The sequence below is a fragment of the Tenacibaculum aquaeponti genome (assembly GCF_057221555.1).
The window spans coordinates 3,641,373-3,699,043 of record NZ_CM170147.1 but is presented as its reverse complement, the minus strand read 5'-3'; the positions used below and the strand labels follow the sequence as shown (position 1 = coordinate 3,699,043).

The 57,671-nt window shown below is 29.6% G+C and carries 45 protein-coding genes and 3 tRNA genes (2 of these 48 cut by a window edge); 13 read left to right on the top strand and 35 right to left on the bottom strand.

Features of this window, described 5'->3' with window-relative positions; genetic code table 11:
• From ilvC to AC2TEO_RS16790, 13 genes are all read right to left on the bottom strand, one after another.
• A protein-coding gene (gene ilvC / locus AC2TEO_RS16850) for a ketol-acid reductoisomerase (RefSeq protein ID WP_442265937.1) crosses the window boundary here: on the bottom strand, positions 1 to 574 show its 5' end (the start). The gene continues 929 nt to the left of window position 1, outside the view; the window shows 574 of its 1,503 coding nt (coding positions 1-574); its start codon is at positions 572 to 574; its stop codon lies off the left edge, out of view.
• Positions 575 to 587: 13 nt separating this feature from the next.
• On the bottom strand, positions 588 to 1,118 hold the full coding sequence (gene ilvN, locus AC2TEO_RS16845) for an acetolactate synthase small subunit (protein WP_442267773.1): 531 nt from the start codon (positions 1,116 to 1,118) through the stop codon (positions 588 to 590).
• Positions 1,119 to 1,120: 2 nt separating this feature from the next.
• Positions 1,121 to 2,854, bottom strand: coding sequence for a biosynthetic-type acetolactate synthase large subunit (gene ilvB / locus AC2TEO_RS16840; RefSeq protein ID WP_442265936.1), 1,734 nt, complete (start codon positions 2,852 to 2,854; stop codon positions 1,121 to 1,123).
• An 11-nt stretch (positions 2,855 to 2,865) separates the two neighbouring features.
• Complete coding sequence (ilvD, locus tag AC2TEO_RS16835) at positions 2,866 to 4,542, bottom strand: dihydroxy-acid dehydratase (RefSeq protein ID WP_442265935.1); 1,677 nt, start codon at positions 4,540 to 4,542, stop codon at positions 2,866 to 2,868.
• A gap of 2 nt (positions 4,543 to 4,544) precedes the next feature.
• Positions 4,545 to 5,432, bottom strand: a complete 888-nt coding sequence (locus AC2TEO_RS16830; RefSeq protein ID WP_442265934.1) for a branched-chain amino acid transaminase — start codon at positions 5,430 to 5,432, stop codon at positions 4,545 to 4,547.
• Positions 5,433 to 5,901: 469 nt separating this feature from the next.
• Entirely contained in the window at positions 5,902 to 7,365 is a 1,464-nt protein-coding gene (gene gltD / locus AC2TEO_RS16825; protein WP_442265933.1) for a glutamate synthase subunit beta, read from the bottom strand.
• Positions 7,366 to 7,368: 3 nt separating this feature from the next.
• Positions 7,369 to 11,877 (bottom strand): glutamate synthase large subunit, encoded by a 4,509-nt coding sequence (gene gltB, locus AC2TEO_RS16820; RefSeq protein WP_442265932.1) that lies wholly within the window; start codon positions 11,875 to 11,877, stop codon positions 7,369 to 7,371.
• A gap of 162 nt (positions 11,878 to 12,039) precedes the next feature.
• Entirely contained in the window at positions 12,040 to 13,374 is a 1,335-nt protein-coding gene (locus AC2TEO_RS16815; protein ID WP_442265931.1) for an ammonium transporter, read from the bottom strand.
• Positions 13,375 to 13,401: 27 nt separating this feature from the next.
• Positions 13,402 to 14,412 carry an outer membrane beta-barrel protein gene (locus AC2TEO_RS16810; RefSeq protein ID WP_442265930.1) on the bottom strand — a complete coding sequence of 337 codons (1,011 nt, stop codon included), beginning with the start codon at positions 14,410 to 14,412 and terminating at the stop codon, positions 13,402 to 13,404.
• A 390-nt stretch (positions 14,413 to 14,802) separates the two neighbouring features.
• Positions 14,803 to 15,918 (bottom strand): 3-isopropylmalate dehydrogenase, encoded by a 1,116-nt coding sequence (gene leuB, locus AC2TEO_RS16805; protein WP_442265929.1) that lies wholly within the window; start codon positions 15,916 to 15,918, stop codon positions 14,803 to 14,805.
• Positions 15,919 to 15,933: 15 nt separating this feature from the next.
• Positions 15,934 to 16,512 carry a 3-isopropylmalate dehydratase small subunit gene (gene leuD / locus AC2TEO_RS16800; protein ID WP_442265928.1) on the bottom strand — a complete coding sequence of 193 codons (579 nt, stop codon included), beginning with the start codon at positions 16,510 to 16,512 and terminating at the stop codon, positions 15,934 to 15,936.
• Positions 16,512 to 17,894 carry a 3-isopropylmalate dehydratase large subunit gene (gene leuC / locus AC2TEO_RS16795; RefSeq protein ID WP_442265927.1) on the bottom strand — a complete coding sequence of 461 codons (1,383 nt, stop codon included), beginning with the start codon at positions 17,892 to 17,894 and terminating at the stop codon, positions 16,512 to 16,514. Before leuC ends, leuD begins: the two co-directional genes overlap by 1 nt.
• A complete protein-coding gene (locus tag AC2TEO_RS16790) occupies positions 17,894 to 19,069 on the bottom strand; it encodes a 2-isopropylmalate synthase (protein WP_442265926.1) in 1,176 nt (391 codons plus the stop codon). Before AC2TEO_RS16790 ends, leuC begins: the two co-directional genes overlap by 1 nt.
• A gap of 134 nt (positions 19,070 to 19,203) precedes the next feature.
• On the opposite strand from AC2TEO_RS16790, the gene AC2TEO_RS16785 reads away from it, so the two are divergent.
• Positions 19,204 to 20,748, top strand: a complete 1,545-nt coding sequence (locus AC2TEO_RS16785) for a hypothetical protein (RefSeq protein WP_442265925.1) — start codon at positions 19,204 to 19,206, stop codon at positions 20,746 to 20,748.
• A gap of 51 nt (positions 20,749 to 20,799) precedes the next feature.
• Here AC2TEO_RS16785 and AC2TEO_RS16780 read toward each other — a convergent pair whose 3' ends face one another.
• Both AC2TEO_RS16780 and AC2TEO_RS16775 read right to left on the bottom strand, forming a co-directional pair.
• Positions 20,800 to 21,693 (bottom strand): MBL fold metallo-hydrolase, encoded by an 894-nt coding sequence (locus AC2TEO_RS16780; protein ID WP_442265924.1) that lies wholly within the window; start codon positions 21,691 to 21,693, stop codon positions 20,800 to 20,802.
• The gene (locus AC2TEO_RS16775) at positions 21,690 to 22,124 is read right to left on the bottom strand and encodes a GNAT family N-acetyltransferase (RefSeq protein WP_442265923.1); all 435 of its coding nucleotides are present in this window, start codon (positions 22,122 to 22,124) and stop codon (positions 21,690 to 21,692) included. The genes AC2TEO_RS16780 and AC2TEO_RS16775 overlap by 4 nt, the downstream gene beginning before the upstream one ends.
• A gap of 20 nt (positions 22,125 to 22,144) precedes the next feature.
• Between AC2TEO_RS16775 and AC2TEO_RS16770 the strand changes: the two genes are divergently transcribed.
• From AC2TEO_RS16770 to AC2TEO_RS16760, 3 genes are all read left to right on the top strand, one after another.
• Positions 22,145 to 22,591 (top strand): GNAT family N-acetyltransferase, encoded by a 447-nt coding sequence (locus tag AC2TEO_RS16770; protein ID WP_442265922.1) that lies wholly within the window; start codon positions 22,145 to 22,147, stop codon positions 22,589 to 22,591.
• Between the two features lie 64 nt (positions 22,592 to 22,655).
• Positions 22,656 to 22,728: transfer RNA gene (locus AC2TEO_RS16765), tRNA-Gly, on the top strand.
• 152 nt (positions 22,729 to 22,880) lie between these two features.
• Positions 22,881 to 22,953, top strand: a tRNA-Gly gene (locus AC2TEO_RS16760).
• A 76-nt stretch (positions 22,954 to 23,029) separates the two neighbouring features.
• On the opposite strand, the gene AC2TEO_RS16755 is transcribed toward AC2TEO_RS16760, so the two are convergent.
• Positions 23,030 to 23,680: a rhomboid family intramembrane serine protease gene (locus AC2TEO_RS16755; protein ID WP_442265921.1), complete on the bottom strand. Its 651-nt coding sequence runs from the start codon at positions 23,678 to 23,680 to the stop codon at positions 23,030 to 23,032.
• An 88-nt stretch (positions 23,681 to 23,768) separates the two neighbouring features.
• Between AC2TEO_RS16755 and AC2TEO_RS16750 the strand changes: the two genes are divergently transcribed.
• Positions 23,769 to 24,674 carry a lysophospholipid acyltransferase family protein gene (locus AC2TEO_RS16750; RefSeq protein ID WP_442265920.1) on the top strand — a complete coding sequence of 302 codons (906 nt, stop codon included), beginning with the start codon at positions 23,769 to 23,771 and terminating at the stop codon, positions 24,672 to 24,674.
• A gap of 612 nt (positions 24,675 to 25,286) precedes the next feature.
• On the opposite strand, the gene AC2TEO_RS16745 is transcribed toward AC2TEO_RS16750, so the two are convergent.
• The 4 genes from AC2TEO_RS16745 to AC2TEO_RS16730 all read right to left on the bottom strand — a co-directional run bounded on the left by AC2TEO_RS16745 (position 25,287) and on the right by AC2TEO_RS16730 (position 27,741).
• Positions 25,287 to 25,362: transfer RNA gene (locus AC2TEO_RS16745), tRNA-His, on the bottom strand.
• Positions 25,363 to 25,416: 54 nt separating this feature from the next.
• A complete protein-coding gene (gene bshB1 / locus AC2TEO_RS16740) occupies positions 25,417 to 26,133 on the bottom strand; it encodes a bacillithiol biosynthesis deacetylase BshB1 (protein WP_442265919.1) in 717 nt (238 codons plus the stop codon).
• Positions 26,130 to 26,588: an OmpA family protein gene (locus tag AC2TEO_RS16735; protein WP_442265918.1), complete on the bottom strand. Its 459-nt coding sequence runs from the start codon at positions 26,586 to 26,588 to the stop codon at positions 26,130 to 26,132. The genes bshB1 and AC2TEO_RS16735 overlap by 4 nt, the downstream gene beginning before the upstream one ends.
• 1 nt (position 26,589) lies before the next feature.
• Positions 26,590 to 27,741 carry a trans-sulfuration enzyme family protein gene (locus AC2TEO_RS16730; protein ID WP_442265917.1) on the bottom strand — a complete coding sequence of 384 codons (1,152 nt, stop codon included), beginning with the start codon at positions 27,739 to 27,741 and terminating at the stop codon, positions 26,590 to 26,592.
• Between the two features lie 29 nt (positions 27,742 to 27,770).
• Between AC2TEO_RS16730 and AC2TEO_RS16725 the strand changes: the two genes are divergently transcribed.
• The 3 genes from AC2TEO_RS16725 to AC2TEO_RS16715 all read left to right on the top strand — a co-directional run bounded on the left by AC2TEO_RS16725 (position 27,771) and on the right by AC2TEO_RS16715 (position 29,575).
• Complete coding sequence (locus tag AC2TEO_RS16725) at positions 27,771 to 28,556, top strand: Rossmann-like and DUF2520 domain-containing protein (protein ID WP_442265916.1); 786 nt, start codon at positions 27,771 to 27,773, stop codon at positions 28,554 to 28,556.
• On the top strand, positions 28,549 to 29,076 hold the full coding sequence (locus tag AC2TEO_RS16720; RefSeq protein WP_442265915.1) for a KdsC family phosphatase: 528 nt from the start codon (positions 28,549 to 28,551) through the stop codon (positions 29,074 to 29,076). Before AC2TEO_RS16725 ends, AC2TEO_RS16720 begins: the two co-directional genes overlap by 8 nt.
• Positions 29,077 to 29,149: 73 nt before the next feature.
• On the top strand, positions 29,150 to 29,575 hold the full coding sequence (locus AC2TEO_RS16715; RefSeq protein WP_442265914.1) for a DUF2147 domain-containing protein: 426 nt from the start codon (positions 29,150 to 29,152) through the stop codon (positions 29,573 to 29,575).
• A gap of 147 nt (positions 29,576 to 29,722) precedes the next feature.
• On the opposite strand, the gene AC2TEO_RS16710 is transcribed toward AC2TEO_RS16715, so the two are convergent.
• Together AC2TEO_RS16710 and AC2TEO_RS16705 are read right to left on the bottom strand one after the other, a co-directional pair.
• Positions 29,723 to 30,865 (bottom strand): glycosyltransferase, encoded by a 1,143-nt coding sequence (locus tag AC2TEO_RS16710; RefSeq protein ID WP_442265913.1) that lies wholly within the window; start codon positions 30,863 to 30,865, stop codon positions 29,723 to 29,725.
• A 113-nt stretch (positions 30,866 to 30,978) separates the two neighbouring features.
• A complete protein-coding gene (locus tag AC2TEO_RS16705) occupies positions 30,979 to 32,121 on the bottom strand; it encodes a response regulator (protein WP_442265912.1) in 1,143 nt (380 codons plus the stop codon).
• Between the two features lie 175 nt (positions 32,122 to 32,296).
• Here AC2TEO_RS16705 and AC2TEO_RS16700 point away from each other — a divergent pair, with 175 nt between their 5' ends.
• Genes AC2TEO_RS16700 through AC2TEO_RS16690 form a run of 3 tightly spaced genes read left to right on the top strand, consistent with a single transcriptional unit; the run spans position 32,297 to position 38,152 of the window.
• A complete protein-coding gene (locus AC2TEO_RS16700; RefSeq protein ID WP_442265911.1) occupies positions 32,297 to 35,389 on the top strand; it encodes a putative glycosyltransferase family protein in 3,093 nt (1,030 codons plus the stop codon).
• Positions 35,389 to 36,609 carry a hypothetical protein gene (locus AC2TEO_RS16695; protein WP_442265910.1) on the top strand — a complete coding sequence of 407 codons (1,221 nt, stop codon included), beginning with the start codon at positions 35,389 to 35,391 and terminating at the stop codon, positions 36,607 to 36,609. The genes AC2TEO_RS16700 and AC2TEO_RS16695 overlap by 1 nt, the downstream gene beginning before the upstream one ends.
• Before the next feature lies 1 nt (position 36,610).
• Positions 36,611 to 38,152, top strand: coding sequence for a glycoside hydrolase 5 family protein (locus AC2TEO_RS16690; protein ID WP_442265909.1), 1,542 nt, complete (start codon positions 36,611 to 36,613; stop codon positions 38,150 to 38,152).
• Here AC2TEO_RS16690 and AC2TEO_RS16685 read toward each other — a convergent pair.
• Both AC2TEO_RS16685 and AC2TEO_RS16680 read right to left on the bottom strand, forming a co-directional pair.
• On the bottom strand, positions 38,139 to 39,350 hold the full coding sequence (locus AC2TEO_RS16685) for a glycosyltransferase (RefSeq protein ID WP_442265908.1): 1,212 nt from the start codon (positions 39,348 to 39,350) through the stop codon (positions 38,139 to 38,141). The genes AC2TEO_RS16690 and AC2TEO_RS16685 overlap by 14 nt on opposite strands.
• A gap of 100 nt (positions 39,351 to 39,450) precedes the next feature.
• Positions 39,451 to 40,656, bottom strand: coding sequence for an oligosaccharide flippase family protein (locus AC2TEO_RS16680; protein ID WP_442265907.1), 1,206 nt, complete (start codon positions 40,654 to 40,656; stop codon positions 39,451 to 39,453).
• A 162-nt stretch (positions 40,657 to 40,818) separates the two neighbouring features.
• On the opposite strand from AC2TEO_RS16680, the gene AC2TEO_RS16675 reads away from it, so the two are divergent.
• Entirely contained in the window at positions 40,819 to 42,879 is a 2,061-nt protein-coding gene (locus tag AC2TEO_RS16675) for a tetratricopeptide repeat protein (protein WP_442265906.1), read from the top strand.
• A gap of 2,471 nt (positions 42,880 to 45,350) precedes the next feature.
• Here the strand turns inward: AC2TEO_RS16675 and AC2TEO_RS16670 are convergent.
• The 4 genes from AC2TEO_RS16670 to AC2TEO_RS16655 all read right to left on the bottom strand — a co-directional run bounded on the left by AC2TEO_RS16670 (position 45,351) and on the right by AC2TEO_RS16655 (position 49,293).
• On the bottom strand, positions 45,351 to 46,073 hold the full coding sequence (locus tag AC2TEO_RS16670) for a LytR/AlgR family response regulator transcription factor (protein ID WP_442265905.1): 723 nt from the start codon (positions 46,071 to 46,073) through the stop codon (positions 45,351 to 45,353).
• Positions 46,074 to 46,088: 15 nt separating this feature from the next.
• Positions 46,089 to 46,412, bottom strand: a complete 324-nt coding sequence (locus AC2TEO_RS16665) for an Hpt domain-containing protein (RefSeq protein WP_442265904.1) — start codon at positions 46,410 to 46,412, stop codon at positions 46,089 to 46,091.
• Positions 46,413 to 46,416: 4 nt separating this feature from the next.
• Complete coding sequence (locus AC2TEO_RS16660) at positions 46,417 to 48,783, bottom strand: PAS domain-containing sensor histidine kinase (protein WP_442265903.1); 2,367 nt, start codon at positions 48,781 to 48,783, stop codon at positions 46,417 to 46,419.
• A gap of 96 nt (positions 48,784 to 48,879) precedes the next feature.
• A complete protein-coding gene (locus AC2TEO_RS16655) occupies positions 48,880 to 49,293 on the bottom strand; it encodes a response regulator (protein ID WP_442265902.1) in 414 nt (137 codons plus the stop codon).
• Positions 49,294 to 49,446: 153 nt separating this feature from the next.
• Between AC2TEO_RS16655 and AC2TEO_RS16650 the strand changes: the two genes are divergently transcribed.
• Positions 49,447 to 51,570, top strand: a complete 2,124-nt coding sequence (locus AC2TEO_RS16650) for a thioredoxin domain-containing protein (RefSeq protein WP_442265901.1) — start codon at positions 49,447 to 49,449, stop codon at positions 51,568 to 51,570.
• Here AC2TEO_RS16650 and AC2TEO_RS16645 read toward each other — a convergent pair whose 3' ends face one another.
• The 7 genes in view from AC2TEO_RS16645 to AC2TEO_RS16615 are tightly spaced (at most 11 nt apart) and all read right to left on the bottom strand, a layout consistent with a single transcriptional unit that may run on beyond the window.
• Complete coding sequence (locus AC2TEO_RS16645; protein ID WP_442265900.1) at positions 51,571 to 52,272, bottom strand: hypothetical protein; 702 nt, start codon at positions 52,270 to 52,272, stop codon at positions 51,571 to 51,573.
• Positions 52,269 to 53,000 carry a hypothetical protein gene (locus AC2TEO_RS16640; protein WP_442265899.1) on the bottom strand — a complete coding sequence of 244 codons (732 nt, stop codon included), beginning with the start codon at positions 52,998 to 53,000 and terminating at the stop codon, positions 52,269 to 52,271. The genes AC2TEO_RS16645 and AC2TEO_RS16640 overlap by 4 nt, the downstream gene beginning before the upstream one ends.
• 4 nt (positions 53,001 to 53,004) lie before the next feature.
• Complete coding sequence (locus tag AC2TEO_RS16635) at positions 53,005 to 54,135, bottom strand: AGE family epimerase/isomerase (protein ID WP_442265898.1); 1,131 nt, start codon at positions 54,133 to 54,135, stop codon at positions 53,005 to 53,007.
• Positions 54,136 to 54,146: 11 nt separating this feature from the next.
• A complete protein-coding gene (locus AC2TEO_RS16630; protein ID WP_442265897.1) occupies positions 54,147 to 55,541 on the bottom strand; it encodes an MFS transporter in 1,395 nt (464 codons plus the stop codon).
• Positions 55,542 to 55,546: 5 nt separating this feature from the next.
• On the bottom strand, positions 55,547 to 56,563 hold the full coding sequence (locus AC2TEO_RS16625) for a LacI family DNA-binding transcriptional regulator (RefSeq protein WP_442265896.1): 1,017 nt from the start codon (positions 56,561 to 56,563) through the stop codon (positions 55,547 to 55,549).
• Between the two features lie 3 nt (positions 56,564 to 56,566).
• Positions 56,567 to 56,803 carry a GntT/GntP/DsdX family permease gene (locus AC2TEO_RS16620; RefSeq protein WP_442265895.1) on the bottom strand — a complete coding sequence of 79 codons (237 nt, stop codon included), beginning with the start codon at positions 56,801 to 56,803 and terminating at the stop codon, positions 56,567 to 56,569.
• Positions 56,796 to 57,671, bottom strand: the final stretch of a protein-coding gene (locus AC2TEO_RS16615) for a glycoside hydrolase family 3 N-terminal domain-containing protein (protein WP_442265894.1). Its footprint extends 1,380 nt past the window's final position; the window shows 876 of its 2,256 coding nt (coding positions 1,381-2,256); the start codon falls outside the window, past its right edge — the gene reads right to left on this strand; the stop codon is at positions 56,796 to 56,798. Before AC2TEO_RS16615 ends, AC2TEO_RS16620 begins: the two co-directional genes overlap by 8 nt.

The window sequence follows — 57,671 nt, the reverse complement described above, 5'->3', positions numbered from 1 at the left end:
TAGCTTCAGCTAACCCTTTTCCTTGAGGATCATTTGCTGGATGTACAGCAATTAAAGTTGGCACTCCAAATCCTCTTTTATATTCTTCACGAACTTCACTACCAGGACATTTTGGAGCTACCATAATCACTGTTAAATCTTTACGAACTTGAGTTCCTTCTTCAACAATATTAAACCCATGAGAATACGACAATGTTGCTCCTTCTTTCATTAAAGGCATTACAGCCTTTACTACATTACTGTGTTGTTTGTCTGGCGTTAAATTACACACTAAATCTGCAGACGGAATTAACTCATTGTAAGTTCCAACCACAAAATTATTCTCCGTTGCATTTTTATACGATTGACGTTGCTCTTTAATTGAATTTTCACGTAAAGCATACGAAACATCTAATCCAGAATCTCGCATGTTTAAGCCTTGATTTAAACCTTGTGCCCCACAACCTACAATCACTACTTTTTTACCTTCAAGGGCTTTAATACCTTCAGAAAACTCTGTAGATTCCATAAATCTACATTTTCCTAATTGCTCTAATTGCTCTCTTAATGATAATTGATTAAAATAATTTTTCATGACTCGTAAGTTTTTATTTTTTTATTGATTCTAATAGTTCTGATACAGGCATTTCTTCTTTTGTAATTGCAATTCGACCTGATCGTACAAATTGCTTAATTCCATGTTTATCTAGTAAATGATAAAGCTCCTCTACTTCTTCTTTTGTTCCAGATTTTTCTAAAACAAAAAAATCTTTATTAATATTAATTACTCTTGATTTACTTCCGTTAATTACTTTTTGTATTTCATCGTTTTCAGTAAGTAAATCTGTTCTTAATTTGAACAAACACGATTCTTGATACACAGTTTCTTCATCGACATGATAATATGCTTTTATCACTTCAATTTGTTTTTCTAATTGCCCAATGATTTTTTTAATCTGTTCTTCTTCTACTCTTACTAACAATGTAATCCTAGAAACACTACGAATCTCAGATTTTGATACATTAACACTTTCTAAATTGATATGTCTTCTTTGAAATATTGCTGAAATCCTATTTAGAACTCCAATGTTATTTTCGGTATATATTGATACGGTATACGTTTGCTTTTCACTCATAATTCTTAACTTAATCTTACATCTGAAACTGATGATCCTGTAGGTATCATTGGAAATACATTGTCTTCTTTCTCTACACATACTTCTAAGAAAAAAGCTTCTTCTGATGCCATCATTTCCGAAACTGCATCAGCTAATTCCTCTCTTTGTGTTACTCTCTTAGCATCGATATGATATCCCTTAGCTATGGCTACGAAATCTGGATTTGTCATTGTAGTTGACGCATACCTCTTATCAAAAAATAATTGCTGCCATTGACGAACCATTCCTAAGAATTCGTTATTTAATACTACAATTTTAACTGCTGCTTTTGTTTGTAAAATTGTACCTAACTCTTGAATAGTCATTTGGTAGCCACCATCTCCAATTACCGCAACAACTTCTCGTGCTGGAGTTCCCATTTTTGCACCAATTGCAGCTGGCAAAGCAAATCCCATGGTTCCTAAACCTCCTGAAGTAATATTACTTTTACTCTTATTGAAATTTGCATATCGACAAGCAATCATTTGATGCTGACCAACATCTGTAACTACAATAGCATTTCCTTTAGAAGCATTATTAATTTCTTTAATTACTTCTCCCATGGTTAAACCATCTTTTGTTGGATATAAATCTTTCTTAATGACTTTATCGAACTCAATAGCATCGTGATCTCTAAATTCTTGTAACCAAGATTTATGTTCATTATCTTTTAAGTACGGAAGTATTTCTTGTAAACTTTCTTTCGCATTACCTAAAACTGCAACATCTGTTTTTACATTTTTATTAATTTCTGCAGGATCAATTTCAAAATGAATCACCTTAGCTTGTTTAGCATAACGACTTAAATCACCTGTTACACGATCATCAAATCGCATTCCTACAGCAATTAAAACATCACATTCATTCGTTAATCGGTTAGGTCCGTAATTTCCATGCATTCCAACCATTCCTACATTTAGCTCATGAGAAGTTGGTAATGCTGATAAACCTAAAAGTGTCCATGCTGAAGGAATTCCAGCTTTTTCAATGAATGCTTTAAATTCTTCTTCTGCTTCCCCTAATATTACTCCTTGACCAAAAACCACCATTGGTTTTTTAGCTCCATTAATTAAATTTGCCGCTTCTTTAACAGCTTTTAAATCTATTTTTTGCACAGGTTGATAACTACGAACAGCTGTACAAGGCTCGTAAGAAAACTCAAACTTTTCGAACTGAGCATTTTTTGTAATATCAATCAAAACTGGCCCTGGTCTACCCGAACGAGCGATATAGAAAGCTTTAGCGAAAACCTCTGGTATTTCTGAAGCTTTTGTAATTTGATAATTCCATTTTGTTACAGGTGTTGAAATACCAACAATATCAGTTTCTTGAAATGCATCAGTCCCTAATAAATGTTCTGCTACTTGGCCTGTAATACAAACCATCGGTGTAGAATCGATTTGAGCATCTGCGATTCCTGTAATTAAATTTGTTGCTCCAGGTCCAGAAGTTGCTATTGCAACACCAACTTTTCCTGTAGCTCTCGCATAACCTTGAGCTGCATGTGTTGCTCCTTGTTCATGCCGAGTTAATACATGATTTAATTCTTTTTGATATTTATACAATTCATCGTAAACAGGCATGATTGCTCCACCTGGATATCCGTATAAAAGATCTACTCCTTCTTCTAACAAACACTTAATAACTGCTTCAGCACCAGAAATTGTCACACTAGCTTTTACACTTTGTTCTTTAACTTTTTTTGTTCTAGTTTCCATGTTGTTACTTTTTAAAATTCATCTGTTACACATCCATTAGATGCAGATGCTACTGTTTTTGCATATTTATAAAGTACTCCCCTCTTTACTTTTAATGGAGGAGCTTTCCATTCTTTTCTTCTTGTTTCTAATTCTTCATCTGAAACTTCAAGATTAATTGTATTTGTTTGTGCGTTAATAGAAATTTCATCTCCATCTTTTACCAGAGCAATTACTCCACCCTCCTGAGCTTCAGGAGTAATATGCCCCACTACGAATCCGTGTGTTCCTCCAGAAAATCTACCATCTGTAATTAAAGCTACCTCTTTACCAAGTCCAGCTCCCATAATAGCAGCTGTTGGTTTTAACATTTCAGGCATTCCTGGCCCTCCTTTTGGTCCTTCATAACGAATTACCACTACATCACCTTTTTTAACCTCTCCATTTTTTATTCCATCATTTGCTGCAAATTCACCTTCATAAACTTTGGCTTTTCCAGAAAAAAACAATCCTTCCTTACCAGTAATTTTTGCTACAGATCCGTCTTTAGCAAGGTTTCCGTATAACATTCTTAAATGTCCAGTTTCTTTAATTGGATTATCAACAGACTTTATCACTTCTTGTCCGTTAGTAAGACTTGGAACTTCTATTAAATTTTCAGCCAAAGTTTTTCCTGTAACTGTTAAACAATCACCATGTAGTAATCCTTTTTCTAAAAGATATTTTAATACAGCTGGCGTTCCTCCTACTCTATGTACATCTTCCATTAAATATCGTCCGCTTGGTTTTAAATCAGCTAGAAAAGGGGTTTCATCTGAAATACGCTGAAAATCTTCTAATGTAAATTTTACATCAGCAGCTTTTGCAATAGCTAAAAAATGTAAAACTGCGTTAGTAGAACCACCCATTACTGTTACTAAACGAACTGCATTCTCAAGTGATTTCTTTGTAACTATATCAGAAGGTTTTATATCTTTTTCTAAAAGTACTCGAAGTGCCTCTCCAGCACTAACAGCTTCTTCTTCTTTATTATTGCTAATTGCTGGATTAGAAGAATTATATGGTAAACTCATACCTAAAGCTTCTATTGCAGAAGCCATTGTATTGGCTGTATACATACCACCACAAGCTCCAGCTCCAGGGCAAGCCTTTTCTATTACATTTTGATATTCTTGTTGCGTTATGGTTCCCGCTACTTTACTTCCCCAAGCTTCAAAAGCAGAAACAATATCTAATTTTTTCCCTCCATGGTGCCCTGAAGCAATTGTACCTCCATAAACAAGAACTGAAGGTCTGTTTAAACGTAACATCGCCATTAAAGCTCCTGGCATGTTTTTATCACACCCCACAACAGTAACTAAGCCATCATATGACATTGCTTGCACTACAGTTTCCATAGAATCTGCAATTACATCTCTTGATGGTAAAGAGTAACGCATACCTGGTGTTCCCATTGATATACCATCAGAAACACCTATAGTGTTAAAAATTAAACCTACTAAATCGACATTTTTGGTTCCTTTCTTCACCAACTTTGCCAAATCATTTAAATGCATATTACAAGGATTACCTTCATATCCAGTACTTGCAATTCCTACCAATGGTTTCTTTAAATCTTCATTTGTTAAACCAATTGCATGCAACATAGCCTGAGCAGCTGGCTGTGTATCATCTTGAGTTACTTGTTTACTAAATTTATTTAATTCCATTTTTAAAATGCTTTTTCTTGTACTCTTTCTTCTAGTACTTCTGCTTTATATAGTTTCATTAAATTATATCCATGTGATATTTTCCAATCCATTGGAAATTTATAATCATCAATAGACTCTAAACCAACAACTTCAGCAGCTGTTCCTGTAAAAAAACAAGCATCTGCTTTTTTTAATTCTTCTAGAGTAAAATGCTTTTCTTGTATTGAAATACCTTCTTTTTTACATAAATCTATTACTGTAGCTCTAGTAATTCCAGCCATAATATGACCTTTAGGTGGAGTATATAATTTCCCATCTTTCTGCATAAAAACATTAGCTCCTGAACATTCTGCTACATTTCCATTCATATCTAGTAGCAAAGCCTCATCGTAACCTTGGCTTTTTACTTCATTCGTAGATAAAATTGAGTTTACATAATGACCTGTAATCTTAGCTTCAACAAAACAAGAGTTCGGGTTAGGTCTTTGAAACTTTGAAGTTTTTACTCGTAATAATTTATCTCCCATTAACTTTCCCCACTCCCAACATTGTATGACTAAATTAGTTTCAGGTGAAGTTGCTAACCCCATATTTTCTCCAGTAAAAACCAAAGGTCTTATATAAGCATCTTGGAGATTATTTAACTCTAAAAGTTTGTAAGTAATTTCTGTTAATTCTTCTTCAGAATACTTAAATTGTATCCCCATTACATCGACTCCATACTTTAATCTTTTATAATGTTCGTACGACTTAAAAATTCTAGTTCCATTTTCTGTTTTATAGGAACGTATACCCTCAAAAACCCCATTTCCATAATGTAAGCTTTGACTATACATATTCATCTTAGCATCTGTTGCTTTGATAAATTCTCCATTAAAAAAAACAATACTTTTTTCGTTGAAATACATGATTCATCTATTTATAATTCTAATTTATTTTATCCCTTTTTTATTTAGTTTTTAAAATTTTGCTCCTTATGATTTTTAACACTTTTAAAAAACACACAAAAACCTAATAATCAACAACATAACAAAACAACAACACGACAATCAATAGTTAAAAAAAAGGCCTGTATCAAGTAATTGATACAGGCCTTTTTATACAATAGCAAACTATATCAACTCGGTGGTGAGTTAATAATGACTACGCTAATAATAATGTTTACTATAATGTTCATGTTTATAAACTAAAAAAGGCTTCCTAAAATTTAGGAAGCCTTTAATTATATCTTAAAATTTAAATATCACTTCCCTTATCCTTGTGAAATAATAATCACAACGACAATGATAGAAATGATATTTAAAATTCTTGTATTCATCTGATAGTGCAAATATTGTTATTTTTTTTTGAATTATCCTAATCAATTTTAAAAAAACATTATGCACTTAACAAATCATTACTGTCTTTTAATGGTAAACTTGAGCTTCCCATTAAATAAGCATCTACATGATGAGCTGCTTGTCTTCCTTCTGAAATAGCCCAAACAATAAGTGATTGACCTCTTCTCATATCACCCGCAGTGAATATATTTGGAACATTCGTTTGATAATTACTTGTACTTGCTTTAATATTAGATTTAATGTCTAAATCTAAATTTAATAACTCTGGTAATGTTTTCTCTGGACCAGTAAATCCTAAAGCCAAAAATACCAAATCACAAGGCCAAGTTTTTTCCGTGTTTTCTATCTCTATAAGCTGTGGACGCTCACCTGGAATAACTTTCCATTCTACTTCTACAGTTTTTAATGCAATAAGTTCACCTTTATCATTCTTTATAAATTCTTTTGTATTAATAAGCCAATTACGATCGCAACCTTCTTCGTGAGAAGAACTAGTTTTTAACTGTAAAGGCCAAAATGGCCAAGGTGTTTGTACACTTCTTGCTTTAGGAGGTTTTGGCATAATTTCGAAATTAGTTATCGAATTTGCTCCATGACGATTAGAAGTTCCAATACAATCTGAACCTGTATCTCCTCCTCCAATTACAATTACATTTTTACCTTTAGCACTAATAACTTCACTTTCTAAATCTGAATTAAATAACGCTTTTGTTTGCTTTGTTAAAAAATCCATCGCTTGGTGTACACCTTTTGCATCACTTCCAGGAATATTTAACGCTCTAGCTTTTGTAGCTCCGCCGCATAATACTACAGCATCAAACTCTTTTAGTTTATCAACAGAAACATTTACTCCAATATTTGCATTTGTTTTAAATGTAATCCCTTCTGCTTCTAGAATTTTTACTCTTCTATCGATAACTTCTTTCTCTAGTTTAAAGTTAGGAATCCCGTAACGTAACAAACCTCCTACTTCATCTTCTCTTTCAAAAACAGTTACCAAATGCCCAGCTCTATTTAATTGTTGAGCAGCCGCTAAACCAGCAGGACCAGAACCTACTACAGCAACACTTTTTCCTGTTCTGTAATTTGGAAGTTTTGGTTTTATCCAACCTTTTTCAAATCCTTTTTCTACGATATACTTTTCTGTATTTTCTATAGAAACTGGTTGATCTATAATTCCTAAAACACAAGCTTTTTCACAAGGAGCTGGACATAATCTTCCAGTAAACTCTGGAAAGTTATTAGTAGAATGTAAAATATCTAATGCTTTTTTCCATTCTCCTTTATGAACCATATCATTAAAATCAGGAATTAAATTTCCTAGAGGACAACCACTATGACAAAAAGGAATTCCACAATCCATACAACGAGAACCTTGTTTTTGTTGCTCTGTAATTGATAATGGACTTGTAAATTCTTTAAAATTCCTTACTCTATCTTTAACAGCTGTATTTGTCTCTTGTTTTCTATTGTATTTTTTAAATCCGCCTAATTCTCCCATGATCTATGCAGTTATTTTAGTTGTTTCTTCTTGCGCTATTCTTTCTAAAGCTAACCTATAATCTGTTGGGAATACTTTAATGAAATCCATTTTATTAACTTCCCATTCTTCTAATATTTTAACTCCTAAAGTACTATTTGTATACCCTACATGTTTCTGTATTAATTCTTTTAAATCTTTCTGATCTTCAGTTTCTAAATGAATCAACTCTACCATTTCTAGATTACACAACTCGTTTCTAAATTGATGAGATGGATCATAAACATATGCAATTCCTCCACTCATTCCTGCAGCAAAATTTCGTCCTGTTTTACCAAGTACAACAACTTTACCTCCTGTCATATACTCACAACCATGATCTCCAATTCCTTCTACAACGGCTGTGATTCCAGAGTTTCTTACACAAAAACGTTCACCTGCGACACCGTTTACATAAGCTTCACCTTTTACAGCTCCATAGAAACATACATTTCCAACAATGATATTATCTTCGGCAATAAAATCGGCCTCATCTGGTTTTTTTACAATGATTTTGGCTCCAGATAATCCTTTACCTAAATAATCGTTAGTTTCACCATTAACAACCATTTTTAAACCTTTTGTTGCGAAAGCACCAAAACTTTGTCCAGCAGAACCTTTAAATTGTAACGTTAAAGTGTCTTCTGGCAACCCTTCATCACCATGAAGTTTTGAAATTTCATTACTTGTTAAAGCTCCTACTGAACGGTTTGTATTTTGAATTTCATAAGTAAATTCTGATTTAATTTTATTTTTTATTGCTCCTTTAGCATCATCTACAATCTTAAGATCTAAAACTTTCTCTAGGCCATGATCTTGTTTTTCTGTATTGTATAAAATTGGATTCTCATTTGAATTCACTTTGTGAAGAATTGCAGAAGCATCTATTCCTTTTGCTTTATAATGATCTACAGCTTTATTTACATTTAACTTTTCAACCTGTCCTACCATTTCTTTGATAGATCTGAATCCTAAAGTTGCCATAATTTGTCGCACTTCTTCTGCTACGAAATACATGAAGTTAATTACATGCTCTGGAGTTCCTTTGAAGTTTTTACGAAGCTCTGGATCTTGCGTAGCAATTCCTACTGGACAAGTATTTAAATGACATTGGCGCATCATAATACAACCAGAAGCTACTAATGGCGCTGTTGCAAAACCAAATTCTTCCGCTCCTAACAAACAAGCAATAGCAACATCTCTACCTGTTTTTAATTGTCCATCACACTCTAAAACTACACGATTACGGAGATTGTTCATCACTAAAGTTTGTTGCGCTTCAGCAATTCCTAATTCCCAAGGTAAACCTGCATGTTTTAAAGATGTTAAAGGAGAAGCTCCTGTACCTCCATCGAAACCAGAAACTAAAATCACATCTGCTTTTGCTTTTGCAACTCCAGCAGCAATAGTTCCAACACCAACTTTAGAAACCAACTTTACATTAATTCTTGCTTCTCTGTTAGCGTTTTTCAAATCGAAAATTAGTTGTGCTAAATCTTCGATAGAATAAATATCGTGATGTGGTGGCGGTGAAATTAAACCTACATAAGGTGTAGAATTTCTAACCTCTGCAATCCAAGGCAGTACTTTTTTTCCTGGTAATTGTCCGCCTTCACCAGGCTTAGCTCCTTGAGCCATTTTAATTTGGATTTCCTTAGCATTTGTCAAATAATTACTTGTAACTCCAAATCTACCTGAAGCTACTTGTTTAATAGCACTATTCTTAGAATCGCCATTAGATAATTTCTTAAAACGCTCTTTATTTTCTCCACCTTCACCAGAATTAGATTTTCCTCCAATTCTATTCATTGCAATTGCTAAATTCTCATGAGCTTCTTGACTTATAGAACCATAAGACATTGCTCCTGTTTTAAATCGCTTAACAATTTCGGTCCAAGGTTCTACCTCTTCAATCGGAATAGGATCTAAGTTTACAAACTCAAACAAACCTCTAAGCGTCATTAATTCCTTAGATTGCTTATTGATTTTATCTGCATAAACTTTATAACTTTCCTTGCTTTTAGAACGAACTGCTTGCTGTAATTTAGAAACTGTAGTTGGATTAAACATATGACGTTCGCCATTTCTTCTCCAACGATAATCACCTCCAATTTCTAAATCTAAAACTGAATCGATATCTTTTTCTCTAAATGACTCTGTACATCTTTTATAAATCTCTTTTTGAAGCACATATAATCCAATCCCTCCAATTCTTGAAGGTGTTCCTGGAAAATACTTATCTGTAAATGTTTTCTTTAATCCTAAAATTTCAAATATTTGAGAAGCTCTATATGAATGTAAAGTTGAAATACCAATTTTATTCATAATTTTCAACAAACCTTTACCAATTGCTTTATTGAAATTTTTAACTGCTTTTCCTACTTGAATATCTGAGATTTCTCCTTTCTCTACTTGACGCGCTATAATTTCATTAACCATATACGGATTAATAGCACTTGCCCCATAACCAAACAAAGTTGCGAAATGATGCGGTTCTCTTGGCTCTGCACTCTCTATGATAATTCCAATTTTAGAACGTGTTCCTTTTCTATACATTGAATTATGCAGATAAGAACATGCTAATAATGCTGGAATTGGCGCCCATTCTTTATTCACACCTCTATCTGAAAGAATAATAATATTCACTCCTTCATCTTCAACAGCAACAGTTGCCTTATATAGAATTCCTTCTAATGCATTCTCTATACCATTAACACCTTTTTCTAAAGGAAAAAGCATAGGAATAGTTACTGCTTTAAAATCATCATGCTCTAAATTTTTAATCTTATCTAGATCTTCATTTGAAATTACAGGGTTTTGGATTCTGAGCTTCTTAGCTTGCTCTGGTATTACATGGAAAATATTTCTATCTGAACCTAATGCTAAACTAATATCTGTGATGATTTCTTCTCTAATTCCGTCTAAAGGCGGATTTGTAACTTGTGCAAATAACTGCTTGAAATAATTATAAAGTAATTGAGATTTATCTGAAAGCACAGCCAAAGGAGTATCAGTTCCCATAGAACCAATAGCTTCTTTACCATTAATAGCCATAGGTGCTATTAAATGATCTATCTCTTCTGTAGTATAACCAAATAAACGTAATCTTGTTTTGTAATCTGTTTTCTCTTTAGGTATAGAATTGTTTGTATAAGGTATATCTGCTAATGGTAGTGAATGCTCTTTTAACCATTCTTTATATGGATGTTTAGAAACAATTTTGTTCTTTATTTCTTCATCTTCAATGATTCTTCCTGCATTCATATCAACCAAGAACATTTTTCCTGGCTCTAATCTACCATGTTTAACTACGTTATCTGGTTTAATATTTAATACTCCAATTTCAGAAGACATAACCACATTACCTCTTTTGGTAACTGTATATCTTGATGGTCTTAATCCGTTTCTATCTAATAAAGCTCCAATATAATTTCCATCGGTAAAAGGAACAGAAGCTGGCCCATCCCAAGGTTCCATAATACAAGAATTATACTCATAAAATGCTCTTTTTTCTGCACTCATAGTAGTATCCTTTTCCCAAGCTTCTGGAACTAACATCATCATTACTTCAGGAAGTGATCTACCAGTCATTAACAACAGCTCAACTGCCATGTCCATGGAAGCAGAATCTGATTTTCCTTCCGTGATAATAGGAAATAACTTTTTCATATCATCACCGAATAAATCTGATTCCATTAACTCTTGACGAGCTAACATTCTTTTAACATTACCTTTTAGTGTATTAATCTCTCCATTATGACACATGAACCTAAACGGTTGAGCTAAATCCCATGAAGGGAAAGTATTTGTTGAAAATCGTTGATGTACTAATGCTAATCTAGTAACTAAATCAGGTTGTCTTAAATCGACATAAAAACGCCCAATATCTTCAGGCATTAATAATCCTTTGTAGATTAATGTAGTTGTTGATAAACTTGATAAATAGAAATAATTAGATTCAGAGATTTTTGATTTACCGATACTATGTTCGCTAATTTTTCTAGCTGCAAATAACTTCGCATTAAATTGTAAATCTGTTAAATCTTTATCTCCTTTGGTTACAAAAACCTGTTTAATCTTTGGTTGCGTTTTTGCAGCTATTGCTCCTAAATTAGACGTATCTACAGGAACATCTCTCCAGCCCAAAACTTTTAATCCTTGCTTTTTAAATTCATCTTCTAAAACAGTTTCACAATAACTGCTTTGATTGAATTTTCTTGGTAAGAAAACTTGTCCGACTGCATATTCTTTTATTTCTGGTAATTCGAAATCACATACTCTTTTAAAAAAGTCATGAGGAATATCTATTAAAATTCCAGCTCCATCTCCGGTTCTACCATCTGCACTAACAGCTCCTCTATGCTCTAATTTTATTAGAATTTCTAGAGCATCGTGTATAATTTGGTTCGATTTTTCACCCTTTAAGTTACATATAAATCCTGCCCCACAATTATCTCTTTCAAATTCACTTAAATATAAACCTTGATCTTTCATATAAAAAAATTGATTTGTTAGTTTGTTTATGTGTAATATGAGAAATGCATAAAATGAATTATACATTTCTCATTTAAGTAAAGCTTAATTGTGTTGTATTAGTTAATACATCAATCTTTTTTACTTCACTTTTAGATTTCATTTAATTATTATTAAACAAAATCATACAAGTTCTAATTCTTTTTCTTTCTTTTCTTCAAGGTATTCACTACCTCTATTTCTCTTACCAGGATATGCTAATGCACCATGTTCTGATAAATCTAACCCTTCTATTTCTTCTTTTTCTGTCACTCGTAAACCAATAGTTTTTTTGAGACCAAATAAAAACACAAAAGATGTTACCAAAGCCCAAACTGCATAAGCAACCGTACCTATTAATTGTGTTAAAAATTGCGTAGCTCCGCCACCGTTAAATAACCCAATACCAGTAGTTCCATCCACCCCCCATAATCCAATTACTAAAGTTCCCCAAGCGCCAACAACACCATGAACAGAAACAGCTCCAACAGCATCATCTATTTTTAATTTTTGCTCAATAAATTCCATAGAAAATACAACGATAACTCCTCCAATTAAACCAGCTAACACCGCTCCGCCTTCCGTCATGTTTCCACAACCTGCAGTAATACTTACCAAACCAGCTAAGGCTCCATTTAATGTCATATCTAAATTTGGTTTTTTATATTTCATCCAAGAAATAATTAACGCTCCTAAAGTACCTGCAGCTGCAGCTAAATTTGTTAACAAGACTACTTTTGCAGCTCCTACCGAATCATCACCTCCCCAAGCTAATTGAGAACCTCCATTAAAACCAAACCATCCGAACCATAAAATAAATACACCTAGAGTTGCTAATAATTTATTATGCCCCTGAATAGTAATAGCTTTACCATCTTTAGTATATTTTCCTAATCTAGGTCCAACTAAAATAGCAGCAATTAATGCAGCCCATCCTCCAACTGAATGTACAATTGATGAACCTGCAAAATCAATAAAACCTTGCTTAGCTAACCAACCATCTCCATTCCATTGCCATCCTCCTGCAATTGGATAAATTAATGCTGTCATAACTACAGAGAAAATGATATAGGTAGTATATTTTGTTCTACCTGCAATTGCTCCAGAAACAATCGTTGCTGCAGTAGCACAGAATACTGTTTGGAAAAATAAATCTGAAGGGTCTTGCTTATTGTAAAAAGCAAATCCACTCCATCCAATCCACCCATTTGTACTACCGTACATTAATGAATATCCAACAGCCCAAAACACAAGTGATCCTACTGCAATATCTAAAGCATTTTTCATTGCAATATTTACCACGTTTTTAGATCTTGTCATTCCAGATTCTACTAAAGTAAATCCAGCTTGCATTAAAAATACAAGTATACCAGACAATAGTATCCATAGCATAGATAAATCTCCTTTGATAGCCTCTACTTGCTTTGCTACATCTTGAACTACTTCTGGCTCTGCGATAGTTAATAAAAAGTCAGTCATAATAATATATAATTAAATCTTTGTTAGTTAAAATTTGTACACTGCTGCTAATGTTAAACCTGTAACATTTTCTTTTGTTCCAATTACTGGAACATCATCTGAAGTATCGAATCTTACTTCTCCTATTATCTTAAGTTTATCTGTTAATGATTGATTTGCAGAAAGAGTTAATGCTAAAACACTAGAATCTACACTACCTGCTGTAGTTGTAAAATATTCTGGTCTTAAACCTAAAGCAAAAGTCTCTGAAAATGAATTTTGTAAATACAATGCCGCTCCATAATATCCAGCATCTGCTTCACTTGAATTAGAATATGCTGCATTTATTCCTACATAAAAAGATTCTGAAGCATTAAAGCCTCCTGTATAATCGATAAAGAAAACATCATCTATTCCAGAAGTATCTACAGCTCCATAAACTATATTTAAGTATTGATCTTTATATCCTGCTTGAAAACCAAACTGAAAATCATTTGTAATATTAGTTCCTGCTGTTAATGCATGAGGATTTGTAACCGCTAACATAAAAGACAAATCTTCTGAAACTCGATAATCAGTTTTGATACCTGTGTGAGAAAATGGTCCTGCATTAAATAAATAAGAAACAGAATAATTAAAGTTATCAACTGGCGAAATCAATTCATATCCAAAAAATGTATTGAATTGTCCTAAAGAAATCGTGATTTTATCAGAAGCTTTATAATACACATATAATTGATTGATATTTCCTTCATATGCATTAGCTGCATTTGCTCTTGGTCCAAAAGCTAAGTCAGCTACAACACCTGCTTTTCCTAAGTCATAAGAAAAAATAGTATTTACCATTCCTAAACCAAAACCATGCGCGCCTTCTCCTGCGCTATTTGAAGATAAAACTCCAATAGTGCCTCGTGCATTGTCGGCTAAGTTTGTTGTTCCATAAACATCTACACTTCCGGTAATTGAAAAATTGTTCTTACTCTCTTTTTCTTGAGCAATAATAGTTACATGTAATAAACACGTTAAAATAAAAAGTTTTAGTTTTTTTACACTTGACATAATTAAAAATTTGAATCAGTTAATCGCCTACCAAAACTAAATACCAACAAGCAAAAAACAAAACCTAACCACCTGTAAAACAAACGAAAACGTTGTATTCAAAAAGTTAATAGTCAAAAAAAAACTGTTAAAAATAACAATACGATAATTCCAAATATTAAAAAGATATTGTAATTATGAAATACTTAAACGAAGTGATTGAAATTACGAATCTCATAAAAATGCATTTTTTTTAAAAAAAAATTAAAAAACAAAAAAATTCAACAATCAAATAATCAAAAACTTCATTTAAAATAAATAAAAAATATTTTTTTAACATAAAAATTAAAAATAACGCAAATAAAAAAGCACCCCAAATTTAGGAGTGCTTAAATTCAAAACAAAACTTAACTAAATTATAGTACTCTGTCCCATATGGACATTTGTAAAATTAATATTACTATCCTCCTGATTATGGATATAATCGGTTATAAAATCTCCAACTTTTGAGGTAGTAAAATCGTTCTCAGAATCAATATCCTGTGTTGTTATTCCTAATTCTAAAGACTTTTGTACAGCGTTTTCAATCACTGTAGCCTCTGTCTCTAAATCTAAATGTCTTAATAGCATTGCCGCCGATAAAATAGAAGCTAGTGGATTTGCTATATCTTTACCTTTTGCTTGCGGAAAAGAACCATGTATAGGCTCAAATAAAGCTGCTTTATCTCCTACTGAAGCTGAAGCTAACAAACCTATAGAACCTCCAATTACACTTGCTTCATCTGATAAAATATCTCCAAATAAGTTTTCTGTAAGAATAACATCAAACTGTTTTGGATTTAAGATTAACTGCATTGCTGCATTATCTACAAACATTGTATCTACTTCAACATCTGGATATTCTTTCGCTAAAGCTGTAATCGTTTTTCTCCATAATCGAGAAGTTTCTAACACATTGGCTTTATCGACTAATGTTAATTTTTTTCTTCTGTTTCTGGCTGATTTAAAAGCTAAATGTCCCATTCTCTCAATTTCTTCTACAGAATAAGAACATCCGTCAAAAGCTATCTTACCATCATCACTTAATTCTTTTATACCAAAATAAATACCACCAGTTAATTCTCGATAAATTTCAATATCTGTTCCTTTAATAATGTTCTCTTTTAAAGGTGAGTTTTTTATCAATGCATCATATGCTTTAACTGGTCTAATGTTACAATATAAACCAAGTTCTTTTCTTAATTTTAATAACCCTTGTTCTGGCCTTACTTTAGCTGAAGGATCATTATCATATTTTGGATCTCCGATAGCTCCAAATAAAATTGCATCACTTTTCTTACAAGAAGCTAAAGTTTTCTCAGGTAATGGGTTTCCTGTTTCATCTATAGCACAAGCTCCCATTAGTACCTCATCATACACAAAAGTATGATCGTAAACTTCACCAATAGCTTGTAATACTTTTTTAGCTTGATCTATTACTTCTGGACCAATACCATCTCCGGGAATTACTGTTATATTAAATTTCATATACTTGTATTCTTTTTACAACGATGTTTCGTATGCTTGTATTTCTTCTTTTTTACTAATTAAAAAGTCTATGTCATCATAACCATTTAATAAACACAACTTTTTATAGGGATTAATATCAAAATTTACCGTTCCAACTGTAGTTTTTAAACTTTGATTTTCAAGATCTATAGTTAATTCTGTATTAGGATTATTAGTTATTTCTTTTAATAAATCACTTAAAAATTGAGGAGTTACTTGTATTGGTAAAATCCCATTATTTAAAGCATTTCCTTTAAAAATATCAGCAAAAAAACTACTAATAACTACTTTAAAACCATAACCTGCTAAAGCCCAAGCTGCATGTTCTCTACTAGAACCACAACCAAAATTATCTCCAGCAATTAAAATACTTCCTTTGTAATTCTTATTGTTTAAAACAAAATCTTTATTTACACTTCCATCTTTATGGAACCTCCAATCTCTAAATACATTATCTCCAAAACCTTTTTTATCTGTTGCCTTTAAAAAACGAGCAGGAATAATTTGATCTGTATCAACATTTTCTACGGGTAACGGTACCGCTGTGTCTTTTAATATTTGAAACTTTTCCATTAGTTTAAATGTTCCGTTATATTAATTATTTTTCCTTCTACTGCTGTTGCTGCTGCAACTAAAGGACTTGCTAAAATTGTTCTAGCACCTTGTCCTTGTCTTCCTTCAAAATTTCTATTAGATGTAGACACGCAGTATTCTCCTTCTGGGATTTTATCATCATTCATTGCTAAACAAGCAGAACACCCAGGTTGACGTAATTCGAAACCTGCAGCTTCAAATATTTCTTGTAAACCTTCATCCTTTATTTGTTTAGCCACCTGTTGTGAACCTGGAACTAACCAAGCATTTACATTTTTTGCTTTTTGTTTTCCTTTAATAAAACTAGCAGCAACTTTAAAGTCTTCAATTCTTGAATTTGTACAACTTCCTATAAAAACATAGTTTATTGGCTTCCCTACTAAACTTTCTCCTTTTTTGAAATTCATATAAGACAATGACTTCTCGAAAGATTCATCGCTATTTTGCGGTATGCTTTCTGATATTTTAATTCCCATTCCTGGATTAGTTCCATAAGTAACCATGGGCTCTATATCTTCAGCATCAAAAGAATATTCTTGATCAAAAACTGCGTCTTCATCAGTCTTTAATGTTTTCCAATAATTTACTTTAGATTGAAATTCTTCGCCTTTAGGAGCAAATTCTCTTCCTTCAACATAATCGAAAGTAGTTTGATCAGGAGCAATCATACCTCCACGAGCTCCCATTTCAATACTCATATTACAAACTGTCATTCTACCTTCCATAGACATTTCTTCGAATACATTTCCTGCATATTCACAGAAATATCCAGTTCCTGAATTTGTTCCTAACTTAGATATGATATATAAAATCACATCTTTAGGTAATACTCCTTTTTTAAGTTTTCCGTTTACGCTAACTCTTAAACTTTTCGGTTTTTGAATCAACAAACATTGACTTGCAAAAACTTGCGCCACTTGGCTTGTACCTATTCCAAATGCAATAGTTCCAAAAGCACCGTGAGTAGATGTATGACTATCACCACACACCATTGTCATTCCTGGTTGTGTAATTCCTAATTCTGGAGCCATAACATGAACAATTCCATTGTATTTATGACCTAAACCATACAACGTAATATCATTTTCTTTACAATTTTTCTCTAATTGTTCTAATTGATTTCTGGATAAAGCATCTTTAATAGGTAAATGCTGATTTACAGTAGGTGTGTTATGATCTGCAGTTGCTACGATTTTATCTGGCCTTGCTATTGAAACCCCTCTTTCTTTAAGTTCATTAAAAGCCTGAGGACTTGTAACTTCGTGAATTAAATGCTTATCGATATATAATATTTGCGGACCATTTTCTATAGTATCTACTACATGTTTATCCCACACTTTGTCGAATAATGTTTTTCCCATTATGCGATTGCTATTTTTGAAATATTACTAACTTTTTTCATGATTAGATGAATGTCTTCATCTATTACTTCTTTTTGTTTATCAGCAAATTGCAAGAAAGTTTGATATGCTTTGTCTAACTGAACCTTAGTCAATTCATAACCAATTTTCTTAGCTCGGTATGCTAAAGCTGCTCGTCCACTTCTTGCTGTTAAAACTATTGCGCTTTCTGTTACTCCAACTTCTTCTGGATCGATAATCTCATAAGTTTCACGATTTTTAATCACTCCATCTTGGTGGATCCCAGAACTATGTGCAAATGCATTTGCTCCAACAATAGCTTTATTAGGTTGAACAGGCATTCCCATTTTTTCTCTCACCATTAAACTTGTATCATACAATAATTTTGTATTGATATCTGTATGAAGATTTAAATAAGGATGTTGTTTTAAAATCATAACCACCTCTTCTAAAGCTGTATTTCCAGCTCGTTCACCAATTCCATTAATTGTGCACTCTATTTGTCTAGCTCCGTTTACAACTCCTGAAATTGAATTTGCAGTTGCCAAACCAAGGTCATTATGACAATGACAAGAAATGATAACATCATCGATTCCTTTCACATTATCTTTTAAGTATTTTATTTTCGCTCCATATTCTTCTGGCAAGCAATATCCTGTGGTATCAGGAATATTTAAAACTGTTGCTCCAGCTTTAATTACAGCTTCACAAACTTTTGCTAAGAATTCATTTTCTGTTCTACCAGCATCTTCTGCATAAAACTCAACATCATTCACATACTTTTTGGCATGAGAAACAGCTGCAATTGCTCTTTCAATTACTTGCTCTCTAGTACTATTAAACTTATGTTTTATATGAGAATCACTTGTACCTATACCTGTATGAATTCTAGGTTTTACTGCATATTTTAATGCTTCAGCTGCAACTTCAATATCTTTTTGCACAGCTCTTGACAAACCACAAACTGTAGCATTTTTAACTATTTTTGCGATTTCATTCACTGAATTAAAATCACCAGGACTTGAAATTGGAAATCCAGCTTCTATAATATCAACCCCCATGCTATCCAATCGTTCAGCTATTACTAGTTTCTGATTAGTATCTAACTTACAGCCTGGCACCTGTTCTCCATCTCTAAGAGTGGTGTCAAAAATTTGGATTTTATTATCTTTCATTGTAACTAATAGTTGTTATTATCTAACTCAAATTTATATATTGGCTTTAAAATCTCTTTTGATTTCACCCATATCTTTACGATATCAAAAGAGACTCCAATAAAACACTATACACTCATTATCAATACATTAAAATGAATAATTTTACAAAAGCTAATCAAAATCTAGATGCTTTATTTGCCTTAATTCAATCTTTAACAAAGTCAGAAAAAAGGCAATTCAATTTATATATTGGTAGATTAGAAGGAAATAATCATGCAAAATTTTTCTCTTTATTTAAGTTTTTAGAAAAACAGAAAAAATATGATGAAAAAGCTATTATTAATAGTGGTATTGTTAGTAAGCAACAACTATCTAATTTAAAAGCACATTTATACAAACAAATTCTAACGAGTTTACGTATGAATCCATCTCATAAAAACTTACGAGTTCAAATTCGTGAGCAACTTGATTTTGCTACAGTTTTATATCAAAAAGGGTTATACAAACAAAGTTTAAAGCTTTTAGATAAAGCTAAAATTCTAGCAATTGAAAATGAAGAAAAAAATGTTGCCTATGAAATTGTTGAATTAGAAAAAGTAATTGAAAGTCAATACATAACTCGAAGTATTAGTACCAGAGCTGATGAACTTACTATACAAGCAAAAGAACTAAGTCAACAAAATGTAATTACAAGTAAACTTTCTAATCTTTCATTACAATTGTATGGAATTTTATTAAAAACTGGTTATGTTAGAAATGACGAAGAATTACAAAAAATAAATGATTACTTTAATGCAAGACTGCCAAAAATCGATTATAATTCACTTGGCTTTAGAGAACGCTTATGGCTTTATAAAGCACATCTTTGGCGTTGTTTTTTAACTCAAGATTTTTTGAATGGATATAAGTACGCTAGTAAATGGGTTTCTCTTTTTAGAGAATATCCGAAAATGATTGCCACAAACCCTGTATTTTATCTGAAAGGAAGAAATTATTTATTAGAATCTCTTTTTTTCACAAGGCATAAAAATGAATTTAATAAAGAATTAAATTTATTTGAAATAGAGATAAAAAACAATCAAATTCCTGTAAATAGTAATACAGAAATTTTAATTTTTCAATATTTCTATGCTAATAAGTTACATAAACATTTTTTCGAAGGAAATTTTAAAGATGGAGAATATTTAATTTATGAAATAAATGAAAAAATAAAAAAATTTAGTAAGAGATTAGATAAACACCATATTATTCAATTTTATTATAAGATTGCCTGTTTATATTTTGGTATGGGTAACAATAAAATGTGTATTGAATATCTCACCAAAATTATTGAAGCCAAAAAGCTTTATGTTGGAGAAGACTTACAGTGCTTTGCTCGAATTTTAAACTTGATTGCCCACTATGAATGCGGTTTAGATTATCATTTAGAAAAACAATTTAAAGAAACATACAAATTCTTATTAAAAATGGAAAATCTACAAGAAGTTCAAAAAGTTTTTATTGAATCTATTCGTTCTTTAGGAGATTTATATCCACATCAATTTAAAAAAGAATTTCAAAAAATCCACACAAAACTAAAAGCTTTTGAGCATCATCCGTATGAGAAAAGAGCTTTCTTATATCTAGATATACTTTCTTGGCTAGAAAGTAAAATTGAAAATAAAACAATAGCAGAAATCATACAAAATAAAAAGTAGAGTGTATAAAACACTCTACTTCACTCCAAATAAATGAACTTTTAAAAATTATTATTTAGATGTTAAACTTTTATATATAGTTTCTCTAATACCTTCACTAGTTATAAACCAATCTCCATATTTCAAGTCATCATACTCTTTGGTAATTGAAATATCATTTTTAACCTCTTCTACTGTTTTCCCTTCATTTATTTTATTCTGTACTCTATCTCTTAACGTAACTAACATATTCTTGTAAGCTAGTAATTCATTTTTATTAGATATTTCTCTATGTCCAGGGATGATGACTGTTGTATCATCTATCATTAATAATGCTTTTTCTGCTGAAGCTATATAACCTTCAATACTTCCGCCACTAGTTAAATCTATATAAGGATATTTACCTTGAAAATAGGTGTCTCCCATATGCAACACATTACTTTTTGTGAAATAAATATGTGCATCTCCATCTGTATGCGCTTCATGAACATGAGATATTAAAACATCTTCTCCGTTGAAATGAACCATCATATCTTCGGTAAATGTTATAACTGGCAAAGCTTCTTTTGGTGAAGCTGGTTTAGTTTTACCTCTAACTACACTTTCCATCCCCATTCTTTTTCTTACATTTTTGTGAGATATAATTACAGCTCCCTCTTTGCTCATATTTTGGTTACCACCAGTATGATCGCCATGCCAATGCGTATTAATTAAATATTTAACGGGCTTATTTGTAATTTTTTTAATCTTTTTTAGAATTTTTGGCGTTAAGTGTGCGAATTGATCATCGATCATAAAAGCTCCATCTTCACCAACAAAAAGACCGATATTACCTCCTTGTCCTTTAAGCATGTATATACTTTCCGTTATTTTGATTGATTCAATTTTAACCTCTCTTTTTTGAGCGAAATTTGTAAAAACACTCGTTAATAAAAAGAAAAAACTTACTTGTCTAATTAATTTCATTTAGTTATTGATTTATACATTTTAAAATGTGGTCCTGCTTTGTTAATAAACTTTTCTCCAATGATTTCAAAATTGTTTTTTTCATAAAACTTAAGAGCAACCTCTCTAGCGTTACACCATAGAAAATCAATTTTTTGTTTTTCTAACTCATTAGTCGCAAAACCTAACAATAACTTTCCAAAACCTTTCCCTCTTCCCTCTATAGAAGTTGCCATGCCTCGTAATTGATAATGATTTCCTTTTAAATCTTCTAAATTATTCTTCATAAAGGTTCCAATACAAACTAATGTATCCTCTTCATAAACACCTAAATGAAATGTAGTTTTATCTAAATCGCCTTCAAATTCATAAGGAAGATCTATGTTTTTTCTTAAAATTTCTTTTCTTAAGAAATAAGTTTCCTCCGCTTTAATTCTTTTTACTAAAACCATTACTTTTAACAGAAAAATAAATGAATATATCTTTTAATACTATTGATAAAGACAATATACTAAGTATTTTTCCTTTACTTTCTAAAATTAATACTAAAACACCTCCTGATTTATTAAAAAATAGAATCATAGAAATGGGAAATTGTCCAAATTATGAGTGTGTAGCTGTTTTTGATGATAATGAGCTCATCGGAGTTTGTGGTTTATGGTATTCTACTAGGCATTATTTAGGTAGAAGTGTTGAACCTGATCATGTAATTATTTCTGAAACTTACAGAGGTAAAGGTTTAGGAAAACTTTTTTTCGAATGGATTTATGAATACACCAAGCAAAAAGGATGTGAAGCTATGGAATTAAATACTTATAGTACTAATACTAAGTCTCATAAATTTTATTATAATGAAGGATTTAATATTTATGCTTTTCATTTTGCCAAAATCTTAAGGGAAGATCAAAAATTTTATTAGATTTTTTCTTTAAAAATTTTGTCAGAAACTAAAAAGCTTCTATATTTGCACCCGCAATACCAATGCGGGAGTAGCTCAGTTGGTAGAGCGTCAGCCTTCCAAGCTGAATGTCGCCGGTTCGAACCCGGTCTCCCGCTCAAAAAAACCGAAATATTAGTTTCGGTTTTTTTTATTTCTACACCCCTCATTTCTAACCTCATATATAAAAACACTTTTTTTTACAAATATTCTACAAATAATTGTTTGCATAAACGAAAAAGGTTTCTATATTTGCACCCGCAATACCAACGCGGGAGTAGCTCAGTTGGTAGAGCGTCAGCCTTCCAAGCTGAATGTCGCCGGTTCGAACCCGGTCTCCCGCTCAAAAAAAACCGAAACATTAGTTTCGGTTTTTTTTATCTAATTATATTTCTATTAAGTTAATTTCAGCACCTCCCTTTATACTTTTTTATCTATTTTACCTCCAAACAAAAGAAAAACCAATATAATCCCTCCTAGCAATAATAACATCTTAGGATTATTATGAATTACACTAGGCTTTAGTAACAATGTTATCACAAAACCTCCAATAGCGCCTCCTAAATGCGCTGAATGACCAACATTACCCAATTGTTTTTTCATTCCGTATATAGAATACAACAGGTATCCTATACCCAAAGCATAAGCCGGAAAACTAAAAAACGGAAAAAATATAAAACTATATAACTTTCCAGGAAACAAAAGAATTGAAGCGAACATAATTCCTGAAACCGCACCAGATGCTCCAATAGCAGAATAATAATAGTTCTGCTTATTTCTATACAATGTATATAAGCTCCCAAATAAAAGACTAACCAAATAAATTAAAACAAACTTTGTATTTCCAAACCGTATAGCAACTCCACCGCCAAACAAATACAAAGCATACATGTTAAACCCTAAATGCACCCAATCTGCATGTAAAAAACCTGAAGTTAGCATTCTAATTTTTTCTCCTTCGAGAATTTTACCAACTTGAAATTTAAATTTATTAAAGAAAGCTTGATCATCAAATCCTTTAATTGAAGTCAATACATTGACCAAAATTAGCCCTAAAATTACTTTATTCATAAGTAGATATATATTCACAAACTTAATGAAAAGTTTGGTTTCACTAATTTTACATTTTAAATACGATATTTGCACAAAATTTTACTGAATGAAATATATTTTATTCCTTATTATCTACCCTATCGTTTGGTGCTTATCAAGACTACCAATGCGTTTACTATATATGCTTTCTGATTTTCTATTTTTCTTAGTTTACTATGTAGTAGGATACAGAAAAGACGTTGTTTACAACAATCTAAAATTAGCTTTCCCCGAAAAAACAGATAAAGAATTAAAAATATTGCGTAAAAAAAGTTTACGCCATTTTGGCGATTTTATAGTTGAAAGTATTAAAGCTTTTTCTTTAACAGAAAAACAAGCTCGAAAAAGATATAAATTTGTTAACCCAGAAGTTTTAAATAAAGTTGGTAAACAAGGAAAAAATATAATTCTAACTGGAGCTCACTTCAACAATTGGGAATGGTCGGTATCTATGCCATTGGTTAGTGATGTTCAAATTTATGGAGCCTATACAACAATCAAGAATCCTTATTTTGAAAAATTTGTAAAAAGCTCTAGAACAAAATTTGGTTTAATTGCGTACAAAACAAAAGACACCGTACCTAATATGGTAAAAAATATCAAAAACGGTAATATAGGAGCATACATTTTATTAAGCGATCAATCTCCTGTGCTTCAGAAAACCTATTACTGGCAAAAGTTTTTTGGTGTTAAAGTACCCGTTCATACAGGTGCAGAAATTTTAGCTAAAAAATTCAATATGGCCGTAGTTAATTACACTACAAAAAAAATCAAAAGAGGGTATTATGAAACCACTTTTGAATTAATTACCGATACTCCTAAGAAATATGAAAACTATCAGATTATCGACAAATACCTTAAAATAACTGAAAAATCTATAAAGGAACAACCCGAGAATTATTTATGGACTCACAAACGTTTTAAACATAAAGATAAATACGATATGTGGGTTGAAAAATTCAAAAGAGAATAGAGTAATATTCACACTCTTAACCTGAGAAATAAAAAAGAGACTTATTAAAGTCTCTTTTTTCATATATGTACCAGCACTCTCGTTTTATCAAGATTCTTCATGCACTGGACTTGACTTGAGGTTACATATTTTAAAATAAAGATATCCGTACAAACTTCATATTCATTTCTAATACCTCTATAACATAGATAAGTTCTTTAAAAACATAATCAATCAAAATTCAATTATAAAAACCACAATAATGATTCCTTTTTAATGAACTTACTTACAAGTACAATATTAAAGACAATTATTTATTTACAAAAAATAGAAATACCCTGAATTTTATCTCAGGGTTTACCCTTAGAAGTTTTTTTTTACTACTACAAACTGAAAGCAGTTTAACACTTTTTTCATATTTTTTAAAACTAGTATTAAACATCTGGATTACAAATCATTTTTTTTGACCTATTACTCACAAATTAAACTTCTATCTTTTTTTGAACTTTATAACTCTAAAAAGGAGTAATCATGACATTTTCTTGACACATTAGCTGACACGAAAAACACAAAACACAAAAATTTATTGAAACAAAAAAAAAGAGTCCAGTAAATACTGAACTCTTAAATTATGGGTGAAAGACCGGGTTCGAACCGGCGACCTCCGGAACCACAATCCGGCGCTCTAACCAACTGAGCTACAATCACCATTTAACTAGCGGGTGCAAATATATAACTTTTTTAAAGTATGACAAAATATTTTTTAAATTAATTTACTTAAATTTTCTACAGCAACATATCTTTCTACTGTAAACCCTTCTGCATAGTCTACTCCTATTAATCTTCCTAAGTCTTTTGCACGATACTCAACACTCTCAGTGAAGTTCTTACTAGTAATCGGAGTTTCAGGCTCTTTACTATTTGGATCAAAAAATTGAGAGCTGTAAGCTAATACAGAAGCTACTTTTTTATCCATAAATCCAGTTACATCTACAACAAAATCTGGTTCGATATTTTTCCATTGGATATAATGATAAACTTGTTTTGGCCTCCATTTTTCTTGCTGTTTTCCATCTAATGTTGTTTCTATTTTTAACAAACCACTTAAAAAACACGCATCAGAAACCAATTGACTTCCTTTTGGATGATCAATATGACGATCATCTATAGCATTACATAAAACAATTTCTGGCTGATACTTTCGAATCATTTTGATAATTTCTAACTGATGTTCTTTATCATTTTTAAAGAAACCATCTGCAAACGCTAAATTTTCTCGAACAGAAACTCCTAAAATCTCTGCAGCTTTAGCGGCTTCTTCATCACGTAATTCAGCAGAACCTCTTGTTCCTAGTTCTCCTCGTGTTAAATCTACTATTCCTACTTTTTTTCCTAAAGAAATTTCTTTTGCTATAGTTGCAGAACAACCTAATTCTACATCATCTGGATGCGATCCAAAAGCTAATATATCTAGTTTCATTTTTTACTTTTCTTTAATTGTTTGATTTCTTCTTCACTAACTTCTTTAATTTGAATTCTTCTATTTTTATATCTTTCAGCCCTAGTATGTGCATGACAACAAGGGAACAATTCTCCTTTTCCTATTACAGTAAACCTTGAAGTATCTAGTCCTAAATTAATCAAAGTCCTTTCAATCATACCAGCATTTTTTTCGCTTAACAACTGATTTTCTTCTTTCAAACCATCTCTGGAGGTATGGCACTCCAATAAGTAATATTTATCATTGTTTTTGATGTAAAGAATAATTTCTTTCATCGCTTCTAAAGAGCCTCTTTTAAAATACAATTCTTTGTGTTGAAAATAAATTTTCTTTGCTAAGCTATCTAAATATTTATCTTCTTTTATCCTTTTTTGTGCTTCTACTCTGTAACTAGCAAATATTAGGTATAAAAAAAATAAAACTTTATTAATCATCTTATAATTTATCTATAGCTTGTTCTATATCTGCAATTAAATCTTCTACCTCTTCTATTCCAACAGAAAAACGAATTAATCCATCTTTAATTCCCTGATTTGCTCTTTCTTCTGGAGTTAATAATGCATGTGAAGTTTGTGTCGGACTTAACAAAGTACTTTCTACTCCAGCTAAACTCATAGATGGTTTTATTAACTCTAAATTACGTTGAAATTGCATAGCGTCTAAATTCGATTTTAACTCGAAAGACAACATTCCACCAAATCCTTTCATTTGACTTTTAGCTAATTCGTGATCTTCGTGAGATGTTAACCCTGGATAATATACTTTCTCTATATTCGGATTTTGCTCTAAATACTCTGCCATTTTCATCGCATTTGTATTCTGATGATTTACACGTAAACTCATTGTTTTCATACTTCTTTCTAACATCCAAACTGTGAAATCACTTAAACTTCCACCAAAGTTCTTAGCAATATTCCAAATTTTATCAACATGTTCATTAGAAGCTGCAATCGCTCCGGCTAAGATATCTGAATGCCCACCCATATATTTTGTTGCTGAATGAATCATAATATCAATTCCAAAATCTACAGGAGTTTGATTTATTGGAGAAGCAAACGTATTATCGATCATCGTTATGATTTCATTTTTCTTTGCTAATTCAGCAACCGCTTTTATATCTACAACTTTTAGTAACGGATTCGAAGGAGTTTCAATAAAAATCACTTTTGTATTTGATTTAATTTCCTTCTCAAAATCTTCAATTTTTAAACTATTTGTAAAAGAATATTCTATACCGAATTTATCAAATTCTTCAACAACCAAATTATAAGTTCCTCCATACAAAGTCTGCTGTAAAACAACATGATCTCCTTTGTGTAAAAAAGCAAACATAGCTGTACTAATTGCAGCCATTCCAGAACCAAATATTAAAGCATTTTCCGTTTTTTCTAATGCTGCTATCTTTCTACATAAAGCTTCTTGATTTGGTGTATTGAAATATCTCGGATATCTTTTTATATCTACATCATAAAATTGATATGACGATGATAAATAAATTGGTGAAACGGCTCCTTTGAATTGTTCGTCTTTAACTTCACCTACGTGCGTACAAATTGAATTTATCCCTAGTTTTTTATTTGAATCCATGTTGAAAAATTTAGCTCCTAAATTACTAAATGCTTTCCATAGCTTCAAATAATTTCAATATCTTCGCTACTATGATTTCTGTAGTTATTATAGGGGGAGGAAACGTTTCTCATCATCTTTCACAAGCTTTTTTAAATTGTAATGATGTTGAATTGAAACAATTGTACGCCAGAAATATAAATTCGATTATTGAATTTCAAGATCGAGTTTCTATCACTGATAATATCACGTTGCTAACTGATGCAGATGTTTATATTATTGCAGTATCAGACGATGCTATAGCTGAAGTTTCTCCTCAACTACCTCATCATAAACTAATTGCACACACTTCTGGTAGTGTTCCTATGAACACTCTTGCAAATAATGGTAAAAAAGGAATTTTTTATCCTTTACAAAGTTTTTCAAAAAATAAAAAAGTAGACTTCTCCTCTATTCCTTTATGTATAGAGGCAGAAAATGAAACTGATTTTAAATTGTTAGAGCAACTTGCTTCTTCTATTTCTGAAAAAGTATATTCTATTACTTCTGATCAGAGAAGTAAATTACATGTTGCAGCTGTATTTGTAAATAATTTTACCAATCACATGTATAAAATTGGGAATGATATTTGTAAGTCATACAATGTTCCTTTTGAAGTATTGTTACCTTTAATTAAAGAAACAGCTTTAAAAATAGAAGAAGTTAAACCAGATTTAGCACAAACCGGACCTGCAAAAAGGAAAGATAAAAAAACTATAGAACGACATTTAGAATTATTGGATTCTAATCAGAAAGAAATTTATCAATTAATAACAAAATCAATCCAAAATGGATAAAAGCTATAAAGAACTTTTTAACGATGTAAACACCTTTATTTTTGATGTTGATGGTGTACTAACTAACGGTATAGTTACTGTTTTTCCGAACGGAGAATTAGTTCGTCAAATGAATATTAAAGACGGTTATGCTCTAAAAGCTGCTGTTAAAGCGGGATATAGAGTTTGTATTATTTCTGGTGGAAAGAATGAGGGAGTTCGTACTCGTTTAGAAGGTTTAGGAATTACTGATATTTATTTAGGTGCTCACAAGAAAATTGATCAGTATAATGAATTGGTTGAAAAATATAATTTACAATCAGAGAATGTTTTATACATGGGAGATGACATACCAGACTTACCCGTAATGGAAAAAGTTGGAATTCCTTGTTGTCCTAGTGATGCTGTTAGGGAATTACAGGCAATATCTGTTTATATTTCTGATAAAAAAGGTGGTGAAGGTTGCGTTAGAGATGTTATAGAACAAATAATGCGCCTACAAGAAAAATGGCACGATAATTTCGATGCTAAATACGATTAAATAACATTTGTTATTTTAAACATGATGTAAAATCATAATTTTTGCTTTAGAACAAATTAAATACAGATTACATATGAGAAAAGTAATATTTACATTTTTATTAGTTGCAATTTCAACTTCTATTAATGCTCAAAGCATTTTTGGTAAATGGGAGAATAGAGATGAAGAAACTGGTAAAGTTGATAGTGTTATTGAAGTATACGAAAAAGATGGTAAAGCTTTTGCTAAAATTATTGAAATCACTGATTCTGAAAGACAAACTGCTGTTTGCGATAAATGTAGTGGTAAAAATAAGAATCAACCAATTTTAGGAATGAATATCTTAACTGGATTAGAAAAAGACGGTGATGAATGGTCTGGTGGGAAAATCTTAGATCCAAAAAATGGAAAAAAATATAAATGTTTTATCAAATTAGAGGAAGTAGATAAACTTAAAATTAGAGGTTATATAGGTTTTTCTTTACTAGGTAGAACAGCGTATTGGTTTAGAAAAAAATAAATCAATTTTTGAAGTAAATTTCTCCGAGGCAAGCCATCGGAGCATTTTAAAGAAATACGTTTTTAAACTTTAATCATTTACAAACGAGGCAAGTCTCGGGTTATTTACCCTGTAGAGAATAAAAAAGCTCCAAATTTGGAGCTTTTTTTATGATCTGTAGTGCGTTGCTATTTTTGTTAATTGGAAAGCTATCTTTAAAGAATCTTTCATTGAAAGCTTTGACCCATCCATATGAACCCATCTTTTTAAAGGTTGTTCACATATTAAATGTTTTGTTTCTTCTCCGTATTTCTTTTTGAGTCTTAAAAACATTTCAACATCAAAAAGCCATCTTGTAATAAACTTCTTTCCGAATAATAATGGAATCAAATCTTTTTCCATAATTTTAGCTCCACATTGTGTATCCTTAAAATTCATGCCTAGAATTTTTTGAATAATAAAATTGATTGTTAAACTAATAACTTTCCTTGCCGATTGTTTTGTAATATTTGCTCCCATTCTTTCGATTCTAGAACCGCTAACAACTTTATAATTAGAAGTAGTAATTGTTCTAAATAAATCATCAAAATCATGCAAGTCTGTGGATAAATCAGCATCTAAAAAACCAATATAATCAAATTTTAAATCAGTATTTTTAGCTAAATGGAGCATACCTAAACGAACAGCCTCTGCTTTACCCCCATTCTTTTCACAATTTAAAACACTAATATAATCTTCTCTTCCTTTCCTTAAAGCTTTTAATTCTTCCAACGTTCCATCTGAACTTCCATCATTTACAAAACATAAATGATAACCAATATTAGTACTAACAAATCGTTTGAATTCTACTTCAGAAAGCCTACTCTCTTCATTGTAACATGGAATAACAACTCCAATACACTTTTCCCTTATTAGAAGAGACTCTCCTTTTAAAAGTAATTCTTGGGGAATAGGACATAAACCTATTATTTTATTAATTCTAACTACAATTTCACTTAGTGTAGCTGGTTTTTTAATAAAATCATCGATACCATAGTCAAATAAATCAATAATGTCTGTATCTTCAGTGTCTTCAGAAATAATTACAATTTTCGTTTTTAATGAAGATTCTTTTAAATATTTTAAAACATCGATTCCAGAAAAATCTGAATCGCTGATATCTAAAGTGACAAGGTCTGGCTGAGTTTCTTCAATTAATTGTATAGCTTGTTTACTAGTTCTAGCTATTTTGGTACTATATCCTATTTCAGATAACTTTTTTTTAAGAGATAATAAGATCAATTTATTATGATCGAAAGCAACTATTTTCATACGCGATAGTATTGTGGTTAGTAAATAATCACTCTCTATCCCCGATATTTATATAAATTCTTTCCGTTTTAAATATACAATTTAAAATTCATATTTTAAAATAAAAAATAGGTTTATCTGTAATGTGTAGCAATCTTAGTTAACTGAAAAGCAATCTTTAACGAATCTTTCATTGATAATTTGGATCCATCTACATGTTCCCATCTTTTTAAAGGTTGTTCACATATTAATTTTTTAGTTTCTTCTCCATATTTCTTTTTTAACCTTAGAAACATTTCAACATCAAAAAGCCACCTTGTAACAAATTTTTTTTCAAACAAAAGAGGAATAATATCTTTATCTAAAATTTTAGCTCCACATTGAGTGTCTTGAAATTTCATCCCTAAAATTTTCTGAATAATATAGTTAATTGTTAAACTAATAATCTGACGAGCTGATTGTTTATTAATATTAGCTCCCATCCTACTAATTCTTGAACCACTAACTATTTTATAATTTGTTGTTTCAATGGTTTTTACCAAATCATCAAAATCTTTAAAATCTGTAGATAAATCAGCATCTAAAAAACCAATATAATCCAGTTCGACATTTTTAGCTAAGTGTAACATTCCTAAACGTACTGCTTCTGCTTTTCCGCCATTTTTCTCACAATCATATACACTAATATAATCTTCTCTTCCTTTACTTAATTTATTTAAGACATTAAGAGTATTATCAGTACTACCATCATTTACAAAACACAAGTGGTAACCTAAGTTTGCATATACAAACTCTGTAAATTCATCGCTTAACAATCGATCTTCCTCATTATAACACGGAATAACTACACCAATACACTTCTCTCTTATTAATCCATTTGAACTATAGGTTTCTAAATTATTTTTTTTCTTCTTATTCGGAGCTCCAATTAATCGTTTAACTCTTACAACAATTTCGTTTAAAGAGACGGGTTTTTTCATAAAGTCATCTGCTCCTAAATTATAACCTTTTATGATTGTTTCTTCTTGTGTTTCTCCTGATAAAATTATAACTTTTGCTTTTAAATTAGGCGATTCTTTAACATATTTTGTTATTTCTAAACCAGACATATGTCTAAGATTTATATCTACAATTACTAAACATGGATTTATTTTATCTATCAACTCAACACCACCTTGGCCAGTTTTAGCTGTATAAACCTCATAACCCAAATCAGAAAGTTTTTTTTCTATAGAAAGTAGAACTAGTTTTTGGTCATCAATGGCTACAATTTTCATTCGCTTACTTGTTTTTTTATGATTAACATTTACTATTGGGATAGTAAATACAATATAACAATTATAGATTTAAATACCTGAGTGTAAACCCCTTTTTAGACCAATTACTTATTTAAATCGACGAATGTTATTTCAAACTATATTCCTTTATTGTATATTTAAAGAAAAACTATTATTGAGTAAAAAAACCAATAAATATTTAATCTCCGCCTTACTAATAGGAATTGTTTATCATACTACTTGTATTTTCTTTACTTTGGAATATACTTATGATGCTTTAATTCATTTATTTTTTGCTAACCATTATGCTAATAGTTGGTTTGAACCATGGAATTATAGTTGGTATACTGGTTTTACAGTAATGGGGTATCCTCCTCTGGTTCATCAAGCTATTGGTCTTTTTTCTATGTTAGGTGGATTAAAATTTGGGTTATTTACTGTAGCTATAATAGCAGTAATATTATTCATAACAGGATCTTATCGATTTTCTTTACTTATTACTGGAAATAAAAAAGTTGCTGGTTACGCCGCACTTTTGGCTGTTTTTTCTTCTGCATTTGCTGAAACACTACATGTTTTTGGTCAATTACCTAGTATTATAGGCATTTCTGTTTTAATGCACTCTCTACCAGAAATATATTTATGGCTTAAAAAAGGGGAGTATAAATATTTTTTTAAATCTATAGCTTTAATATCAGTTACTGTTACCTCACATCATGTCACTCCAATTTTTGGAATGGTATTTTTTATTTTTCCTCTTATTGGAACTGTGATAATGGATTATGCCGCCGAAGAATCTGGAAGTTTAAAAAATGTAGATGTAAAGTTATTTATACGAGTTTTTTTAAAACTATTCAAAAGAATGTTACTTTTTGGTCTCACTTCTTTACTTTTGATTATAGTTTGTATTTTACCATATTGGATAAACACAAAGAAAAACCCTATAACACAAGTTCCAATTCCTCATGGATCACGAGATAATTTCTTAGAAGTAACTTCTTCTGGATTAGTATTTTTCATAATTCCTTGGGGAATATTACTCTTCTTATTTCCGTATATCTTTTTCAGGTATTATCACAAACGTTATATCTTTTTTGGTTTGTCAATCACTATGTTTACTATTTTAGGGACTGGTGGTACAACACCTATTCCTAAAATGCTTTTGGGAAATAATGCGTTTAATATTCTTACTTTAGATAGATTTACTTTATGGGCTTCAATTATGTCAATCCCTATTTTTGGTGAATTTGCTTACCGGTTTATAGAAACAGATTTAAAAGAATTGTATCAAAAAACATTTGGTGCTGTTAACCATAGAATAATTGGTGGATTACTGGCTTCTGGACTTTTATTCATGTCTATTTTCACTATTAGTTTAGGTTATTTTAGACCTTTACAACCCCAAAAAATAAAAATGCTTCCTATTGTTAATTTTTTAAATCAAGATCAACACGATCACTGGAGGTATTTAACTTTAGGTTTTGGTGATCAAATAGCCTGGTTAGGAGCACAAACAAAAGCTATGAGTGTAGATGGTAATTATCACTCGGCAAGAAGACTTCCTGAACTTACAACAAGAGCTGTTGAACGATTAGAAAATTCAAAATTTAGAGGAATAGAAGGCTTAGGTTCATTACAACAATTTTTAACAGTTCCTGAGAAATACAACTTAAAATATATTTTTTCAAATGACAAATTTTATGATCCCATCCTTTATTTCTGTGGATGGCAAAGACTTAGACAATTAGAAAATGGAATTATGGTATGGGAACGTTTAGGTGTTCCACCTTTATCTACAATTTTACCCAAAGAGGAAGTACCTAAATTTCAAAAAATAATGTGGGGAATTATACCATTCTCTACAGTTATTTTAACTTTATTACTTATTAATATTCAATCTATAGCAATTCGTGTTTTAAAAATCAGAAAACATGAAAAACCAGATTATTTAAATTTTAACTTTAATTATAATCATTTTTCTAAGAGGCTTTTAAAATTTTCTATTCTGTGGGGAGCCTTAATTTTAATTTGTATTAGTTATGGAATGTATTATTTTTATATTGAAAATAAAACTCAAATATCTCCTAAAAGTGTTGTTAAAGCTTACTTTGATGCTTTAGATTTTAAACGATTTGAACAAGCTCATTCTTTTGTAGATCCTGAAATCAATATTGGACTAGATCAATATATGTTAGAAATAGCTGTTAATGATGGATTACTTAGCTCTTATGCGAAATTAAACTCTATTGACATCATTATAAAAAATGAAACAAAAAATTTGGCTAAAGCTCATGTTAAAACAAAATGGGTTACTCCTTTAGAAAAAATTAATAAACAACATAATTTTGAAGTTATTAAACGTAAAGGAAAATGGTTTATAAAAATTCCTAAACCTAACACAGATCTTCCTCCTGATCAGTTAATGATTATTAATAAAACTACATACTTTAATCACGGTAGAAGAAGAATTACAACACAACAAACTTTACATGAAGATGTTTTAAAACAACCTGTTTTAGAAGTACTTCAAGCAAAACTTGTAAAAAAAGATAAAAGTTATGCAGTTATAGGAACAATTCAGAATGTAGATAATGTTCCTGCCGATGTAATAATAAAAGCTACTCTTTACAATAATAACGATAAATTATTAGCTCAGTTTAATGCAAAACATCATATAAAACATAAATTAATGCCTAAGGAAACTTCTAATTTCAGAATTGACTTTGAAGGTATTGCTTGGTCTAAAACTAAAGACTCTATTCCAAAAATCTTTAATCCAGATGAATTTACACCAACAGAATTTGAAGAACAACCGATATTATTTAACTTACATTGTGAAGGAAATGTAGCTAAAACAGATCTTTATAAGAAAATAAGTTTAAATGGTATAAAAGTAAATAAAACAGAGATTAAAGGAAATCTTTTTAATACAGGAACAGAAGAAGCTACCATAACACAATTACTACTTTCATACTATAATGAAAAAAAGGAATTATTATGGGTTGATCATAATTTTCTAAAAGAAAGTGTTCGCCAACAAAGAAAACAAAATTTCAGTTTTCATCCTCCTAGTTTAGATAGTATTAAAGTAATTTATGACAAGTTAGATTTTTGTTTTGTTAATGGTTTACCTAATGAAGATATATCTGAAAAAATGGTTCCGAAACGTTTAACAAATCATTTAAAAAATAATTTAATTAAAGTTAAAGGAAATGGTTTTAATTTTATTAAAATAGAAACTGACAACTATATTGGAAACCCTAATTAATGATATTTAAGAAACTACATATTATAATTAAAATTGTGTTAGTTTTTTTCTTTTCTTCTTTTAAAACAATTAAAAATGAAGAAAATAATAAAATAAATATAAAAACTCTAATCAATGAAACTAGAGCTGGATACCCTATCAATTTAATTTTTTCTTCATCTTCTAAAAGCTTTAAATTATTTTGTACTAATTCCTATTCAACAGTTGTGTTAAATCCAATAATAGAAGAAAATGAACTTCATTTTAAAATACCAGAGCATATTTCAAATAAAAGAGGAATTATTCAATGGAAAGTTTTTAATAAAAACAAAACTATTTTATCTGGAAGTATTAATGTTACTCCATCTAATAAAAAAACTATAATGGAATCTTATGCCGGACCTCCAAGTATAGTTGCTGGCGGTGTTGATTATTTTATGTTAACTGTTTCTCCAACTGATGAATTCGATAATCCTTTACTTGATGACACAGATGTTATTATTAATCATCAATTCGAATCTCGAATTATTTCTTCTACTGAAAAAATAAAAAGACTCGTTGCTTGGAAAAGAGTATTTTCTTATAAAAAGTCTGGACGTTTTTTAGTTAATTCAGAATGCAACAAAGTTCCTTCTAAAGAAATTACTGTAGAAGTATACCCTAACAATGCTGTAAATTTTACTATTTCTTCATCTAGGTTTCATGATTTTGCAGATGGAAATCAAATTACAAGTTTTAAAACTTCCATCATTAAAGATGAATATGATAATATTGTTAGCGATGGCACCCATGTAACATTCATAACCAGAAACTCTGAAGGTGATATACTTACATCATATGGAAATACAATTTCTGGAATAGCAACTGCTAAAATGTTACATCCAAATCATCAAGAATCATGGAAAACACATGCTTATATTGACGGAATTGCAGAAAGTGATACTTTAAACATTAAATTCAAAAAACTTTTTAACGATTTTAATATTAATTTTTCTAAAACTAACAGAGAAATTAAAATAGGACCTATTAAAAGTTTTATGAATCAATTAATCCCAGATGGTTTTTTAACTCAATTAAAAATTATAAAAAATGATTCTTTAATAGAGATTAAAGAAATCCCTACACGTAAGGGATATGCAAAATTCCATTTACACCCAGATTTTTATGTTAATGGATTTTATAGATTAGATGTAAAAACTGGAGGAATTACTAAAAGTTTTATTAAAGAATTAAAAAAATAATATGACTACTAAAAAAAGACATAAAGCTTTACTTGTTTTTCTATTTGTTTTTCTATGTTCTATTTGTATTTATGGAATTAGTGTCGTTTTTAGTTTTTTAAATACAGGAGCAGATCGTGCATCTATACTACACCTCCCGATTGAAAGTGTTCAAGTTTATCTACCCAAAATAAAATGGAGTTCTATAGAAAATCCTGGTAGACCTATGGAAAAACAAACATTAAAAGAAATTCAAAAAGATTACCTTAACGCTTGGCATATAAAAAATATAGCCTATCGTGAAAATAATCCTTATGGACTAAAAGATTATTATACAGATAGTGTTCAAAAGAACTTAATAAACACCATAAAATATAATAATAGTCAAAAATTAAATGTAGAAACTACCACTTTACAACATCAACCTAAAATAAACTTCTACAGTGCAGACGGACAATTAGTAACTTTTACTGATGAAAATGTTGTTGAATATCAACGTGTTTTTAAAGATGGGAAATTTGTTTTTGACACAGAATTATCTTCTACATATCATGTTATGATGCTTTTAGAAGATGGATTCTGGAGAATTCGTCATTTGGTTAAAGACGAAAACGAAAAGAAACTACAAGAAATAAAAGGAAGTCAATTTGCTACGACAAAAAATGACTCTATTTTCTTAAATAACATTCCATTTAAAATACAAGGAATAAATTACTATCCGCAAGAAACTCCTTGGGATATGTTTGGTAAAAAATTCAATACAGAAATTATAGATAAAGATTTTAAATTTATTAGTGATTTAAAATTAAATACTATAAGAATTTTTGTTCAGTATGAAGATTTTGGAAAAGCGAATGTTAAACCTGAAAAATTAAAAAAACTTGAAGAAACTATAAATCTTGCTAAAAAACATAACTTAAAAGTTATTGTTACTTTATTCGATTTTTATGGTGATTATACTGTGCAAGATTGGACTTTAACTCATAGACATGCAGAAAGTATTGTTACTTATTTTAAAGATAATACAACTATAATTGCTTGGGATATAAAAAATGAACCCGATTTAGATTTTAAAAACAGAGGAGAACTGAATGTTTTAAAATGGTTAGAGTATATGACTAAAGAGATAAAAAAACACGACTCAAATCATTTAATAACGATTGGTTGGTCGAATTTTAAAGCAGCTAAAAACTTAACAAACACTGTTGACTTAGTCTCATTTCACCATTTTAACGATAATTTTGAAAATGATTTTTCATCTTTAAAAGAAACTACTAAAAAACCAATACTGGTCGAAGAGTTTGGTGTTCCTTCCTATAAAAGTATTTGGAATTTATTTATGGGTGATTCTAAAAAATCTCAAGCAAAATACCATGAAAAAATGCAAGGTTACTTTACTAAGTACAATGTATCACACATGTCGTGGACGCTTTATGATTTTACAAAAATACCATCTTCTGTAGCAGGAAAAATGCCATGGAAAAGAAACAAACAAAAGCATTTTGGCTTTATCGATAAAAATGGAAACAAAAAACCTTCGTTTGAATTTATTACTCCGAAATAAATTCTGGAGTTTTAACTACATCATTTTTATTTAAAATTTTATCGAAATAATTTAAGTACATCTCTGCTACTTCAGACATAGGTAAAGACGCTGCTGCTTTATAATTAGCCTGAGCTAATTCTAAACGATACACATCATTTGTTACTACATTTTTTATAGCTGTTGCTAATGACTCAACATTATCTGGCTCAAAGAATTCACCTCTATAACCTTCATCTTGAATTAAATCTGTTAAGTCTCCTAAATTAGGCATAATTACAGCTTTACCATAACTACCTGCTTGATGCAAAACTCCAGAACTTCCAGTAGTTGATGTATATGGAAAAACTACTACTGTGCTTTCTCCAAAAATAATAGGAACATCTTCTTCTGCTACATATCCTGTAAAATGTAAACCTGGAACGTGAGCATATTTTTGCTTCATCTCTTCTATATAACCTGGTGTATTTGGGCTATCTGTTCCTGCCACTACAATTTCTAAACTCTCATTAGTTAACTCTCTAACTCTTTCAACAGCTTCAATCATCACCTCTACTCTCTTATAAGTTCCAAATTTTCCGAAAGCCATTACTTTTTTTGGTCCTTCAGGCAAAGCATAATCTGGTTCTGGCGGCATTTCAAAAGTTCCGTGAGGAATTAATATTGCCTTATCTGTCTTATATTTATCTTTTAATGTATCTACGAATTTTTGAATTGTTAGTGCTACATAATCTGCTTTTAATAAAAATCGCGTCAAAATAGTTCCTATTAACCCATAAGTTTTTTGCAACAACTTATTTTTAGTAATTCCTGCACTGTTTAGATCTACTTGTTCTAAAATATTATGTAATAAAACTATTGTTGGAATTTTCTTAAGTTTACTTAAATAAGGCATCATTAAACCTAAAGCTGCAGGTATTTTTTTATCTCCAAACTTTAAAAATTGAAGGTTATACAAAACAGCATCTGGCTTGGTTTCATTTAATGCTTTATTAACTCTAATTAAGTTTTTATAACTATTAAATTTCCAACAATTTTTAATACTTACTTTACAACCTTCTTCTTCAAAAAATAAGTGCTCTTCTTTTACAGTTTCATCGGTTAATAAAATTAACTCTTCTACTCTATGATTTAGTCTGAACTGTTTCACTAAATGATATCCGTACTCATTTAATGTTACTTTACTTGGAGGAAATGCGGTAACTATAGCTAATTTCATATGCTTGAGTTTTTTTTAGAGCACTACTAAATATCTACCTTAACCCACTAAAAAACAACCGATTTCGTTTATAAACATTAAACTTTAGATGAAATACATTTTATTGTAGTTCAGTCTTTTGTTTTTTGAAAGTTTTTAAAAAGAAAAAGAAAAGTTGTACAACTAGCAATACAGACATTGCAATTATTTGTACAATTACAACTTCCTCTAAACTACTATGAAAGTAAATAATTAAAAGTACCTGAGTTATACCTAAAATTCCAGTAATAATTACTGGTATATATTGATCTATTGATAAAAAATAATATGCAAAAACATTAGAGATTGCAAAAATAGAAGTTGCTAATGCATATTTCCATAATAGAGGAGCAATTGCAATATATGCTTCTCCAAATAAAACATTCACTACAAGTTCTGGGAATAAATAACTTCCTAAAACAATTGTAAAAGAAAGAATACTAATGTAGCCAACGTATTTTAAAAGTATCGCACCATGTGGTAATCCTTCTTTCTCTTTATTTACAACAGCAGGAAGTAATAACATTACAAACATCCAAGCTACAAAATACACTACTCTTCCTATTAAAGCGAGTGAAGCATATAAACCTGCATTATAATTATCGAAATAATATTTAACTAATAATATATCGCTATTGTTAATGATTATTTGAGTACACTCATAAAAAGCTGTTAGAATGAAAAATTTTATCACTAACTTTTTTTGAGATTCATTTAATGTTAAAACTGGTTTAAAAGCTTTTTTTAAAGCATAAGGGAACAAACTAAAGAAAAGTGAAATAAGAATTCCTATAGAAATTACTATTGATGACTGCATATTAGATAACAAGTACAATAATAAAATTGTTATTATTAACCTGCTTAACATTTCTCCTTGGTAGGTTATCGATAATTCAACAAATTTTTTATTCCCTTGAAAAAAACCTCTATTTACACTCATTACGAAATAAATAGGAACACCTATTCCGAAAATAGTAAACATTAATGACGTACTTGTATTGAATATTTCTTGAAGATTTTTTGAAAAAGCCACTATTACTATTCCTAGAATAATCCCTACTATTAAAGTCCTTTTGGTAATATATTTTATAAAGCTATCTTCTACTTCACCATCGAAAATCACAGTATATTTAGCGGTAACCAATTGAAAAGTCATTGCAATAAAAGACAAAACCAACAAAAAAGTAATTAGTATTGCTGCATCTGCAAAAGCAGTAGGTCCTAAAATTCTTCCTACAATTAAATTGTATAAATAATTACCTGCATTTACAAACAATGCACTAATCATGAATACTTGTTCTGGTCGAATTGATTTCGGGGATAATAATTTCGATCTCATAAGTTATATCTCTTCTAATTTACATATTTTTAACCTATTAACATATATTTTTTTTAAAAAAGAAAGAAGTATATTTAAGATCACTTTATTTATTATATTAAAATTTTGTAAATGAAAGAAAAACTGTCCCTCATAATTCTTATCATTTGTTTAAACATTTCTTCTTTATTCTCACAAGTGAATATGGATAAAGGTTTTAAAATGCTTGAAACTGGTGATTTTAAAAATGCCAAATTATTCTTCGAAACAGTATTAAAAGAAACTCCTAATAACAAAACAGCTAAACTTTGTTACGGAAGAGCCTTAGGTTTAACTGGAAGTACACAAGAAGCAACTTCTTTATTTTCTAAACTTTTAGAAAAGTATCCAAATGATTTTGAAATTAAATTAAATTATGCAGAATCTTTACTTTGGGGAAAAGAATACCCAAAAGCTAAAGCCTATTACACTACCCTTTTAAAAGAGCAACCTAATAGTTTTAATGCATTATTAGGATATGCAAATACATTGTCTAATTTAAAAGATTATGTACCGGCTTTAGAATATGTAAATAAAGCCTTGGAAGTTTCGCCAAACAATCCAAATGCAATGGTATCTAGAAAATTTATTCGATTAGGTTTAGCAGATCAATTGTTTAAACAAGAAGAACACAATAAAGCTTTATCTATTTTAGAAGACAACTTTAAAGACTTTAAAGATGATAAGCAATCACTTCAATTACAAACAAATATTTACTTATCTCAAAAAGACTATGAAAAAGCAAAAATTAATTATTCTAAAAATTTAAGCACTAAAAAAGATTCTATCATTTCCTTAAACGGATTGTCTTTGATAGCTCATTTAGAAAAAAATGACAGAACAGCATTAAGATTATCAGAAAAAGCTATCAGAAAACTTCCTTCTGATGAAGAAGCTCCATATATAGAAAGAACAAAAGAACGTTATGTACAAGCTTTAGTTTGGAATAAGAAAAACGGTTTAGCTAAAACAGAAATACAAAAACTATATAATGATTATGGTGAACGAAACTGGGTTCATGCATTAAACGCTACTTTGCAAATATATCGTGGTAATGCTTCAGAAAGCATAAACTATTACCAGAAAATTTTAGATAATGACACAAAATCTTTTGATGGTAATTTAGGAATTGCTAATGCTTTTTTTGCAAACACTCAACTTAAAAAAACATATGCTGCGGTTAAAAAAACTCTAGAAATATTCCCTAACCAAAAAGATGCCATATCTTTAGAGAAAAAACTCTTATTACAATTTACACCTCATATAAAGCAACGTTTTAATTATAGTTATGACAGTGGAGATAATGTTTCGTATGCTTCAAACACCTCTATTGAATATCCTTTAAATACACGTTTTACACTAACTTCTAGTTTAGATTTTAGAGATACAGAAAATAAAAACACTGGAGTTTCCACAAGTGCTATTAATTTTAATGGAGGTTTAAACTATGTTCTTTTACCTAGATTGAAATTAGTTTCTAGCATAGGAATAAATAAAGTAGATTCTGAAAATATTAGTTATAATCAATTCTCTGCCAATTTAGCTTTTCACATTAAGCCATTTAATCTGCAAAATCTTGAAATTGGTTACAGTAAACAATTAGAAAGTTTTAATGCTGATTTATTAAATAGAAGAATTGTAAACGATAATTACTATGCAAACTATAATATTAATACAAACTTCAATTTTGGTTGGTTTAATCAGTACTTTTTAACTCAATTAAGCGATGGTAATCAAAGAAACTTATTCTTTACTTCATTATACTATAATTTTATGGCTGATCCAGTTTTAAAAGGTGGATTGAATTATCAATTTATTACTTTTAATCAACAGGTTCCTTCAATATATTTTAGTCCTGAAAAGTTTAACAATGTAGAAATCTTCTTAGAATTATTGAAAGATGCCAATAATATTCTTCCTGAAAACTGGTATTATTGGATTAGCGGAGCTACTGGTTTTCAATTTATAGAAGATAATTCTAAGCAATTAACTTATAGAATTCAAACAAGATTAGGATATAAATTTTCAGATCGATTTTTTGCTCATGTTTTTGGTCAACACACAAATATTGCGTCAGCAACAGTTGGAGGTTTTACTTTTACAAATCTTGGTATTTCTTTGAAATGGTATTTTGGTAAAAGCGCATTAAAATAAAAAACCCTTTTACAAAGCTGTAAAAGGGTTTATCAACCAAATAAATCTAAATGCTTCTATATGAAGCGGGTTTTTCAAATAATGAAAAATAAAATTTTTAAGATTTGGGGTACTTCTATCTACTATAAACTATTCTAAAAAACTTATTAATAATTTAAAAATAAAAAGCATTAAGCATCTTTATTTATTAAAATCGATGTCTACTATATAACTATAGGTAAAATAGCATAAATATTCGACGAACTGTTTTCACAAAAAAATGACTCTAAATGTTTAAATTAAAAAAGCCTTTTGCAATTGGGGATTGCAAAAGGCTCTTATTAATTAACCAAATAAATCTAAACCTTTTTTTATCTAAAAAAATTCAAATAATGAAAAAAACTAAACTTTTATATATATAGGGAATAATATACTTTCTATCTTATACTTCAAAGATAGTACTGATATCTATTCTGATACAGCAAATTTCGACACATAATACAACTAACTAAGCTAAAACTACAATCAGTGTCGTTGAATTGAAATACATGAAAAAATAAAACTATCTAAAATTAAAATAAGAATTATAAAAGCATCTTTATTACTAGAATACCAACTATTTAACTACTTTATCTAAATAATAAAACCTTTTGCAATTGGGGATTGCAAAAGGTTCCATTAATCAACCAAATAAATCTAAAAAACCTTCAACTCTAAGAAGGATATTTTCAAATAATGAAAAAAACAAAAACTTTTAATATATAGGGATTAATATACTTTCTAACTTATACTTCAAAGATAGTATTGAAACCTATTATGACACAGCAAATTTCGATACATAATACGACTACCTAAGCTAAAACTACAATCAGTTTCGTTAAATTGAAATGCATAAAAAATAAACCTATCTAAAATTAAAATAAGAATTATAAAAGCATCTTTATTACAAGAGCATCAATTATTTAACTACTTTACCTAAATAATAAAACCTTTTGCAATTGGGGATTGCAAAAGGCTCCATTAATCAACCAAATAAATCTAAAAAACCTTCAATTTCTAAGAAGGATATTTTCAAATAATGAAAAAAACAAAAACTTTTAATATATAGGGATTAATATACTTTCTAACTTACACTTCAAAGATAGCACTGATATATATTATGATATAGCAAATTTCGACACATAATACAACTAACTAAGCTAAAACTACAATCAGTATCGTTGAATTGAAATACATAAAAAATAAACCTATCTAAAATTAAAATAAGAATTATAAAAGCATCTTTATTACAAGAGCATCAATTATTTAACTACTTTACCTAAATAATAAAACCTTTTGCAATTGAGAATTGCAAAAGGCTCCATTAATCAACCAAATAAATCTAAAAAACCTTCAATTTCTAAGAAGGATATTTTCAAATAATGAAAAAAACAAAAACTTTTAATATATAGGGATTAATATACTTTCTAACTTACACTTCAAAGATAGCACTGATATATATTATGATATAGCAAATTTCGACACATAATATAAGTTCCAAAGTTAAAAACACAATCAATATCGCTAAACTGTAAAAACATAAAAAACTAAATTTTTTAAGAACAAAGTTTTTTTGGATTTAAACTATGAAAAAATTAACCATTCTCTTTTACACGAACAATAACATGTCATTTCAAAATTTGTAACATAAAAAAAACCTTTTGCAATTGGGGATTGCAAAAGGCTTTATTAATCAACCAAATAAATCTAAAAAACCTTCAATTTCTAAGAAGGATATTTTCAAATAATGAAAAAAACAAAACTTTTATGTATATATTATACTTTTAATTTTTAATCTACAATGTAAATATACAACTACCTACATCTGTAAATCTATTTAATTAGTCACTATACGTTTTAGTTTAGACAAACGGTATAAAATATTCGATAAATAGAAAATTTAAACTATCACTCAAAAAATGATAGCTTTTAAATCAAATAAAAAGCCTTTTGCAATTGGGGTCTGCAAAAGGCTTTTTTTAATCAACCAAATAAATCTAAAAACCTTCAATTTAAAGAAGGATATTTTCAAATAATGAAAAAAACAAAACTTTTATGTATATATTATACTTTAACTATTTCTTATTTACACTTCAAATATACAGACAGTTACACTCTAAAAAATATTTTTTAGCTATTGTACATTTAACCTTAGATAAACGGTTTAGTATACTCGTTAAACTGATTTTTCATACTTCATTACTTCATAAAAATGCATAAACTTTTTATAAATATTTTTTAACCTTTGAATTTAAAAAATCAACTTATATTAAAATATAGGATTCCAATTAATAAAAGGAAAGTTTTATTAGACATAATACTTGAGTATAAAGTTATTAAATACGATATACACTTGTATTTAAACTAAAAACACAAACTTAAAATGTTTTGAATAGTGTACGTGGATTTGGGCTCTAAATTATAGAGTTTGAAATAATATTAATAAAAAAAGTCTATAACAAATTTAATCTTTTCATTAATTCAGAACGATTAGATCTACTTACAGGAATAACGTCTTTTTCAATAAGAACACTATTATCTTCTATATCAACTATTTTTTTAAGATTAATAATATATGATCTGTGTACTTTTAAAAATAAGTCGTTTGGTAGTTTTTCTTCTATCTTCTTAAGTGTTGAATGTACTGTATAATTTTTATCTTTAGTTTTAATTAAAATATAGTCTCCTTTTGCCTCAACAATATTTATACTTGGTATTTCAATTTTAATTAATCTTCTATCAATATTAATATACAACTGTTGATCTTCTTCTTTTTCTTTAGATTCATCTTTAGCGGTATTAATTGAATTATTTTGAGTACTAAACGTAAACTTTTTGGCTTTCTCTACTGCTTTAATAAAACGCGGTAAAGTTATTGGTTTAACCAAATAATCTACAATACATTCATATTCAAAAGCATCAATAGCAAACTTTTGATCAGAAGTTGTTAAAATTATTCTTGGAGGATTTTTTAACGTTTGAATTAAATCGAACCCAGTAAAATCTGGCATGTGAATATCTAAAAATATTAGATCAACTTCATTCTGATTTAAATACTTAATTGCTTGTAAAGCGTTAGAAAACTCTTCTAACACATTTAAAGACCCTTCACTTTTACAAAGTTGGTTTACTATTGTTCTTGCAGTAGATTCATCATCAATAATTAAACAATTCATGTATTTAAATAATTTTTACGCATTGTCTAAAAAACTAGACATTTTAGTTAATATTTCTAAGAAATCAGCATGCCCTTTTATAACTCCATTTAAGAGTTCTTTTTCATATGTTACAGCTGATTCATATGATTTCTCTAAGCCTAAAATACTAATTTTATGTTTAATTTTATGAACTATCTCTGCTATTTGTTTAAAATCTTGATTTTCAACATGATTCTCATATGTTTTTATCTCTACTGGTAGTTCATTTTTTAAAATCGAAAGCATTTTCTCTTCAAACTCCTGATCTCCTCCAGATAATTCTTTGATGTAGTTAAGATTTGGTTTCTCCGAATTCATTATTTTATTTGTTAAATTCTATATAAAATGTTGTTCCTACCCCCTCTTCACTTTCCAACCATATTTTTCCATTGTAAACATCAACAATTTTTTTAACAATGGAAAGTCCAATTCCAGTAGAATCTTTATGATTTCCTAAAGATTGAAAAACTTCAAATATTTTATTATGATATTCTTTCTTTATTCCGACACCATTATCTTTAACACTAAAGACATAGCTTTTCTTTTTTTCTTTGACATGAACAGAAATTAATCCTTCTTTTTTATCAATATAGTTAACAGCATTGCTCATTAAATTTTGAAAAAGCTGTTGTATTCTTACCTTATCTGCTTTAATTTTAGGCAAGTTTTTATCAATTTGTATTTTAATATGCTTAGGCACATAAATTAGCTTACTTATGTCATATATTATTTTATAAGTATCAATTTCTTCAGAAGGAGCGCCATCATTGTTGATACTAGAGTAATTAAGAATATCATTAATTAAACGTTCCATTTTTTCAACCACCTCTTGAATCATGTCTATATTCTGAGTTCCTTCCTCCCCTAACTCTACACCGTAGTCTTCTTTCAACCAACTAGTTAAAGCAGAAATACTACGCAAAGGTGATTTTAAATCATGCGAAACAATATGAGCATACTCTTCTAATTCGATATTTCTTTGTTCTAACTTTTTTAATAATTCTTCTTTTTGAGATTCTAACTTTTTTATATGAGTAATATCTAAAACAATACCTATAGAACCAGTAATTTCTCCCTGAATATCAAAATTTGGTGCAGCACTTACTAATAATACTTTTTCCTGATTTAAGTTGTTAATAAATTTAAACTCATAAGAACCAGATTTTTTTCCTTTTTTATCTTTATTTCTTTGCTGAATAAATTCTATAATTTTTTCTTTTTTGAATAAATCTCTAATATCTTTATTAACAATTTTTTCTTCTTCAAAACCAGTCATTTTCATAAAATTATTATTCGCTGATAAAATTTTATTTCTTCGATCTAGTTCAACTAATCCTAGCTTAAGATTAGCAATTATATTGCTATATCTTTTTTTGTGAGTTTCTAAACTTTTTCTGTAATTTCTAGATAATGTAACATCTCTGTATGTCCATAGATGTCCTTTATATTCATCATCTTTAGATATCGGAATATAATCTCTCTCTAAAATCCTACCATCTATTAATCTCAACTCATCACCTAAAACTACTTTCTTATCTTTGATAAGTTTATTAATTCTAGCAGCGAAATAATCTGGTCTTTCAAAAAGATGCTTTGTATCATCCAACATTTTCAAACAATTCAACCCTATTAATTCCATAGGTTCCATTGGAATTGAAAAAATTTCACACATCTTTTTATTAGAAATTACAATTTCTCTTTTTTCATTTTCTAATAAAACGGCACTATCTAAATTCGAAATTAAAGATGTTAATCTATTTTCCGACTCAATTAACTTCTGCTTTGCTAATTTATTTTCTGTTATATCCTCAACAGTAGCTACTTGAAATTTTAAATTACTTTCTGGGCTTTTTACAGAATTCACGATAGTTTTTGCCCATAAAATATCACCATCTTTTTTAATGTACCTCTTCTCTTGAGTAAAATTGTTAATTTCTCCAGAAGATATTTTCCCCCTTAAAATTCTTGATACTTCTCTATCATCTGGATGAGTAAACTCATTTACAGTTAAAGCTCTCATTTCCTCTAAAGTATAACCTAGCATCTTAGTTATTGTATTGTTTGCAAACACAAAATCGTCATCATGTTCTTCAGACAAAACAATTCCGATTGGTGAATTATTAAAAATTATATCTAATTGATGTTTTTGTTCTTCTAATAATTCTCGAATTTTTATTTCCTCAGTAATATCTCTAGCAATACCTTGCGCACCAGTAACCTCACCTTTTCTATTATAAACCAAACTACAGTTAACTTCTAAAGTTTTAATTGTTTTATCTTTAGTAATAATTCTTGATCTATATTTTGAATAAAAACCTTGTTTGACTAAATTTTGAAAAGCTTTTAACGTATATTCATAGTCCTCAGGGTGAACTATTTTCATTAAGTTTAACGGTTTACTTGCGTCATAATTATAGCCAAACATAGCTATAGCTATATCATTCATTTTAATTACATTTCCTTTTAAATCAATTAAAACAAATGCATCATTTATATTTTCAAAAATTCCTTTGAGTTCAGAATCCTTTTGTAAAAGTTCTTCTTGAAATGAATGAGTCTTTTCCTTTAAAGCCTTAATTTTTTGTTCTGATTGACTAATATAAGCCTCTAATTTCTTTTCAGCTTCTAACCTTGCTTTTCTCTCATTCTCTAAAGCCTTTCTTAAGTCATTGATAACGATATCACCCATATTATTTTTTGGATATAGTTTAAAAATAACACATCCCGTAATTTTTCACAGGATAAGTTTGATAAAGATATGCTAACAAAAAAGACTATTAAATATTTATACTGAAATTAACTCATTAGCACTCCAGTAAGATAATACTTTTATTAGTTTATTTTGATAATCTTCATATTTAAGTGGTTTAACCATGTAGCCTGCAATACCTATTTTATAACATTCTAACATATCTTTTTGATTTGTTGATGTTGTTAATATGATAGTAGGTATATATTTTAAAATGTCATCGTTTTTAAGAATCTTTAAAAATTCTATACCATTTATTTTAGGCATATTTAAATCAAGAAGTATAATATTTGGTAAATTGTCTTTATCTTCTAATTTTTTCAAAGCTTCTTCTCCATTATTTGCTTCTATAACACGATGCTTTGATTCTATTTTAGATAAAATCCGATTGAATTTCATTACTTCTATTTGGTCATCCTCAATTAACAATATTGTTAATTTTCTTTGCATTTTTTTTATATTTTTAGGTAGCTTAAACTGCAATTTAATATAATACTATTCGTAATATCATTTCTTTAGTTTAATCTTTTATTTTAAACGATAAAATGTAGAAAAGTATAGACGAGTAGTTTTCTGCATTAACATATGTTTACAACATAAAACATGAACAAAACAACAACAATTACTACTTATATTTTCTTTTTAATTCTCTTCCTTTTTTTCACAAATAATTGTAAACAAAAAGAAAAATCAGATATACACCAATACACTAACTCTTTAATTAACGAATCTAGTCCCTATTTATTACAACATGCGCATAATCCTGTAAATTGGTTTCCTTGGGATAAAAAGTATTTGAACTTAGCAAAAAAACAAAACAAATTAGTGCTATTGTCTATTGGTTATTCTTCTTGTCATTGGTGTCACGTTATGGAAAAAGAAACTTTTCAAGACAAAGAAGTTGCAGATTTTATGAATAAAAATTTCATTAATATTAAGATCGATAGAGAAGAACATCCTAATGTTGACAAAACTTATTTAACAGCTGTTCAAATAATGACAGGAAATGGTGGTTGGCCTTTAAACTGTGTTATTTTACCTGATGGAAAACCAATTTGGGGAGGAACATACTTTAACAAAGAAAACTGGCTAACTTCTTTAAAAGAGATACAACGACTTTATGAAGAAAATCCTGGACGAGCAAAAGGTTTTGCTAATCAATTAACAGACGATTTAAAATCACTACAAGAATTTAATAACACAAATTTAAATCAGGAGTTCTCTAGAGATAAACTTGATAATTTTATATCTAATTGGAAAAAAAAAATAGATTCTATTAATGGGGGTTTAATTGGAAAAAACCAATTTCCGAGAGCTAATAATTATCAATTCTTATTAAGGTATGCCTATCAAAAAGAAGATAAAAAACTAGAAAAATTTATTTACAAAACTTTGAACAAAATGGCTAATGGTGGATTAAATGATCATTTAGCTGGAGGCTTTGCAAGATACACTGTAGATAATAAATGGCATATTCCTCATTTTGAGAAAATGCTTTATGATAATGCACAATTAATTTCTCTTTTTTCTTATGCTTATCAACTCACTAGAAACCCGAAATATAAAGCAGTTGTTTATAAAACCTTAGATTTTATAGATCAAGAACTTTATAACGACGGATTATATTTTTCGTCTTTAAATGCAGATAGCCAGAATGAAAATGGTGAGTTAGAAGAAGGTGCTTATTATACCTGGAAAAAAGAAGATTTACAGCAATTAATCACCACTGATTTTAATCTTTTCGAATCTTATTTTGGAATTGATAGCGTTGAAACTGTTGAAGGAAAACATACGTTAATAAAAGTATATAATGATGACGCTTTCAGTAAAAAACATCAATTATCTGTAGAGGATTTACAACTAAAAATCAACTCATGGACCTCTACCTTATTAAACGCTAGAAATAAAAGAATTAAACCAACTACAGATCAAAAGATTTTAACGTCTTGGAATGCTTTATTGTTACAATCATTTGTAGATGCATATAAAGTTTTTGGTGATCATAAATTTAAAAAGAAAGCGATAGAATGTTCAGAAACCATTAAAAAGAAAGCAATCTCTAATACCGGAGAAATTACAAGAAGCGTTACAACTACCGATAAAAATATTAAAGGATATTTAGAAGATTATGTTTTATTGACCCAGAGTTTTATTTCTCTTTATGAAATTTCTTTAGATGAAAAATGGCTTCAGGAAGCAAAAAAAATTACTGAGACTACTTTTACAAATTTCTTTAATACAGAAAATGATTTCTTTAACTACACTGCTAAAAATAGTGATCAATTAATTTCTAATAACTTTGAGATTGAAGATATTGTAATTCCTTCTTCAAATTCTGTAGCTTGTAAAAATCTTTTCAAGCTTGGGCATTATTTTGGGAATAATGAATATTTAAAATTAAGCGAAAAAATGCTACAAAAAATGTTACCTAAAATAGAAAAGTATCCGCATATTTATTCTAACTGGTTAGATTCTTATTTGAACTTAAGTTATCCTTTTTATGAAACAGCCATTTCGGGTAAAAATGCTTTGAATACATTAAAAGAACTACATCTAAATTACATTCCAAATCATTTAATAATTGGAAGTATGGAAAATAGTGACTTACCACTATTAAAAGGGAAATATAATAATGAAAAGACTTTGATTTATGTTTGTGAAAACAAGACTTGCAAATTACCTACGGAAAATATTAATAAAGCAGTGTCTTTATTACAAAAGAACTAATTAATTGTTTTGGAGAAATACTGAGTAATCGTGAATATTCATAATACCTGAAGTGTATGGTGCATTATTTTCTTTATTTGTTTCATCTATACTTTCAATAAATTGATTTAAACTTTTTAATTGAACTTTTCCTTCTGTGGTATTTGGGAAATAATACAGATTTGTTTGGGTACCTTCTTTCTGAATAACAAGATTACTTTGCTCAGATTTTGAATAATAATTCACTCCTATTTCCGATTCCTCTTGAAGTTGGAAGGTTCCTGTTCTTAAAATTTCTTTATCTATTCCACAACCTTCTTCTGTAAAACTAAAAAGTATTGTTTTCGGAAATGAAATAGGGTTTACATAAGGAATATTAAACTTTATTGTTGTTCTATAACAATCTGGAGCTCCACAGTCAAAACCGTGCAAATCGAACACTAAATTGAACTCTAAAGATTCTTCATTTCTATGAATTAAATTTCTTAAATACAATTCAGCCAACAGACTATTTTTAAGATTTTCGTCTGGTTTAGAAGCTAACAACTTTTGACGAAGTTCTTTTCGTTCTTTTTCTAAACGCTGTTCTTTCTCAAGAAGTTTTTCTTTAGGTTGATTTACCTCTTCTTTAGTTGTAATAACTTTTTCAATCATTTTATCTTCTTGTTTCTTTTCACCACAAGAAAATAAGATACAAGCTACTAAGATTAAAGCTACTCTCATAATTTTTCTTTCGACAAAATTACATCATCTATCCAAACTTTTCGATTACCTCCTCCTTTTTGATAATCTACCCAGCCTAACGTAACTTTTTCAAAGACAGGAAAACTCCATTCTCCATTATTTCCATTTTCTAAACAACCTTTATCAAAAGATTGATGCTCTTTTAAATCGTGAACTAATTCTTCATTAATCCACAATCGCATATTGTTAGTTTTTCTATTTACATACCAGTTTACAACAAACCATTCATTTTCTGGAATTTTCACTTTAGTATGATCCCAACAATCTGACTTTATTGGGTTTGTATCGTAATTTGCCATTAAACATTTGTGATGTTGTCCACCGTAACGAACCTCAGCATAAAAACCTTGAGCTGTTTTACCACTCGTTTGAATCATTGTCCAATGAATTCCATCTGGCGAAGCTTCTTCAACAAACATTTTTAAACTTCCATAATACTCATATTGCTTTATTAATTTTTCACTTGAAAAAGATAAAAATGCACGATTATCATATCCTTCTCCAGAAACAAACTTTAAAGATTTATTTCCTGAAACATGTTTTAAAGAATCTATTTCTATTGTACCATTTCCTGATGTTTCCCAAGGAAAAAAAATAGTTTGACCAACTGCATAAGTTTCAAAATCGTCTTCTATAATAATTTGATTTCTAAATTTTTTACAAGAAACCAAAGACAATAGAACTAAAATCACACTAAGGTTTTTCATAATTTTAAATAAATGAAGTACACATTCTAACGATATGATATGGTGATTTCCACATGGTAACTTTAGGTACAATTATTGGTTTTCTATCTACAGATAACTTTTCATGCCACTCACCATTTTCGTTATCAATAAAATATTTCTTGGTAAAATTAAATAACTTATTTAGATATGTTAGATATTTTTCATTTTTCGTAAACTCATAAAGCTTTTGAAAAGCAATAATAGTTTCAATTTGCATCCACCATTGAAACTCTTTAATGAAATTTTTATTTTTTACATTTTGAAACATATATATACCTCCTACTTCGTCAATTAACTCCATTGAAAGTTGACAATAATTTTCAAGTTTAGTAACTAACTTTTCTTGAAGTTTATGTTCATCAACCAACTTTGAAAAATCTAACAACATAGAAGGAACTTCAGCGTTATGTCCAATTGAAATATTTTCAGTTTTTGATTTCCAGTTCTTATCAAAATCTAGCTCACAAAACTCATTTTGATGTAGAAATTTATTCATTAAAATTTCAAATAAATTCTGAATTCGATCTTTAAGTTGATCTGTTTTATAAAATCTATAAAGATTAGTATATGCTTCCAAAAGATGCAAATGAGTTCCTAAATTTATTATCTCTCTATTTATTTTTAAATCACATGTTATTTCGCTTAAATAAAAATTACATTTTTCTTCATAAAAATTATCTTCAATAAACATAAATAATTCAACACATTCATTCTTTACAAACTCATTTTCAGAATACAAATAATACTCTGTAAATGCCAATAAAGTATAAGCCTGAGCTATCGCTTTTTTATTTCTCTTTATAGACCTCCCCTTATAATCAACATTCCAAAAATATCCCTGATGAATTATATCTAAAAAATGATTTTGTATGTATAAATAACTTCTCTCTATACATATAGAAAACTGTTCAGTTTTTAAATGATTTGCCACTTTTGCAAAAGACCATAACAATCGAGCATTTAAAATAATTCCTTTATCACTATTTGCTATAGGATTACCATAAAAATCAAGTTTACCATAAAAACCTCCATGATTAAAATCATGAGTTTTTGCAGACCAAAAACTCATGACTTCTGAAAGTACAGCAATCATTTCTTCTTTTAAAGAATACATTTAAAAACTGGTTAATTACTTTCTGCTGTTCTTTGGATTTTTAACTCTTCTTCGATCTCTTTCATTCTTTTTTGAGTTAATGGATAAGCTAATAATGCCACAACACCTAACAACACAAATACCGCTGGAACAATACTCATATTTAGTTTAATTCCTTGTAACATTTCTGCTGTTTTGACAGCTGCTTGTCCGTCGTAGTTATATAAATTCAGAACTGCTAAAGTGATAGCTCCTGCTACACCTCCACCGAATTTCATAGCAAAAGTTCCTGCAGAAAAAATTAACCCTGTAGCTCTTCTTCCGTTTTTCAACTCTGAATAATCAGCAGCGTCACCTAACATTGCAAAGAATAAAATGGGCATTAAACCTGCTCCGAATTCTGAGATAATTCCTAAAGTAAAAATGGAACCTATTTGATTTGCTTCTAACCAATACATTGCAGCAACAGAAGCTGCAGAAAATAAAATACTAAAAATGAATAATTTTACTTTCCCAAAAAACTTAGTTAAAGTTGGAGCAAAAAATGTAGAAATCATAGAAATAACTAACAGTGATAATAAATACAAACCTGCTAATCCGTTTTTACCACCCCAACTCGTTAAACTTCCGAAGAAATTATTTTCATCATTCACATAATGTGTAAAATAGAACATTATTGAACTTTGCTTAATAATGTTGTATGTAACAAATACAAAACCAATAAATAATAAAATTAACCACGGTTTATTATTTGCTAAATCTTTATAATCTTTTGATAAATCGCCTGTTTCAACAGATTTCACACGCTCTCTTGTAGTATAAAAAGTGATCAAAGAAAAACACACTAAAACAAATGCCAACACATACATAGTGTATTGATAGCCTGAATTTTTATCTCCATTTCCTAAAAAGTCAACTAAAGTAATTACACCAATAGTAGCAATTATACCTCCTAAATAGGCTCCAAAAAAGCGAAAAGAAGATAACACTGTTCTTTCTTTCTGACTCGTCGTCATTACTCCCATCAAAGCAGAATATGGAACATTATTCGCCGTATACGCGAGAATATAAAATATAGACGTTGCATATGCCCAGAAAATTTTTCCTCCTAAACTTAAATCGGGAGTTGTAAATCGTAATACTAAAGCTACACCTAACGGCAAAGCTGTCCAAAGTAACCATGGCCTGAATTTCCCCCATTTTGTTCGGGTTCTATCAGCAATATTTCCCATGATTAAATCTGTTGCTCCGTCTCCTAAGCGAACTACCAATAACAATGTTGCTACAGCTGCCGTTCCTAATCCGAAAACATCGGTATAAAAAATTGGTAAGAAAGGTCCCATTGTCCTCCATGCAATATTAGCTGCTGTATCTCCTAAGGCATAGCCTATTTTTTCTTTTAATGATAGTTTACTTAATTCTGACATATACTTTATTTGTATTTGGTTGTTTCTCTATGTATTAAACTGGTATCGATAACTAAAGTTTTGTTTTCTGACACGTCTTTTTTCTCTATTCTGTCTATTAATAACTGTAAAGCTCTTTTTCCGATTTCTTCGGTATGTTGGCTTATCGTTGTTAATTTTGGATTGGTAAAAACCACTACATTCTTTCCTGAAAAACCTATGATAGAAAGTTCTGAAGGCATTGAAATGTTGAATTTCCTAGCAATATTTAATGCAACTACACCTAACACATTATCAATTGCAATTATTGCATCAATATCTTTATTTGCTGCCATGATTTTTTCAATACTATCATCGACATTAGCGTCGTTAGTAACTTCAAGAATTATTGGTGAGTTTTTATATGAATTAGATTCTTCAATTGCTTTTTTATAACCATCTACTCTTAACTTTCCAACATTTAATCCTGTTAAAGAATCTAAGAGTATAATCTTTTTTCTTCCTTCAGAAATTAAATAATTCGTTGCTTCGTAAACAGCTTTTAAATCATCGATAATCACTTTATCACAATCGATAGATTTTATAAAACGATCGAACATTACCACAGGTAATCGATTGTATAACATTAATTCTTCTAAATGTTCTACTTCACCTGAAGTTTGCGTTTCTTCTGCTACAGAAATTAAAAATCCATCTACACTTCCATCAGTTAAAAGCTCGATACTCTTTTTCTCTTTATCGATAGATTCATTTGAAATACAGGTAATAACACTGTAATCGCGTTTAGAAGCTTCTTGCTCTATACTATGAAGTGATCTTGCAAAAAATGGATTCAAAATATTTGGTAAAACAACACCAATGGTTCTTGTTTTACTTTTCTTTAGACTTAGCGCAGCTTTGTTTGGTTTGTAATTATATTTTTTTGCTAATTCTTTAACTTTAGCAATGGTATCTTCACTTATTTCGTAACTATTGTTTAATGCTTTAGAAACAGTAGATATCGATACATTTAATTCTTTGGCTAAATCTTTTAGTGTAATCATGGCTTAAACGAGTAATGATAAAATGGTTATTATAGTAAAACTTGTTAAAGCTAATATAGTTGTCATTACCGTCCAACTTTTAAACGTTTGTTTTTCTGTTAATCCTAAATATTTTCCAACGAGCCAAAATCCACTATCGTTAACATGAGACATTATTGATACACCAGAAAATACAGCAATTACTAAAGTAGATTTTCCATTATCACTTACTCCCATTAAGATGATAATTTTACTACTCATAAACGAAACTACCTTTTAATCCTTCTGCAGAGTTTTTTCCGATCCAAACATTAAAATCTCCTTTTTCTACTCCGTAAATAAGTTCGCTGTTGTAATATTTTAAATCTTTCACTCCAATAGAAAAACTTACTTTCTGTTCTTCTCCTTGCTTTAAACTTACTCTTTTAAATCCTTTTAATTCTTTTACAGGTCTTGTTATGCTTCCAACAACATCTTGCACATAAAACTGTACTAATTCTTCACCGTCTCTTTCACCAGTATTCTTTACAGTAACCTCAACAGTTATTTCATTTGTATCAGTTAATTTATTCGTTGATAATTTTAAATTACTGTACTCAAAAGAAGTGTAACTTAAACCATAACCAAAAGGAAAATGAGGCGTGTAACCCGCATCTAAATAATGAGAAGTATTACCTAAAGAACTTTGCCAAGCTCCTACAGGAATATTGTTCATTTGCACAAACTCTTTTGGAATTGCTGGTCTTCCTGTATTTTTATGATTATAATACAATGGCAATTGACCTGCTACTTTCGGCCATGTAACTGGTAAACGCCCTTGAGGCTCTTTTACACCAAACAGCATGTCGTGAATAGCAGGTCCTCCCATAGTTCCTGGATGCCAAGCCATTAAAACAGCATCGACATCGTTAATAATATTTGTTAATGTAATTGGTCTACCTGCCATGATAACCAACACAATTGGTTTTCCTGTTTTTGCCAATTCTTTAATTAATTTTTCTTGCGCTCCTGGTAAATCTATATTCGCTCTACTATGCGCTTCACCAGAAAGAATTGCTTCTTCTCCACCAATAAAAACAATAACATCTGATTTTTTTCCTGCGGCGATTGCTTTTTGAAAATCTTTTTC

What these genes read in the sequence shown, in the direction of transcription:
- ilvB (WP_442265936.1), bottom strand. Translation starts at nt 2,854, where the DNA reads ATGGAAACTAGAACAAAAAAAGTTAAAGAACAAAGTGTAAAAGCTAGT.
- ilvD (WP_442265935.1), bottom strand. Translation starts at nt 4,542, where the DNA reads ATGGAATTAAATAAATTTAGTAAACAAGTAACTCAAGATGATACACAG.
- AC2TEO_RS16830 (WP_442265934.1), bottom strand. Translation starts at nt 5,432, where the DNA reads ATGTATTTCAACGAAAAAAGTATTGTTTTTTTTAATGGAGAATTTATC.
- gltD (WP_442265933.1), bottom strand. Translation starts at nt 7,365, where the DNA reads ATGGGAGAATTAGGCGGATTTAAAAAATACAATAGAAAACAAGAGACA.
- gltB (WP_442265932.1), bottom strand. Translation starts at nt 11,877, where the DNA reads ATGAAAGATCAAGGTTTATATTTAAGTGAATTTGAAAGAGATAATTGT.
- AC2TEO_RS16815 (WP_442265931.1), bottom strand. Translation starts at nt 13,374, where the DNA reads ATGACTGACTTTTTATTAACTATCGCAGAGCCAGAAGTAGTTCAAGAT.
- AC2TEO_RS16810 (WP_442265930.1), bottom strand. Translation starts at nt 14,412, where the DNA reads ATGTCAAGTGTAAAAAAACTAAAACTTTTTATTTTAACGTGTTTATTA.
- leuB (WP_442265929.1), bottom strand. Translation starts at nt 15,918, where the DNA reads ATGAAATTTAATATAACAGTAATTCCCGGAGATGGTATTGGTCCAGAA.
- leuD (WP_442265928.1), bottom strand. Translation starts at nt 16,512, where the DNA reads ATGGAAAAGTTTCAAATATTAAAAGACACAGCGGTACCGTTACCCGTA.
- leuC (WP_442265927.1), bottom strand. Translation starts at nt 17,894, where the DNA reads ATGGGAAAAACATTATTCGACAAAGTGTGGGATAAACATGTAGTAGAT.
- AC2TEO_RS16790 (WP_442265926.1), bottom strand. Translation starts at nt 19,069, where the DNA reads ATGAAAGATAATAAAATCCAAATTTTTGACACCACTCTTAGAGATGGA.
- AC2TEO_RS16785 (WP_442265925.1), top strand. Translation starts at nt 19,204, where the DNA reads ATGAATAATTTTACAAAAGCTAATCAAAATCTAGATGCTTTATTTGCC.
- AC2TEO_RS16780 (WP_442265924.1), bottom strand. Translation starts at nt 21,693, where the DNA reads ATGAAATTAATTAGACAAGTAAGTTTTTTCTTTTTATTAACGAGTGTT.
- AC2TEO_RS16775 (WP_442265923.1), bottom strand. Translation starts at nt 22,124, where the DNA reads ATGGTTTTAGTAAAAAGAATTAAAGCGGAGGAAACTTATTTCTTAAGA.
- AC2TEO_RS16770 (WP_442265922.1), top strand. Translation starts at nt 22,145, where the DNA reads ATGAATATATCTTTTAATACTATTGATAAAGACAATATACTAAGTATT.
- AC2TEO_RS16755 (WP_442265921.1), bottom strand. Translation starts at nt 23,680, where the DNA reads ATGAATAAAGTAATTTTAGGGCTAATTTTGGTCAATGTATTGACTTCA.
- AC2TEO_RS16750 (WP_442265920.1), top strand. Translation starts at nt 23,769, where the DNA reads ATGAAATATATTTTATTCCTTATTATCTACCCTATCGTTTGGTGCTTA.
- bshB1 (WP_442265919.1), bottom strand. Translation starts at nt 26,133, where the DNA reads ATGAAACTAGATATATTAGCTTTTGGATCGCATCCAGATGATGTAGAA.
- AC2TEO_RS16735 (WP_442265918.1), bottom strand. Translation starts at nt 26,588, where the DNA reads ATGATTAATAAAGTTTTATTTTTTTTATACCTAATATTTGCTAGTTAC.
- AC2TEO_RS16730 (WP_442265917.1), bottom strand. Translation starts at nt 27,741, where the DNA reads ATGGATTCAAATAAAAAACTAGGGATAAATTCAATTTGTACGCACGTA.
- AC2TEO_RS16725 (WP_442265916.1), top strand. Translation starts at nt 27,771, where the DNA reads ATGCTTTCCATAGCTTCAAATAATTTCAATATCTTCGCTACTATGATT.
- AC2TEO_RS16720 (WP_442265915.1), top strand. Translation starts at nt 28,549, where the DNA reads ATGGATAAAAGCTATAAAGAACTTTTTAACGATGTAAACACCTTTATT.
- AC2TEO_RS16715 (WP_442265914.1), top strand. Translation starts at nt 29,150, where the DNA reads ATGAGAAAAGTAATATTTACATTTTTATTAGTTGCAATTTCAACTTCT.
- AC2TEO_RS16710 (WP_442265913.1), bottom strand. Translation starts at nt 30,865, where the DNA reads ATGAAAATAGTTGCTTTCGATCATAATAAATTGATCTTATTATCTCTT.
- AC2TEO_RS16705 (WP_442265912.1), bottom strand. Translation starts at nt 32,121, where the DNA reads ATGAAAATTGTAGCCATTGATGACCAAAAACTAGTTCTACTTTCTATA.
- AC2TEO_RS16695 (WP_442265910.1), top strand. Translation starts at nt 35,389, where the DNA reads ATGATATTTAAGAAACTACATATTATAATTAAAATTGTGTTAGTTTTT.
- AC2TEO_RS16690 (WP_442265909.1), top strand. Translation starts at nt 36,611, where the DNA reads ATGACTACTAAAAAAAGACATAAAGCTTTACTTGTTTTTCTATTTGTT.
- AC2TEO_RS16685 (WP_442265908.1), bottom strand. Translation starts at nt 39,350, where the DNA reads ATGAAATTAGCTATAGTTACCGCATTTCCTCCAAGTAAAGTAACATTA.
- AC2TEO_RS16680 (WP_442265907.1), bottom strand. Translation starts at nt 40,656, where the DNA reads ATGATTAGTGCATTGTTTGTAAATGCAGGTAATTATTTATACAATTTA.
- AC2TEO_RS16675 (WP_442265906.1), top strand. Translation starts at nt 40,819, where the DNA reads ATGAAAGAAAAACTGTCCCTCATAATTCTTATCATTTGTTTAAACATT.
- AC2TEO_RS16670 (WP_442265905.1), bottom strand. Translation starts at nt 46,073, where the DNA reads ATGAATTGTTTAATTATTGATGATGAATCTACTGCAAGAACAATAGTA.
- AC2TEO_RS16665 (WP_442265904.1), bottom strand. Translation starts at nt 46,412, where the DNA reads ATGAATTCGGAGAAACCAAATCTTAACTACATCAAAGAATTATCTGGA.
- AC2TEO_RS16660 (WP_442265903.1), bottom strand. Translation starts at nt 48,783, where the DNA reads ATGGGTGATATCGTTATCAATGACTTAAGAAAGGCTTTAGAGAATGAG.
- AC2TEO_RS16655 (WP_442265902.1), bottom strand. Translation starts at nt 49,293, where the DNA reads ATGCAAAGAAAATTAACAATATTGTTAATTGAGGATGACCAAATAGAA.
- AC2TEO_RS16650 (WP_442265901.1), top strand. Translation starts at nt 49,447, where the DNA reads ATGAACAAAACAACAACAATTACTACTTATATTTTCTTTTTAATTCTC.
- AC2TEO_RS16645 (WP_442265900.1), bottom strand. Translation starts at nt 52,272, where the DNA reads ATGAGAGTAGCTTTAATCTTAGTAGCTTGTATCTTATTTTCTTGTGGT.
- AC2TEO_RS16640 (WP_442265899.1), bottom strand. Translation starts at nt 53,000, where the DNA reads ATGAAAAACCTTAGTGTGATTTTAGTTCTATTGTCTTTGGTTTCTTGT.
- AC2TEO_RS16635 (WP_442265898.1), bottom strand. Translation starts at nt 54,135, where the DNA reads ATGTATTCTTTAAAAGAAGAAATGATTGCTGTACTTTCAGAAGTCATG.
- AC2TEO_RS16630 (WP_442265897.1), bottom strand. Translation starts at nt 55,541, where the DNA reads ATGTCAGAATTAAGTAAACTATCATTAAAAGAAAAAATAGGCTATGCC.
- AC2TEO_RS16625 (WP_442265896.1), bottom strand. Translation starts at nt 56,563, where the DNA reads ATGATTACACTAAAAGATTTAGCCAAAGAATTAAATGTATCGATATCT.
- AC2TEO_RS16620 (WP_442265895.1), bottom strand. Translation starts at nt 56,803, where the DNA reads ATGAGTAGTAAAATTATCATCTTAATGGGAGTAAGTGATAATGGAAAA.